This is a genomic window from Biformimicrobium ophioploci, assembly GCF_030270605.1.
Taxonomy (GTDB): Bacteria; Pseudomonadota; Gammaproteobacteria; order Pseudomonadales; family Cellvibrionaceae; genus Biformimicrobium; species Biformimicrobium ophioploci.
The window spans coordinates 57,672-115,342 of record NZ_BSYJ01000006.1 but is presented as its reverse complement, the minus strand read 5'-3'; the positions used below and the strand labels follow the sequence as shown (position 1 = coordinate 115,342).

Genomic DNA, 57,671 nt, shown 5'->3' with positions numbered 1-57,671 from the left:
AAATCAACAGCGGTGCCAGCCGCCCTGCGGATGCCGAGCCTTCGAAGGTCAGCAAGGTGGGCATCCTGGGTGCCGGCATGATGGGGCAGGGCATTGCCTTTGCGGCCGCCAGGGCTGGCATTGAAGCGGTGCTGATCGATACCACCGATGAGGCAGCCGAGAAAGGCAAGGCCTATTCTGCGCGCCTGATGGACAAGCAGATCAAGGCCGGACGCAAGACCGAAGCAGACAAGTCTGCGCTGCTCGGACGGATCAAAGCCAGTGCGGATTACGCCAGCCTGCAGGGCTGCGACCTGATTGTCGAGGCCGTATTTGAGAATGTGGACCTCAAGGCCAAGGTAACCGTGGAGGCGCAGCAGTACCTTTCCGAGGGCGGTGTGTTCGCAACCAATACCTCGACCTTGCCGATCAACCTGCTATCTGAAGTGGCAGAGCGGCCGGAAAATTACATCGGTATTCATTTCTTCTCGCCGGTAGAGAAGATGCCGCTGATCGAAATCATCTGCGGTCAGCAGACCAGTGATAGCACTCTGGCCAAGGCTTTCGACTTTGCCCGTCAGCTGCGCAAGACCCCGATTGTTGTGAATGACTCCCTTGGCTTCTTTACCTCGCGCGTGTTCGGCACCTTTATGGATGAGGGCGCGCGGCTGCTGGTGGAAGGGCTGGACCCGGTGCTGATCGATGCGCTGGGCAAGCAGGTGGGTATGCCGGTGGGGCCACTAGCGGTGCAGGATGAAGTTAGCCAGGAGCTGACCCGCAAGGTGTCCGAGACCCACCGCCAGCTGGGCGTGTTCTGCTCGCTGGGGGATAACAGCTGCAATACCGAGGTGTCGGAAAAGCTGATTGCCGAGTTCGGCCGCGGTGGTCGCCACCACGGCGGAGGCTATTACGAATATCCGGAGGGTGCCCCCAAGAAAATATGGCCGAAGCTGTACGAGCTGTATCACAAGCCGGAAGTAGAAATGCCGCACCAGGACATCAAGGACCGGATCCTGTTTCGCCAGGTTGTGGAGAGCCTGAAGTGCCTGCAGGAAGGCGTATTGCGCTCGGTGGCGGACGGCAACGTGGGTTCTCTGCTGGGCATTGGTGCGCCGACCTGGACCGGCGGATTCCTGCAGGTCGTAAATACCTATGAGTACAACGGCAAGACCGGCCCGGAAGCATTTGCAGACCGCTGCGATGAGCTTGCCGGGCGCTATGGCGAGCGCTTCGCGGCACCGGAAATTGTCCGGCAGAAGCTCGAAGCTGGCGAAAGCTTCGCCTGAATAGAAATGTAAACCGCAAGCTACGGGTACCACGTTGATATGTTGAGACGCGACTTTACCGACGAGCAGGCGATGTTCCGCGATGCCTACCGCAAGTTCCTGCACCAGGAAATCGTGCCGCAGATGGAAGCGTGGCGCGAGCTGGGCATTGTGGATCGCAGCGCATTTCGCAAGGCCGGCGAGCAGGGTTTCCTGATGGTGTGGCCCGGCGTGCAGTATGGCGGTATGGGCGACGATGATTTCCGTTTTGAGCAGATCATCATCGAGGAAAACCAGTATGCCCTGACGGCGGACTGGAACTGTACCCTGCACAGCCGCCTTGTTGGTCCCTACCTGCAGCGTTTTGGTTCGGAAGAGCAGAAGCAGCGCTTCCTGCCCGGTTGTGTGAGTGGTGAAACCATTCTCGCCGTCGCCATGACGGAGCCGGACGCCGGTAGTGACTTGGCCGGTATGCGCGCGACGGCCATCGACCAGGGCGACTATTTCCTGCTGAACGGCACCAAGACCTATATCTCCAATGGCGTCAACGCAGACCTGGTGATTGTCGCGGCGAAAACCGACCCGGTGAATAACCCGCGCCAAGTGGGCCTGTTTCTTGTGGAGCGCGGTGCGGAAGGCTTCGAGCGCGGTGCGCCGCTGAAAAAGATGGGGATGAAGGGCCAGGATACTGCCGAGTTGTTTTTCCAGAATGTGATTGTGCCGAAGGAAAACGTGCTGGGTGATCCTGCCAAGGGCTTCCATTATCTGATGGAGGGGCTGGCGGAGGAGCGCCTGATTGCTGCGGTTGAGTGTCTGGCAGCGGCGCAGAAGGCCTTCGATATCACACTGGAATTCACCCGCGAGCGCAAGCTGTTTAAACAGCGCCTGGCGGATTTCCAGAATACGCAATTCAAGCTGGCGGACCTGCGGGCAGAGCTGGATATGCAGCAGGTCTATGTCGACCAGTGCGTGCGGGCGCTCAACCTGGATGCGCTGACCGCAGTGGATGCCGCGAAGGCAAAGCTGGTGACCAGCGAGCTGTTGTGCCGGGTGGTGGACGAGGGTGTGCAGCTGCATGGCGGTGCCGGCTATATGGACGAGTACCCGATTTCGCGCATGTACACGGACGCGCGCGTGACCCGGATTTACGCCGGCAGCTCCGAGGTGATGCGGCTGATTGTGGGCAGAAGCCTGTACCAGGATGAGCCTACGCCATTTATTGACCGGTGCACGCCCTGGGACTGAGGGGCGTTGAACCGTTGCTTTATTGAAAACTCTAGAAAAAATAAGAGGATCGGAATATGGATATCAAGGGCAAGACTGCGATCGTTACCGGTGGCTCTTCCGGCTTGGGCGCGGCAACTGTTGAACGCTACGCGGCGGACGGTGCCAATGTTGCGATTTTTGATCTGAATGAAGAAGCCGGCAGCGCGCTGGCCGATGCGCTCGGCAATGACTTCGGTGACCGTGTTGCTTTCTTCAAGGTAGACGTCACCGACGAGGCATCCGTACAGGCTGGTATCGATGCGGTGGTGGAGAAGTTCGGTGCCCTGCATATCGTCAACAACTACGCCGGTATTGGCCCGGCCTGCAAGACCTACGGCAAGCGCGGCCCGCATCCGCTCGACCTTTATATGAAGATTGTGATGGTAAACCAGGTGGGCACCTTCAACGTGGCACGTCTGGCCGCCGAGAAGATGGCGGCCAACAAGCCGGTCAATGAGGACGGTAGCCGCGGGGTCATCATCAACACCGCTTCTGTCGCTGCCTATGAGGGCCAGATAGGGCAGGTTGCCTACAGTGCGACCAAGGGCGCGATCGTGGGTATGACGTTACCCATGGCGAGGGAGCTGGCTGCCTACGGTATCCGCGTCAATACCATTGTGCCCGGGCTGATCCACACTCCTCTGTTCGAGACTATTGAGGAGTCGTATTACAAGGCACTCGAGGCTTCCACCGTATACCCGCACAGGCTCGGCAAGACTTCCGAGATTGCCAAGCTGTCAGCGCATATCGTGGATAACGACTATATCAACGGCGAATGTATCCGCATGGATGCCGCCATCCGTATGCAGCCGAAGTAACGGCCAGTTGGATACAGGACTATGGGCGTTCTGAACGGAATCAGGGTTATCGAACTGTCGGGTATGGGACCATGCCCCATGGCCGGTATGTTGCTTGCGGATATGGGTGCTGAAGTGATTCGTGTGGAGCGATCACTCAAGCGCGATCCGATATACGCAAAGGACATGAGCGCGCGCGGCAAGAAGTCCATCGTGATTAACCTCAAAAGCGAAGACGGGCGGGCGGCGTTATTGCAGCTGGTCGCCGGCGCCGATGTGCTGCTGGAAGGGTTTCGCCCGGGCGTCGCGGAGAAACTGGGTATCGGGCCGGAAGAATGTGCACAGCGTAACCCGCGCCTTGTCTACGGCCGTATGACCGGCTGGGGCCAGGATGGCCCACTGGCAAAGGCTGCCGGGCACGATATCAACTACATCGCCCTGACCGGCGCGCTGCATGCCATTGGTCGCAGCGGTGAGAAGCCGGCGGTACCGGTAAACCTGATTGGTGACTTCGGCGGCGGCACCATGTTCCTGGTGATGGGGGTGTTGGGCGCGCTACTGGAGGCGCAGCGATCTGGCAGAGGACAGGTTGTGGATGCTGCGATGGTTGATGGTGCGGCGAACCTGATGTGGATGTGTCACAGTTTTTCGGCGGCGGGGCTGTGGGATGCCTCCGGGCGTGGCAACAACCTGCTCGACGGCGGCGCCTTCTTTTATGACACCTACGAGACCAGTGACAGCAAGTACATTGCTGTGGGTGCGATTGAGCCACAGTTTTACGCGGAGCTGGTGCAGAAAGCCGGCCTGGATCCTCAGCGCTTCAACGCCGGCAATCAGAATAATCGGGCGCAGTGGCCCGAAAATGCAGCCGCCTTCGCTGAGGTATTCCGCACCAGGACACGGGCGGAGTGGTGTGAATTACTGGAAGGTACCGATGCCTGTGTTGCCCCGGTACTGAGTGCCGATGAGGCTCCGGATCATCCGCATAACCGTGCCCGCGAAGCCTATATTGACGTCGACGGCTATGCGCAGCCGGCGCCCGCTCCGCGATTCAGTCGTACACCCTCTACTGTATCCGGCGGGCAACATGCTCCGGGGGCCGACACAGAACAGGTATTGCGCGCGGTGGGATATAGTGAGGAGCAGGTTGCGGACCTGAAGGCGCAGGGTGCGGTAGCCTGACCGGGTGCAGGAAAAATAATTAGGAGAATAGAGGCTATGCAGAACTTCGAGACAGTTGATTATCGAGTGGATGAGCAGGTCGCAATTATTACCCTCAACCGGCCCAAAGCCCGGAATTCCCTGACGGCGCAGATGCGGGAAGAACTCTATCGTGCAATGCAGCAGGCCAACAATGACGAAACTGTCAGGGTAGTGATGCTTGCAGGTGCCGGTAAGGGCTTCTGTGCGGGCGCGGACCTGGTGGAAGAGTATCCCGATGCTGACCACGACGGTTTTATTACCCAGCAATTGCGCACAGAGTACCATCCAGTGCTGCAGGCAATAACCGAGTCCAAAAAGCCCTATATTTGTGCGGTAAATGGTGCGGCTGCCGGTATCGGTGCGGCTCTGGCGATGGCGTGTGATCTGGTTGTTATGGCAGAAGATGCGTTCTTCTATTCCGCGTTTGGAGCCATCGCCCTCATACCGGATGGTGGCACCCATTGGCAGCTTGCGCGTTACCTTGGCAGCAAGAGGGCCTTCGAGATGATTGCGGAGTCCCAGCGCCTGCCGGCAGCAGAATGCATTCAACTGGGCATGGCAAATCGCCTGGCTGCGCCGGAGCACCTGCAGGAGGAGGCACTTGGCTGGGCCAAGTCGCTTTCAAACCAGGCGCCGTTGACGCTGCAGTACAGCAAGCAGCTGTTGCGTGAGGCTGCCAACCTGACGCTGGTCGAGACCATGGATCGCGAGGCGCAGATACAGAATATCCATTATCGCAGCGAAGATTTCAGGGAGGGCGCACGCGCATTCTTTGAAAAACGCGCGCCGAAATTTACCGGCAAGTAAGCACCGACGATTATTGCCAGGGAGAACCCGGATGAAAACACGGATTACTGAGTTATTTGGCATCAGGTACCCGATCATCCAGGGCGGGATGATGTGGGTGGGCCGCGCCGAACTGGCAGCTGCGGTATCCAATGCCGGCGGGCTGGGCATATTGACCGCGCTGACCCAGCCGACCCCGGAGGCATTGGCCGAGGAGATCGCCCGCTGCCGAGCCATGACGGACGCACCTTTCGGCGTGAACCTGACCATATTGCCCTCCATCAACCCACCGCCTTACGAAGAATACGCGCAGGCCATTGTGGACAGCGGTGTGAAAATCGTGGAAACCGCAGGCCGCAGTCCGGAACCCTTTATGCCGCTATTCAAGGCGAATGGCTTCAAGGTGATTCACAAGTGCACCTCCGTCCGCCATGCCATTAAAGCGGAAAAAGTTGGCTGTGATGCAGTCAGCGTGGATGGGTTTGAGTGTGCAGGCCATCCCGGGGAAGACGACGTGACCAACCTGGTGCTATTGCCGGCAGCCTACGCAAAGCTGAGTATCCCCATGGTGGCATCAGGAGGCATCGGCACCGGTTCACAACTAGCCGCTGCACTGGCGCTGGGTGCAGAGGGTGTGAATATGGGCAGTCGTTTTGTGGCGACTCAGGAAGCGCCGGTACACCAGAACATGAAGCAGGCCATGGTGGATGCAGATGAGCGCCAGACCACGCTGATGTTCCGCTCCCTCAAAAACACCTGCCGGGTATTCAATAACCCTGTCGCGGCGGAAGTGATCAGTATTGAGGCGCAGCCGGGTGAAACCGATTTCGCAGACCTGCAGCCGCTGGTGGCGGGTACCCGGGGTAGGGAGCGCTGTATCGAGGCTGGCGATATCGACGATGGTATCTGGACGGTGGGGATGGTGATGGGCCTTATCCATGATATTCCCACCTGTGAAGCGCTGATCGAGGGGATGGTCGCCGAGGCCCGGGAGATTATCAGTCAGCGCCTGCAGGCCATGATCCAGGGTTGAGCTGTCAGGACTCAACCAAAAATTCCCCCTTACAGGTCTAGTACGTCCTTCAGAAAGCGATAATTGTCTGCGAACAGACCTTTGCTGATCTCGGCATCCGGGACAATGGTCTCGAACGCGTGGGGCGCCATGGGCACTGTGTGAAAGGTGCATCGAACGTCCGCATTCTTTAACCGGCGCGCGTATTCGCTGGCCTCATCGTAGAACAGGTCGATATCGCCAATACCGATCCAGGCAGGCGGCAAATTCGCAAGACTGCTCCTGCGTGCGGGTACCGCGTAAGCCGGCGTTTGTTGTGCTCCCGGCGGCTGGCCCAGATAGGCTGACCAGCCAGCGCGGTTACTGCGGTTATTCCAGATTCTATGCTTTACCGCATCCAGTTCAGCCCGGTCTGCCGTGCGGTCATCCAGCATGGGGCAGAACAGCACCTGTGCGGCGGGTTGCTGGCCGGATTCGTCCGAAAGCTTCTGTGACAGGCTGGCGGCGAGGCCTGCGCCCGCGCTCTGGCCCGATACCGCGATTCGCTTCGGATCTACGCCCAGGTTTGCCGCCTCCTGCACAAACCAGCTCCATGCTGCATGACAATCGTCCAGCGCCGCGGGGAAAGGGTGTTTCGGTGCAAGACGGTAGTCAACCGAAACCACTACCAGCCTCAGTGCCTCGGCATATCGTGCGCAGACCTGATCATCCTGCGCGGCACGCCCGCTGATCAGGCCACCGCCGTGAATCCACAATAGCCCCGCACCGGACAGGGGGCCCTGGGGTGTGTAGATACGTACACTGGCGGTGCTTAATCGCCTGCTACTGATTTCCACGCCGGAGAGGGATTTCTTTGTTGGCACCAGCGCCTGCAGGAAATTCGTCAGCCACACAAACAGGCGACTGTGGAAGGGGAGGGGAGGAATGAAGCGAACAATATTTCTCAGTTCGGGGTGAATCTTACTGATATCCATCTTCATTAATCCTGACCGTTGCCTGGCCTTTGAGCAGCACGCCGCGTTCTGCGTGCTCCAGCCAGATATCGCACTCGGCGAGTCGCTGGCTGTTACCCCCTTGTAATTTCGTGATGCGGCCTTTCGCGATGACCCTTTCCCCGTCCAGGACAACCTGTGGGAAAGTCATGACGAGGCGTTGGATGCACTCCGGCCCCATCCAGTCGTGCAACATGTTGATTATATAGCTGAGACCGAGGGGACCTTGATTGATGGTGCGCTTGCCGAGGGCAAGGGGCAGGCGATCGACAGCTTCTCTGTCCCAGTGCAGGGGATTGGGGTCCCGCAAGATCGCGGCCATGGTACGCATCCGCTCAGCCGATACGGACTCCATGACCCACTCTGGAATACTGTACCCTACCTCGTAAGCGGTATCGGCTTCTCTCGTGCTCACAGCATATTCCTTGTGTATTGCCAGGTGATAGTTGAGCGTGCGGAAAGTGTGCCTTCGGGGGATCTCACGTCGAAGCAGAATTGCACCCAGTCATAGGTCTGGCCCTGCGCGTTGGTTCTTCGCTCGGCTGCGACTACTGCCCCGGAAATATCGTATTCCACCTCTTCCTTTAACGACTGGAAGATTTCCCAGTCGTAACTTTCAGGAATGATGGATAGCTGCGACTCCGCCTGGCCCAGTTCGAACATCTCCGCAATGCTGGTGCCGGCGCCCATAATGGGCACGTGGAACAGCGCTACGGGATGCGCAAGCCCGTTCGGCAGTGGCTCCGCGCCGGTGCAGCCGGTCAGCAAGAAATTTTCCCAGTGCGCTATCTTGTAGCTGCCACCGGGAAATTCGTGCCCGACAAGCGCTTTGGTGGCCTCTTCTGCAGGTATCGCATGCATGACTTAGCCTATTGCTCAGCCTAAATGTATCAGACAAATACCTTCTGGCTGTACATGCCGTGGAAACCCTGGGGTATGTGGAAGTCGAGCTTCACTGTCGCCAGCGGTTCACTGAAGTTTTTGCTGTCGATCACGACGACCTCAGACTTGTCAGTGTTGCCGTTGTAGACATAGCACACGCAGTAGAAGTCGTCCTCGGCATCGGAATCCGGCTTGGCCACCATAAGCGGTTCGCCGTTAAAGCGGTAGCTGCCAAATTCGTGTACTTCGACCTTGCCGGTTTTCCGGTCAATCTTCTGGATGGCATTGAAGTAGGTCTGGCCGTCACCAGCGTAACCGGTAGACACCGCATAGCGGTTTTCCGAAGTGGTACGAGTCCAGTCCCACTGCGGGAACTCGCCTTCGAGTGCATCGTCGATAAATTCACTCTGGAACTGGCGGGTCTTGAGGTTGAGCACACAGCGCTTGTAACGGGCGGCGCCTGAACGGAATTTGACATCATCGGAAAAGAGATCGAGCGGTTCCATTTTATGGTCTGGCGTGCCGAACCCGCTTTCCTTGGTTTGCATCAGGTCGAAATGAATTTCGCCGTTCTTCTCATAGGCATTACCGAAATGCAGGCAGGCGATCGGGTCTATCTCAATCCTTTCCACCAGCTTCATGTTGTGAATGTCGATGATGACGATCTTGTTGGTAAGACTGTTGTCATACAGCATCAGGTCAGCAAATGACTCATTTTTCAGCATGGTCATCAGGATGTTGCCCTGCATGGACACAGAAGACTGGATAAAGATCGCGTAGTTTTCCGTGAGGGCAAAATCATGCAGCAGGGGCATATGGTCGAGCGTGAATCGTGCACGGTCCACCATCTGGCCTTTCGGGTCGATCTTGTACAGCTCAAAGCCCGGCTTAATGCCTTTCAGGCCGATATCAAAGCAGAGACCAAAATTGTAGTAATAGCCGGTTTTTGGATTGATCTTGCCGTGGGCACTGAATACGTTGGTTTTGGTCAGGCTGTCGTCGTAGGTGAACTCGCCGTAGGTATCCAGGGTGGCTGGATCTACGGAGAAGGGGCGGCCGCCTTCATTCAATGCCAGGAACTTGCCGCCGTGCAGGACCAGCCCGGTATTGGCCGGGTTGGCGGGTGGCGCAAAGCGTTTGAAGAAGTTCCCCTTTGGCGCGCCGCCGAAGCCGCGATACAGGGGTTTGCCGGCCGCCGTTTCATCGACGTACTTCGGGGTACGGATGAACTTGTTGGCAAAGTGGACTTTGCCATCTGTGAAAGTCGTCCTGGCGATCATGCCGTCACCGTCAAACCAGTGGCCGAATTCCTCGCCCCCCAGTTTCAGGCGCCCCGGCCCGTTGCGAAAGAAGGAACCGGTGAGGTCGCCGGGTACCTTGCCTTCGATATCGGTCACCCAGTATTCATACTCGTTTTCCTGGGCCTCAAAGTTACCCTTGATGGTAGGAACATGCGCGGACTGGTCAGTGGTGATTTTGCCGGTTTCTGTTTTCTCGATTCCTGCTTCGATGTTCATGGCGCTCTCCATTTTTATTATGAGTGGCCCGTTGTTTAGATTTTCTCAGTAGGCGGTCAATACCGAGTCCAGCCCCATGTCTGCCAGTGGCTTCACCAGCGCACCCATTTTATGGGCTTTTTCGCTGGAGGCATTGCCGTCGATTGCACGTTTCTTGACTCCCTGCAGAATCGCAGCGAACCGGAAAAAGCTGAATGCCAGGTAAAAGCTCCAGTTAGGAATATGCTCAATATCCATGCGTTTGCAGTATTCCGCAAGATATTCCTGCTCGGTCGGTATGCCAAGGGCTTTCCGGTCCATTCCTCCAAGGCCTGGCATGATGCCATCATGGGGCATGCGCAATTGCATACACTGATAGGCGAGGTCTGCGAAGGGGTGGCCGAGGGTGGATAGTTCCCAGTCTACCAGCGCGAGAACCCTGGATTCCGTGGGGTGGAACAACATATTGTCGAGACGGAAATCACCGTGCACAAGAGACACTCTGCCGTCGTCAGTGGGCAGGTTTTCCGGCAACCAGCTTATCAGCGTCTCCATGGCTGGAATCCTTTCCGTTTCAGAGGCGCGGTACTGTCTCGTCCAGCGGCCAACCTGGCGTTCGAAATAGTTTCCGGGCCTGCCGTAGTCAGAGAGACCAGCTGCTTCGATATCGATGCTGTGCAGCGCTGCCAATACCCGGTTCATCTCCGAGTAGATTGCGGCGCGTTGGGCGGGGTCCACCCCCGGCAGAGCAGGATCCCAGAACACGCGCCCGTCAATGAACTCCATCAGGTAAAACATGCTGCCGACGACGTTTTCATCGCAGCAAAGGTGGTAGGTTCCGGCAACAGGGACTGCACTGTTCGCGAGTGCAGACATCACACGGAATTCCCTGTCCACGGCGTGTGCGGACTTGAGCAGGTCTCCAGAGGGCTTTCTTCGCAACACATACTTGCCACTGGATGCCTGGACCATATAAGTGGGGTTGGATTGCCCACCGGTGAATTTCTCAAGTGCAATGGGCCCTTCAAACCCTGGGACATGTTGCTCCAGGTACTGGCTCAGAGCATTTGCTTTAACCGTGTTTTCAAGATTGGTTTCAACATCGGCTGCAATCATGGTCATGCGTAAAGCCTCCGCGTGCGCGCCATTATCCGGCGTAGCGTTCGATAATTTTCTTTCCCAGTGCCATCTGGTGCACCTGGTCCGGGCCGTCTGCCTGGCGGCACCAGCGGGCATAATTGAATGCTTCCGCCATGAAGTAGTCTTCGGTCAGTCCGCCCGCGCCATGCAGTTGCATGCACCGGTCGATGACATTCTGTACCAGTAAAGGCACTGTTGTTTTGCTGGCGGCAATCATATCCACACTGGCAGGAACCCCTTCCTCGTCCATTTTTTTACACGTCTTCAGGACCAGCAGGCGCGCCATCTCGATTTCGGAAAAACTTTTTGCAATATCCTCGCGTACCGACTGGTGCTTGCTGAGCGGGCGCCCGAAGGTAGAGCGGCTGGAAGCGCGGCGACAGGCCAGTTCCAGTGATCGTTGCGCGGCGCCAATCAGGCGCATGCAGTGATGGATACGGCCAGGCCCAAGGCGTCCCTGGGCGATTTCAAAGCCGCGGCCTTCACCAAGCAGGACGTTTTCCAATGGTACACGGACATTGTCGAACTGAATTTCGGCATGGCCGATCGGCGCATCGTCGTAGCCCAGTGTGGTAAGCGGCCGGATGAGCTTTACCCCGGGAGTTTCCTTGGGTACCAGTATCTGAGTCTGTTGCCTGTGCCTGTCGGGATTGTCCGGGTCGGACTTGCCCATTACGATGAAGATCCGCGTCCGCTCATACATGGCGCCGGTGATAAACCATTTGCGCCCATTGAGTACCCATTCCTCACCTTCCCGGGTAATACGCAGCTCGATGTTGGTCGCATCGCTGGAGGCGACCTGGGGCTCAGTCATGGCATAGGAAGAGCGAATCTCGCCTTCCAGCAGAGGGATCAGCCACTGCTCCTGCTGCGCCGGGGTGGCATACTTCATGAACACTTCCATGTTGCCGGTATCCGGTGCGTTGCAGTTGAACACCTCCGGGGACCAGAGTACCCGGCCCATCATCTCTGCAAGCGGGGCGTAATCATAATTGCTCAGGCCACCGTGCTGGCTGTACTGCGCGTGGTTCTCCGGTACGAACAGGTTCCAGAGGCCCTGTGCTTTGGCTTTCGTCTTGAGTGCATCCATGAGGGGCAGGGGGGCAAATCGATTCTGCGCCGCATGCAGCTGGCTGGCGTAGGCCTGCTCATTCGGATAGATATGCTCATCCATAAAGCCGCTGAGCTGCGCCTGTAGCTGCCTGGATTTGAAGCTGAATTCTTGCATGGGGTCTCCACTAAATTGCCGGGTCAGGCCATAATCGGAAGTGTCAGGCCGGCGAGGTTATCCCTCTCCTTGGTGCATTCCCCGGTCAGTGCAAAGCCTGCGATTTCACCATTGGTTGCCTTGAATACTGCCTTGACACCCTTGGTTGTACTTTCTTCTATCGCCCATTCGCCCTCGATGCTCGCGGCGGGTGGGTTTGCCACAACCGGGAACAGGGTCGTCTTTACAATTACGGGCATGGTGCCGTAATGCACTGCGGTGGGCGTGCCGGTCAGCGTTTTCGCCAGTGCCCGGGCTGATGCCATGAGCGGCGCCACGTAGTACAGCACGTGACCGTCTACTTCAGCGCAATCGCCGAGAGCATAAATATTGGGTGCGCTAGTCCGCAGGGTACGATCAACCACAATGCCGCGGTTGGTCTCAAGGCCTGCCGCGTTGGCAATTTCGGTCCTGGGCCTTACACCGATGGCGGACAGTACGATGTCTGCATCGATGGTCTTACCGTCACTCAGTTTCGCGGAAACAGCGCTCCCGTTGCGGCCCCGGTTTACACTCTTCACAATCGTGCCGAAGTTGAACTTAACACCGGCAGCCTCCAGGGCTATCTGAACAGAGCGCGATGCCGTGGGCGGCAGCAGATTGGCCAGGGGAATGGGGAGTGGGTCGACAACCTCGACTTCATAGCCGGATTGAATGAGGTCATTCGCATATTCACAACCGATCAGTCCGGCACCGATGATCAATGCTTTTCGCGCTCGGGTCATGGCTGCACGAAAGCGCGCATAGTCCATCAGGTTATTGACGGAGTAGACCTGGTCTTTGCATTTACCGGCAAGTGGGGCCTCAATGCAGCTGGCGCCGTTGGCAAGCACCAGCTTGCTGTAGCTCAATTGTTGGCCATTGACCTCCAATGTCTGGGCGCTGCTGTCGATGGCGGTAACGGTTGAGAAAGTGCGTACGGAGATATTGTAGGTGGCTTCCATCTCCGCAGCGCTGGCGGTAGCCATCTCGTCAGCGCTTTTGCCTTTGTGAAAGCCGGTAGAAATCAGGGGTTTTGAATAGAAACAGCCGTCATCTGATGTAATGACAGTTAGCGGAGTAGCGGCATCTAGCTTGCGCAGTTCCCTCACCAGGTTATAGCCCGCCAGTCCTGAGCCGATGATGACCACGGGTGCCGAATTGACCGCTATTTCGGCCTCTGCCTGTTCTTCAGAGTCGGTGCTGCTGGACTCGGCCTCTTCCACCAGTATCATTTCAAAGTCATCTTTGCCAACACCGCACTCCGGGCAAAGCCAGTCTTCCGGTACATCTTCCCAGCGGGTGCCCGCTTCGATGCCATCTTCGGGCCAGCCCTTTGACTCGTCGTAAACCCAACCACAAACCAGACATTCCCAAACCTTGTAATCGGCCATAGCGCTACCTTCTTGTTTTCCGTTTTATCGGTATCGATCAGCGCGCCCGACAAGCCGGACGCGTGGTTTCCCCGTTGCTGTGGACTATCCCTTTAGCATCTGCTGAATAGTTTTCTCAGTCTTTTCATTGAACGGCGGGCTCATGCCTGTCATGGCCGCGACATCCATGCGGGTCTGGGTATAGATAGACTTCGCATGGCTGAAGGTCTTGAACCCTTCGAATCCGTGATAGGCACCCATTCCACTCGGGCCAACACCACCAAACGGCAGGTCTTCCTGGGCAACATGCATCAATACGTCGTTGATGGTCACACCGCCGGATACGGTCTTGTCCAGAATGTCCCGTTCCTCGGTGTTGCTGTTGCCGAAATAATAGAGTCCGAGCGGACGAGGCTTCGAGTTGATGTACTCGATCGCTGCATCGAGGTGCTTGTAGGTCCGCACCGGCATGAGAGGGCCGAATATCTCTTCCTGCATCACCAGCATGTCGTCGGTGGCATCCAGGATCAGCGTTGGTGGTATCTTGAAGTGTCGCTGAGAGGAAAAGACCTCGTTGGCAGGGTTGATTTCCACCAGGGTCGCGCCTTTGTCAGCTGCATCTGTCAGATAGCCCTGCAGGCGCTGGTAGTGGCGCTCGTTGATTACCGAAGTGTAATCCGGGTTTCGCAGCAGGCTCGGCAGCATTTTGGCGACCGATGCCTTGAACCCCTCTACATAGGCCTCAAGCTTTGCTTCAGGAACGAAACAGTAGTCTGGGGCCAGGCAGATCTGCCCGGCATTTGTGATCTTGCCCCACATGATGCGATCACAGGCAAGGCCGACATCTGCAGTATCACCGATAATGACGGGGGACTTACCGCCGAGTTCTAGAGTGACCGGTACCAGATTTTTCGCGGCTGCGGCCATTACATGACGCGCGATCGATGTGGCGCCGGTAAAGATAAGGTGTTCAAAGGGCAGGGCACTGAAGGCCTGGCCAACTTCGGGGCCGCCGGTCACCACACTGATTTCCGTTGGGTCAAAAGCCTCGGCTATGATTTCCCGCATCAGCTCGGACGTCGCGGGTGTAAATTCAGAGGGCTTGATCATGGCCCGGTTGCCTGCTGCCAGAACCTGTGCGAGCGGCGCGAAGGCCAGGTTCACAGGGAAATTCCAGGGGCTGATAATGCCGACGGAGCCCAGTGGTTGGTATTCGACACGGGAGCGCGCACCGAACAGGTTCAGTGGAAACAGGGTCTTGCGTTTTTCCGGGCGCATCCACTTTTTGACATGCTTCTTGGCGTGCACCAGTGGGGCAATACCCGCTGCCACATCCATCAGTTTGCTGCTCTGGCATGAGCGGTGACCAAAGTCGGAACTCATCGCATCGGCGAGTTGCTCCTGATACTTCCGGAGCTGCTGGATCGCGCGCTCGATCCGGTCGATTCGGGTGGCAGCATTAACCGCGCCTTCACTGGTGGCCGCGGCCTTTTGTGCATTGAGGATACTGCCAAGCGCGCTGGCGATATCGGCTTCGGGTTGGTTGATCGCGTTCATGGTAACGTTCTCCCGGCTGTACGTTCGTGCCACCTTGGCTCGGTGTGCCTTTCACTGTTCGAGTCTAAGGGAATATTGCCAGAAAGAAAACAGTACAACCTGATTGTTTTATGGATTTTCCTTTGTTAGGATGATTGCGTATCGGTATGGGCAGGCTGCAGGCTTGCCTGACCAGAACTCAATGCATGTTTTATCCTATTTTCGGACCGGGAAGGCTATGGACTTTTCACTGACTGAAGAACAGGCGATGCTGCGTGACAGTATTGATAAGTTTGTGCGCGACAATTGTGATGTTGAGACGCACCGGCGTGTAATCAAGGGTGAGAAGGGGTTCGATCCTGGAACCTGGGATCAGTTTGCCGAGCTGGGCTGGCTGTGCATGCCGTTTAGTGAGGAGCAGGGCGGATTCGGCGGTGGCGCGGTCGATCTGATGGTCATGACGGAGGCCATGGGGAAAGGTTTACTGAGGGTCCCGTTTCTGAGCACTGCAGTGACCTGCGGTGGTTTCTTGCAGCAAGCAGGGGATGACGCCCAACAAGATCGCTATATCGGTGACATTATCGGTGGTCAGGCGCAGTGGGCGTTCGCCTTTGCAGAAGTCGATAGCGGCTATGATATGGCACGGGTTAGCTGCCGGGCCGAGGCTGTCGACGCTGGGTTTCGCCTGGATGGTGGCAAGATCTCGGTTCTGAACGGTCACTGTGCAAACTTCCTCATCGTGAGTGCCCTGACTGTCGAGGGGCTGAGCCTGTTTATCGTCGATACCAGCCTCGAGGGCGTCAGACGTAAGGAGTTTACCGCAGTGGATGGGAGCCGTGGCGCCCATGTGGAGTTTAATGGCGTCCTGCTGGAAGCGGGGCAAATGCTCGGCGAAGCGGGTAAAGCAGTCTCATACATAGAAGATGTGCTGGCGAAGAGTATCGTGGCGATGGGCGGAGAGGCTCTTGGCTCCATGCAGGTGCTACTGCAGACAACTGTCGAATATACGAAGACTCGAGAGCAGTTTGGGCAGCCCATAGGCAAGTTTCAGGCGCTGCAGCACCGGATGGCGGATATGTACCTGAAGGTGGAGGAAACGAGGGCGCTACTGTTTAACGCGGCGATCCTTCTGGACGAGGGGAGTGCTGAGGCTATGCAGGCCTGTGCGGCACTAAAGGTAAAAATTGCAGAAGCGGGTCGCCTGGTTTCACAGGAGGCTGTGCAGTTACATGGTGGTATCGGCATGACGGACGAGCTGGATGTCGGCCATCACTTCAAGCGCTTGCATTTGCTGGGTATGTTGTACGGCGACGAAGACTATTACCTGGAAAAGTACATGCAGCTGGCAGGCTGATATCAAAAAAGAACTCGCAGAAATAAAAAAACCCGCATCGCGGGTTTTTTCAGGCTTTCTGGTACAAGCTAGCTCCGACGTGCGGAGTGCCTGGCGATGGCTGAGGGACCTTCATCTGAAAAAATTTCTTCGAGACGGTCTCCGAGGTAGTCCAGCAGGCGATTGACGCGTTTGTCCTTGTCCCTGCCCCACTGGCCAACGGCCATACCTTCCATCAGGAACTTGGTAATGTCCATGGCGAGCAAGTAGAGGTCACCGCGGTCATTCCACTCCTTGAACATCTCCTTGTTCGATTCGTAGGCGTGTTCTTCAAAGCGCGCTGCCGCGACTTCGATGATACCCTTTAACTCTTCGTCAGTGCGGCCTGCCACACAGAGTTCATGGTAGACAGTAAACAGGTCGCCGGTCAGGTAACTCCAGTATGCATCCAGGCCTGCGCGGCGACGATCTTTGCCAGAAAGCTTCTTGGGGATAAGTGCGACCTTCTGGCTATAATCGTCGAGCAATTTCCCCTGCAGGTACTCTACCGCTGCCTGAATCAGCTCGGTCTTGGAGGGGAAGTGATGCAGCATTGCGCCACGGGATACTCCCGCGTTGTCTGCAACTTTTGCAGTCGTTACGCTGGAATAGCCCAGATTGATAAAGCAATCGATAGCGGCTTCCAGGATGCGGTCGCGTGTCATCGCGCTTTTACGGGACTGCCAGCTGGCGCCCTCGTCAGGTAGCTCTTTGGTTTTTCTGGTCTTTACAGCGGCCATTTTTCTTGTGTTCCCCGGTCGGACTTTAAAAACAGTCCGGACTGTTTCAACAGTTGTAGACGCCAGTATAAACGAAAAGCAGCCTGAAAAAAGCTACAATTTTCAATCAGTTGAGCTTTCGCGGACGCACCAAAATAGTAAGTTAATGCCCTTTTCGGGGTCACTTGTTGACGCCACCCATGCACAGGTACTTGATTTCCAGGTAATCATCGATGCCGTACTTTGAGCCTTCGCGGCCAATGCCGGACTCCTTCACGCCGCCAAAGGGGGCAACTTCGGTAGAGATAATGCCCTCATTGATGCCCACGATGCCGTAGTCCAGGCCTTCGCTGACCCGCCAGATCCTGCCGATATCACGGGCGTAGAAATAGGCCGACAAACCGTAAGGCGTATCGTTGCCGATGCGAATGGCTTCCTCTTCAGTCTTGAATTTAAACAGCGGTGCGACCGGGCCGAAAATTTCCTCCCGGTAGACGTCCATGCTGTCATCGACATCAGACAGAACTGTCGGCTCGTAGAAATTACCGGTTTCGGAATTCGATCCCTGGCCACCAATAAGGACCTTTGCGCCGTTGCTGGTGGCCTGCCGGACGATGGCGCTGACCTTTTCAAAGGCAGCATCGTTGATCAGCGGGCCGATGGTGGTACCTTCCTCTGCTCCATTTCCGACTTTGAGCGCACTCACAGCGGTGATGAATTTATCCGCGAAAGCCTCGTAGACTGACTCCTGCACGAGGATTCGGTTTGCGCAAACGCAGGTCTGGCCAGCATTGCGAAATTTGGACGCGATCAGGCCCGTAACGGCCTCATCGAGGTCGGCATCGTCAAAGACGATAAACGGTGCATTTCCACCGAGCTCCATGGAGGTTTTCTTTACCGTTCCGGCACATTGCTCCATCAGTACCTTGCCGATCTCGGTCGAGCCCGTAAATGTGAGCTTGCGCACAATGGGACTCGAAGTCATCTCACCGCCGATTTCTCGTGCCTTGTTACCCGCCACCACACTGAATACGCCAGGTGGTATACCGGCCTGCTCCCCAAGCCAGGAGAGAGCCAGTGCACAGAGTGGGGTTTCCGTCGCCGGCTTCAGGACAATGGTGCAGCCCGCCGCCAGCGCCGGGGCCACCTTGCGGGTAATCATCGCAATCGGGAAGTTCCACGGAGTGATCGCTGCAACCACGCCAACTGGCTGCTTGAGCGTGACAATGCGCTGGTTCGGGTTGTTTGCAGCGATGGTATCGCCGTAGACCCGGCGTCCTTCCTCTGCGAACCATTCTACGAAGGCTGCGCCGTAGCCGACTTCGCCTCTGGATTCGCCAAGCGGTTTGCCCTGTTCGGCGGTCATCAGCCGTGCCAGGTCTTCCTGGTTGTCCATGATCAGCTGGAACCAGCGCTTGAGTACGGCGCTACGTTCCTTTGCAGTAACATTTTTCCAGCTGTTGAAAGCCTGGTCTGCAGCTTCGATGGCGCGGCGGGTTTCCCCCGCGCCGGCGTTGGGTATATCAATGAGTCTTTCTTTTGTAGCCGGATCGAGCACCGCCATAGTGGCGCCACTATCGGCGTCTACCCATTCGCCGTTGATGAACAACTGCGAGCGCAGCAGTGAAGGATTGGAAAGTTCGAGCATTTGCCCACCCCTTGTACTTTAAATTGTGTTTTGGCGCGCTGGCCTATGCGGATGTCAGTTTTCGCACCTGAACGGCAACCGCACTTTGTTGTGCCATACCGGAATACTTTTCCGGCTTGTCGAGGTTATTGATCAGGCGATTGGTATTGGCACCAATTTCACGAACCTTGTCATCCCCGCAGCCATCCGGAGCAGGGCCCCAGCAATGGGCCATGGAAACGACTCCGCGCTTGATATCCGGGCTCCCCTGCGCGACGGCAGGAATCTCTCCACGCTCGGATTTGATTGCCACGATTTCACCATCCTTGATATCGAGGGCATCGAGGTCGTCCGGGTGTATATATGCCGGGTTTGTGGTGCCTTTTTTCGCAAGGAAACTCAACTCCGGGCCAGTCGAGTTGAAAGTATTTTTCATCCTGCGGCTGATCAGGAGGAACTGGTATTCGCCTTTCGCGGCGAAGCTGCTGTCTGCATCCCGGGCAGCGTTTTCCAGTTCTTCTTCGAGGCCTTCCGGGAACAGATCCAGCATGCCTTTACTCGCGGGGTCAGGGGGCAGGATCACGACTTCCGGGACATCAAAGACGTGGCCACCGTCTTTCTCATAAATTTCTTTCAGCGGAACTCTGGAGCCAGCGGTCATCTTTTCCAGAATGCTGTATTTGGAAGGCAGCTTCTCCATATCCAGCGGTTGCCCGCCGACTTCCAGTTGCAGGCCAAGCCGTTTTCCCAGTTCCCAGAAGAGTGCCCATTCTTCGATGACATCGCCTTCGGCCTCGACCACAGTCTTGGCATAGTGGCTGTATGGCTGTTCATACCAGATATCGGTGAGAACGGTAAGGTCGTCACGCTCCAGGCAGAGTTTGGAGCCAATGACATAGTCTGCCAGCTCCGCAGTCGCTGACATCTTGTAGTCGATGCAGACCAGTAGCTCGAGGTTCTTCAGTGCCTTGAAGGCCTTCTCCTGGCCTGGCCATGCGAGCAGTGGGTTGCCACCCACACAGATCAACGCCTTGATCTGACCTTCACCTTCCATAAGGATTTCGTCTGCGCAGATTGCAGTTGGCATTTCCTTGAGAGGGCCGTTGGCCGTCAGTACTGTGACCTCGCCAATATCATCGGATACGCGACTGCGAATGCCTGTGAGCCACTCTGGCTGTGGAGGCACGGCCTGCGCGAGGCGTGGCATTGGGGGGGATAGAACACCCGGGTTGGGAAGTTTTTCTCCCGCGCGATAGTGGCGTCCGCAGATTGCGTTGAGTGTCTGGGTGAGGTGTTGTACCAGGTTCGGGTAGGGGCCCATTTCCGGACCGGTACCGGTAGTGGCGGAACCTCGCGGGCCAGCCGCAAACATGCGGGCTGCAGCAAGAATGTCTTCTTCAGCCAGATCGGTGCGTTCGGCAACATAATCCGGCGTAAACTTTCGGATGCTGTGCTTCAGCGCATCGAGGTTCTCGATATTCTCTGCACAGAATTCCTCGTCATGCAGGTTTTCGTTCAGGATAATGTGGACAAGGCCCGCAAGTAATACAGCATCCTGACCAGGCTTTATCTGCAGGTGTATATCAGAACGCGCTGCAACCTCGCTGCGGCGCGGGTCCACACTGATAATTTTCAGTCCCCGTTTCTTGCCTTCCCGCAGCGCATTGCTGGGGCTGAACGAGGGAATCCCGCCGGGGATGGAAAAGTGGGACACCAGGGTGTTGTTACCAATAATCAGCGCAACATCAGAGTCCCGCCAGGTATGGTTGCCGCCGAGCCAGAAGCCCATCCTCGCCTGGCCGATGCCGACCTTCGCCGGCTGGTCGATGGTAATACTGGTGTAGTACGAGGGAGACTCCAGTGCCGTGTGCCACGCTTTGGCAACCGGGTGGGTAGCAGAATTCTGGAAAGAAACGGTGCCGTTGTAGCTGCCAATACTGCGCGGGCCGTATTTTTCCCGAATTTCCGCGAGCTTTTCCGCTATTTCATCAAGCGCCTGGCTTGTGCTGATTTCCGTGCGGCTGCCATCATCGTTTTTTCTGAGTGATGCCTGAATGCGGCTCGGGTGATACAGCTGCTCGGGCATCTGGCGCCCTTTCAGGCAGGTATAGCCGCCGAAAACCTCATTATCGGTATCTGGCCGAAGGCCAGTGACCTTGTTGTCCTTGACGGAAATTTCCATCGGACAGGTTGCATGGCAGAACCGGCAGTAGGTTTTTATTATTTTTTCTTCCTTAACGTCAGCCATCGCATTTTCTCCAGCATTTCCTGTCAAGCCTGGCCGGTTATCGGCATGTGCTACTTACTTCTATTTCTGCAATTAATACTTATGCCGGCTCTGTGAAAAAATCTCCGCGTGGATTGCCTTCCGGATCGTATACAGGCTCTTCAATAGCAATCTTGAATTTGGAGACCGCTGTATCGAGGATGCCGAAACTTCCCAGTATGCCAAGCATCTGGGCGTAAAAGGGCCCTGCCAGGTGAGCAGACAGGTCTTCAGAGGATTCCCAGTTTTCATAGACATAGATGCGAGTATCCGAGGTGGGGTCCGCTGACCACACGTAGTGGTTGCATCCTTTTTGCGAGCGGGTCTCGGCGATGAGCGCGGTGGCAGCGGCCAGTGCATTGGCGCGATCTTCGGCTTTGATGTCTACGGTTCCGTTGATGAGTACGGTCATGGCAAGCTCCTGGATTGGTGCTGGTCGTCATCTGGTTTAAGTTTCAAGTCAAGTTACCAAACAAATGCGGTCAAAACAATCAGGTCTGACTGATTTTTAGAGTGAGCTGAATTGGCTGGGAAATGGTGTTGGCTAATGTCCGGCGTTTGTACACGCAGGTCATGCTGGGAGAGGAAGAGAATATCTTTTCGAAAAGGGAGCAGGCCCCGCGCAGGGCGGAGCTTGCCTGACAAACTAGTCGAAATTACGGCGTACGGTAACCCCGTAGGTAGACCTTGGGGCGACTACGCCGGCATAACCACCGATGGTGGGAATGTCGATACCCATCAGGAAATACTCCTCGTCCAGCAGGTTTCTGCCCCAGGCGACCACTTCCCAGTCCCGATTGAGGTTGGTGAGGGTAACGCGCAGGTTAACCAGATCGACGGCCTCGTTGAAAAGGCTCTGATCCAGGTCCTGATCGAGGTAGTGCGAATCGATAAAGTTATGCTCGAGGCGGGCGATTGCCATCAGGTCCGATCCCAGTTGCTGTTCGTACTGCGCGTACGAGCTGTAGGTCCATTCGGGCGCGTTGTCCAGGGTTTTACCCGAGAGATCAGTCACACATGGAATGGTGGGGTTAGCCAGGGACCAGAATAGGGAGTCCATGGCGGTGCACTGGCCCTTGTCGAACTCCTTGTACTCTGCCTTGTTGTAGCCGATTGCGCTGCCCAGGGTCAGCTTGTCGCTGGCGGCAAACAAGATATCAATTTCAGAGCCGTAACTTTCCAGGGCGCCGGCATTGGTTACGGTGGTGCTTGCGCCGTCAAACGCCTGTGCCTGGAAGTCTTCGTAGTCTACGAAATAGAAAGTGCCGTTAAATGTCAGTCGATTGTTCAGCAGGCTGGTCTTCCAGCCTAGCTCGTAGCTGGTGGCTTCTTCTTCGTCAAACTCGCCGGCAGCATCATTGCCGCCGTTAATAGCGCCATAGGCGAGGACTGGTACCCGTCGCTGGTCGAAACCGCCGGATTTAAAACCCCTGCTTACGCTGGCATAAGTCATTACATCATCATTCACGAAGTAGCGAATATTGAGTGATGGTGAAATGTTGCTATCGGCACGCTTCTGGTCAAAGTCGACGTCTGCGCCTGCAATTGGTGCGAGGTCAAAGGGCAGGAACTGGAACGGCGGCAGGGATTCCGGCGGCAGGCCTGGCATCGGAGTTCGCAGGGTGCGTTGCGAGCCCTTACGCGTTTTTTGTTCCTGTGTGACCCGCATACCAAATGTCGCGCTTAATTGATCACTGATATTCCAGACTGCCTGGCCAAAGATAGCCAGGGCACTGGTTGTATATTTGTTAACGTCAATATTTTCCGAGCGGCTGCCGAGAATCGCAGATAGTGGCGGCAGGCCAGTCTGCAAAGGGGGGGAGTTGAGCAGGATCGTTTCGTTCATGCCCAGGCTGCCTGTGGTTTCAAAGTCGGAATAGTAACCGTACAGACCTACTTGATAGTCCACCAGGTTGTCGCCCAGAGAGGCCACTCGAAGTTCTGATGAAAACTGGTTCAGGTCTACATCGGTGGTTGCTGGCGATGCGGCATCATAGGCTGTGAAATCACCGTCATAGCTACTTTTGGAAGAGTAGGTTCTCGCGGCGTTAATGAGGGTCACGCTGTGGGAATTCGGAGCTTCGAAGCTCCAGTCGACGGACAAGCCTCCCACTTCTACTTCATTGCTCAATTCGTCATTGAGCCAGTAGTCATCACCAAATGCGTCCGCTTGCGGCGGTGAACCAATAGTGCCCGGAGCGGTTTCCAGGGCTGTATACGGCAGGCCTGGCAACATCGCAGAAGGAATGTGGGTCATGGGTGTGCCGATCATGATCGGCGAAATGCCGTTGTAATCAATTACGGCCAGTGCGCAACAGTCGGTATCTTCCTTTGAATAATCTGCATTGATCAGCAGTTCACTGTCTTCAAGGTCGAACAGAAAGCGCGTTTTAAGGCCCCACTTATTTGCGTTGTTGAGCTCGTCACCATTAAAGGCATTTTCGTACAGGTGGTCGCCCTTGATGACGAATGCGCTCGCGCGCATGGCATTGCCGGCGTCACCTAGCGGTACATTCACCATGGACCTCAGTTCCTTGCGATTATTGTTTGCAAGTACCAGATCCGCTTCGGCCTCGTAGTTCGATGAGGGCTTGGAGGTGATCACATTAATGGCGCCGGCCGCAGTGTTTTTGCCGTACAGGGTTCCTTGTGGACCCCGGAGCACCTCAATGCGTTCTATATCCACCAGGTCGCTGATGTTCATCCCGGCGCGCCCCTGGTATACGCCATCGATAAAGACACCGACGCTGGGGTCAATACCCGCATTGGAACCGGCAGAACCGATGCCGCGTATGCGAATAGAGGTGGTTCTGGTATCCGGGCCAGACTGGATCTTCAGGCTCGGCGTATATTGCTCCAGTGCGTAAAAATCAGTTTGGCCGGAATCTTTAAAGAAATTTTTGTCGAAGGCGCTAACAGACATCGGGACTTCCTGGATGTCCTGTTCACGTTTGTTTGCGGTCACTATTATGTGTTCGATACTGGGTTCCGAGCCGGACTGGCTTTCCTGGGCGAACGCAGGCATCGCTACACCTGCAATCAGGGTTAAGCTTATAGGCGCTATGCATTTCTTCATCATGTTCCCTTCGACCTTTTTATGGTTATTGTCTTTCTTTCGGGTAGGTACCCGGAAATCCGTTTGCTCTCTATACAGTGCCAGAATGTGGCTATCATCGCCAGACAACGATATCAGAGGGTCAGCCTTATAACAAACAGGTTTGACTGTTTTTTGTGTCTGGACTTGATGCTTGCTGCTCGGGGCGGCCGGGCCTGTTAGCCGGGCAGATTCCGCGATGACGCATATCTGATATACGCAGGCCTGTTTGCTCGCCAGAATCACCAATTGTCAATGTGTAACGCTCCTTCCAGGGATTTACGCGGGGCAGGCTTGAACTCGGTGCCCTTTGTGTACGCGATAGGGGTCAGGGCGACCTGGCTGAAATCATCCGGAATTCCCAGAATTCTGGCGATTTCTCGCTCAAATGAAAGGTGCAGGGTTGTCCAGCAGGTACCAATACCGCGCTCCCTGGCCGCCAGCATAAAGCTCCAGACAGCAGGTAGCGTAGATCCGTAGGTCCCGGCCACCAGGTGATGGGGCGTATCGTGCTGGTCAAGCCTTCCGGCAAAACACGGGATAAGAAGGGCGGGCGCCCTGGCCAGGTTGGTCGCCAGGTACCGGGCGGAATCCAACACTTTTACCTGTGTCGACTGCATTTCAGGTGAGTCTGTATGCAGCTGCGTTGGCTGGTAGGGGCCGGCTTCATATTCTGCGAATGACTGTTGATACAGCTCCGCGATCTGCTGTTTTTTTGTGGAATTGGTCACTACGACGAAGTGCCAGCCCTGGGCATTGGAACCGGATGGCGCTTGAAGGGCTATTTCCAGGCACTCCTTAATAATTTCCATTTCAACCGGCCGCTCGAAGTCGAGTCGCTTGCGTACCGCGCGTGTTGTGGTCAGTACCTGATCTGCGCTTAAGTTCAGTTTTGGCATTCTTTAGTCTCCAGATTGGCGATCGCAATTACCGAAGAACGGTACTTATACCAGAAAACAATCAGGGTTGACTGATTTTTTTAGTAGAATTATATTGCCCTGAAGTCTGATGATGGCTGAGAGATGTGCACATCTGTACCAGTTTGGTTCTGGCTTTAGTCATGGTGCACCGCCCGTATGTGACTGAGCGCTTTTAGTTTCGGGCGTTGCGTACCCGCATATACCACTCTCCACCTGTCAGACGCTTGCTGCGAGCAGCGCGGTGCCCGCTGGGCAATGTTGCTTCGTTTGCGTATTGCACGATTTCACGAAGGGCCTTTCGCATATGAACGAATTAATCAATCGGCAGTATTACCTGGCTTCCCGACCGGTTGCAGCGCCGACTCCTGAGGAAGTTCCTTTCCGGGATGTGCCTTTGCAGGATCCGGCTGCAGGCGAGGCAGTTATACGCAACATGTTTATTTCTCTGGATCCCGCAATTCGGGGGTGGATGAGCGAGGTCAACAATTATATTGAGCCTATTGCTCTCGGCGATCCCATTCGCAGTTCGGTCATCGGCAGGGTAGTCAAATCCAATAGCGAGCTCGTCGCAGAGGGTGATGTCGTTATTTCTGTAGGTGGCTGGGAGCGTTTTACCACTGGGCCGGCCGCAGGGATGACAAAGCTAGACGAAAACTCGGGTATTCCGCTGAGTAATTTTTTGAGTGTGCTGGGGCCAACCGGTTTGACTGCGTACTTTGGTCTGCTGGAAGTTGGTAAGCCGAAGAAGGGCGAAACAGTATTGGTTAGCGCGGCTGCTGGTGCGGTGGGTTCTGTGGTCGGCCAGATCGCTAAAATGCAGGGTTGCCATGTGGTGGGCATGGCGGGCACCGATGAAAAGTGCCGATGGATTACCGAGGAGCTGGGCTTCGATGCTGCGATCAACTACAAGACCTGCGGGGATTATGTGCAAGCGATCAGGGAGGCCTGTCCGTCCGGTGTTGATGTGTATTTCGACAATGTAGGCGGAGAAATCCTGGATGCTGCATTGATGTGTCTGAATAGATTTGCCCGCGTGGCCGTATGTGGCTGGATTTCCACCTATAACGACGCCGATGCGCCAGGCCCGAAGAATCTCTGGCAGCTGGTCGCGGAAAGTGTGACGATTCAGGGTTTTGTTGTGCTGGACTATATAGATCGCTTTCCTGAAGGTGTCGCACAGCTGGCCGAGTGGGTGATAGCCGGTAAGCTGAAGTTCAAGGAGGAGATTGTCGATGACCTGGATAACGTATTGTCGACTTTCCTTCGACTTTTTGACGGTTCTAACCAGGGTAAACTGATTATTCGGAATCCTGAGTAATAGTTCCCCTGCAGATTTGCAGGTACGACCTGCCCCCCCCCCGGGGAGCTAATGCAGGAGTGAATGCCGTGGACCAGTTGATCGAGGTGGAGATTGACCGCTATGTCGCGATCGTCACGTTAAACCGGCCTGAGGTGATGAATGCCCTGAATGCACAGATGCGTACCCGACTGGCAGAGGTATTGCTGGAGCTGAACCTTAACGTTCGTGTGAGTGCGGTAGTTTTGACGGGAAACGGGCGGGCTTTTTGCGCTGGTCTGGATTTGGTTGAGTTGCGAGAAAGTGCTGAGGATCTTGCCCGGGAGGGTGTGATTGGTGCTAATTTATTGAAGGCGCTCGATGACATGCGCTGCCCGGTAATCGCAGCGGTCAATGGTTATGCGATCACCGGTGGGCTGGAGCTGGCTTTGCGCTGCGATGTCATTGTTGCGTCCAGTGACGCCGTTTTTGCTGATACGCATGCTCGGGTTGGTATATTGCCTGCGTGGGGTGTATCGCAAATTCTGCCGCGTGTTATTGGGCCTTTTCGTGCTAAGGAATTGAGCTTGTCCGGTAGTAAAATCGACGCGCAACTGGCGTATGAATGGGGGCTGGTAAACCGTATCTTTGAGCCAGACAGGTTGCTTGCTGCTGCAATTGGCATCGCCAGTGACATGGCAACCTGCAATCGCAAGGCTCAGCATGCAATCAAGGGTCTGATTGATACCGGCCTGCGTCTGCCGCTGGAGGAGGGGTTGTCTCTCGAGCAGGAGGCTAGCGTAAACGCTTACAGGGTGGCTTCTTCTCAGGTCAATTCTGACTAAAGTTATCTCGCCCTCTAGATACTATCTGTCCTTCCTTCCATTAATTTATCGGGACTACTTGTCCGGATAGGTCGGGGGCACCGTTGTAGATCAATTCATACTTGCGCGTCTGGTAAAGCCATTTGCCATTTTCTTTGATGTAGCTGTCCTGATATCGACTGAGAATAGTGATGGCATCGCCCTCTTTGCTCCGTGTGTACTCGTGCAGATACCAGTGGCCGGTGGCGCTGTTGCCATTTACTTCGAAGTGGCAGCTGCTGGGCATCAGCAATGCAAATTCAAAGTTAGACATCATCCGTTGCCATAGATTGAGGATGTTGTCCTGTCCGGTGACAATTAGTCCCATCAGGTCCCAGGAGGCGTTGTCGGCCCAGCAGTTTATCCAGCTGGCGCCGTCATTTCGGTTGACCGCGTCAGTGTAGCGGGCCATCAGGTTGCGCAACGCGATCTCGTCTTCAAGGCTGTTTTGCTCTAGCAATGTTTCCATGCTGCTCTCCCTGTCTATTTTGTATGCGTTTCCGTATTCGCCGCTGACTGCAATATTGGCGCTCAATCACACTATATCCCCGACTCTGACGGAAATAAACAATCGGTACTGTTTTCTTTTTGTTGGAGCTGTTAGTATGAATTGAACCCTGGGCCTCATCTCGTAGTTTGGTCGGTGGCCTCCATAAAAAACAACAAGTTACGAGGAGGAATGCATGGACTTAAGTGCTTTTCCCTATCTGCAGGGCAACTATGCCCCCGTTTCTGAAGAGAGCGATTTCGGTCCGGATGAGCTTCGGGTCGAAGGGGTAATTCCGGAAAACCTGCGCGGCGCCTTTATGCGCGATGGCCCCAACGTCGCATTCCAGCCCAATCACTATGTTTATCCCCTCGATGGCGATGGGATGATCCACGCGGTTTACCTGAAAGATGGACAGGCGACCTACAAAAATCGCTGGGTTGAAACCAGCCATCTCAAGACCGAACGAAAGTTCAACCGTACCCTTTATGGCAGCGTGGGTAAATTACTTGATGTGCCGCGGGAAGTCATCGAGGCCGGCGGAGAGCCAAACCCGGTCAAGAATACTGCCAATACCAATGTGCTCTATCATGGTGGCAAGTTGCTGGCCATGTGGGAAGGTGGTTTTCCACACCTGCTGAACAATGACCTTTCGACTGTTGGGCTCTATGACTATGACGGTGCGCTAAAAGCCGGCGATGCGCTGACAGCCCACCCGAAAATTTGCCCGGACTCGGGCGACCTGGTTAGTTGTACCCAGCGCTGGGACAGTGCGAACTACTACGTCCAGATCTTCGATAAGCACGCGCGACACAAGAAAACCATACCTGTGCAGTTTGATCGCAAAGGCATTATTCACGATCTTCAAATCACCCAGAACTATGTAGTGATCTTTTACGCTCCGGCCTTCCACGATGTGACCAAGGCCATGCGCGGGGAGGATCCGTTCTCCTGGGAGCCTGAAAAGGGCACGAAAATCCTGGCCATCCCAAGAGATGGGTCCGGCAATATTATCACCTTCGAAACCGACGCTTTCTTCAGCTGGCACTTCTGTAATGGCTTCGAGCGCGACGGCCAGATTGTTATTGATTACGTCTGGATAAACTCCATGCCCTTCACTCAGGCGCAGGGCACCGGTGTTGAAAAGCAGCCACGTCGCATGTATCGGATGACGCTGGACAAGGCGACAAAAACTGTCACCAACGAGCAGTTTTCCGATGTCTTCTGTGAATTCTCACGCGTGGATGAGCGGCTCATGGGCAAGCAGTATCGTTACGGTTTTGCTGCGTCGAGCAATCGAGATTGGGGTGATGCGCACGGTTACAACTGTACTGGCCGCTACGATTTCAATACCGGCGAAACAAAGCTTTGCGACTACGGCCCTGAAGCCAATGCCGGCGAGCCGGTATATGTGCCGAATCCGGATAGCGAGCGGGAAGAGGATGGCTGGGTTATGTGCTTCGTCTTCAACCCCGGGGAAGGTCAGTATCTGTCGATTGTGTCCGCCGGCGACTTTGACAAGGGGCCGGTTGCAAAAATTTATGTGCCGACACGCATTCCCAATGGCTTTCATGCGAACTGGATGCAGGGACTCACGCTCTGAATTCAATTCTCCCCAGATTTCTGGGTTCCAAAAAAGATTAATGACAATGAACGAGGCGGAAAATGTCTACAGCTACAAAGCAGCGCCCTGAAGCCAAGAAGAAGGCTCCGGTTCTCGATAGGGACCAATTCCTAAAGGCCTATAGAAGCATGCGCACAATTCGCAGTTTCGAAGACAAGATCAGTGAAGAATTTATGAAGGGTAATATCCCGGGCTTTCTTCACTTGTATTCCGGCCAGGAGGCGGCCGGCGTTGGGATCTGTGAATTGCTTAACGATGATGACTATGTCGTTAGTACGCACCGTGGTCATGGACACTGCATCGCCAAGGGCGGTGATGTGATCGGCATGATGAAGGAAATCATGGGCAAGCAGGGCGGCATTTGCGATGGCAAGGGCGGCTCCATGCATATCGCGGATTTCGATAAGGGCATGCTCGGTGCGAACGCGATTGTTGGTGGCGGGCCACCGTTGATCGTTGGTGCTGCACTTTCCGCCAAGACGCTGGGTACCACGCAGGTCGGTGTTGCATTCGGCGGGGATGGATCTTCGAATCAGGGTACAACCTTTGAAGCGATGAACCTTGCCGTCGTATTGAAACTGCCCGCGATATTCTTTTTCGAAAACAACGGCTATGGAGAGGGTACTCACGCGAGCTATGCAGTGGGTTCCAGGGATATTGCCGGCCGGGCCGCGGCATTTGGCATGCCCGCATTCAAGGTTGATGGAACTGATATTTTCGCTGTGACCGAAGTTTGTAAGAAGGCCGTGCAGCACTGCCGTGATGGCAAGGGGCCAGTCACCATCGAAGCCAGCGTGCCGCGCTTCAAGGGGCACTTTGAGGGCGACCCGCAAGCGTATCGTGGCGAGAACGAAATCGAAACATTGATGAAGGAGCAGGATTGTCTGGTGATTGCTCGCAAGGCGGCGATCAAGCAGAAACTGGCAACGGCCGCCGAACTCGACAAGATTGACGAGGAAGTGGCGGAGCTTATGGGACGGGCCACGGAGGCCGGTCTGGCCGCACCTGTCCCGGAAATCTCTGAACTGATGGATAACGTCTACAGCTCTGAATACTGATTGAGCCGGCGCAGGCCGTGAGCTCTTGGTAAAACGAGATTGGAAACAATAAGAATTGGAGTTGGAAGAATGCCAGTAAAAACATACAGAGAAGCAATTAACGAAGCACTTCATCAAGCCATGGCGGATGACGCCAGCGTAATCGTGCTGGGCGAGGAAGTTTCCGGTGGCGCCGGTTGTGAAGGTTCGCGCGATGCATATGGTGGCGTGATGGGTATCACCAAGGGGCTGTTGCCAGCATTTGGTGAGGAGCGCGTGATCGATACGCCAATTACTGAGTCCGCGATTATCGGCGCCGCAGCGGGCGCAGCGCAGACTGGCCTACGCCCCGTGGCCGAATTGATGTTTATGGATTTCTTCGGAGTGTGCTTCGACCAGATCTACAATCAGGCTGCCAAATTTCATTATATGTTTGGTGGCAAATCCCAGTGTCCGATGGTGGTTCGTTGTACTACCGGTGCGGGCTGGAGTGCGGGTGCGCAGCACTCACAGAACCTGACCCAGATGGTTACCATGGTGCCGGGCCTGAAAGTTGTCTGCCCGACCAACGCCTATGATGCGAAGGGGCTAATGCTGCAGGCAATCAAGGATAATGACTGTGTCATTTTTGTCGAAGACAAAATGCTGTACGACACCAGTTGTGAAGTGCCGGACGAGATGTACACGATCCCATTCGGCGAGGCAAACTTCTATCGCGAAGGCAGTGATCTCACTATTGTTGCCATCTCCAACCCGATGCACAAAGTGCTGGCGGTCGTTGACCGGTTGGCGGAAGAGGGTATCACCTGCGATGTGATCGACCCTCGCACAACCTCGCCGCTGGATGAAGAAGCAATCCTGGAGAGCGTAGAAACCACTGGCAAGTTGTTACTGGTCGATGAAATGACCCCGCGCTGCGGTATTGCCGCGGATATCTCCAGTATCGTCGCCGAGAAAGCATTTTCATCCTTACGCGCGCCGATCAGAAAAGTTACCGCCGCCCACTCGCCGGTTCCGTTTGCACCAAACCTGGAGCAGGCCTGGATGCCCGGTGACGCCGATATCGAAGCTGCCATCCGTGAATTAGTGGAGTACGTCTAATGAGCAAACTGCACGCATTGACCGTACCCAAGTGGGGCATGTCGATGGAGGAAGGCGAGCTGATCGAGTGGCGTGTCGACGTCGGCGATCAGATATCCATTGGCGACGAATTCGTCGATATAGAAACCTCCAAGATCGTTAATACTGCTGAAAGTAGTTGTGATGGCACTTTGGTTCGCATCGTGGCGCAACCGGGTGAAATACACCGGGTCGCGATGTTGCTCGGTGTCGTAGCCCAGGGGGATGTCACCGAGGCAGAGATCGATGCCTTTGTCGAAAATTTCGAGCCGGATGCCGCCGCCCTGAACAAGCCATTGGTATCCGAGGGCGACGATAGCGCTGAGCGTCAGGTTTCGTACGGTGCGCCAGCACAGGCCGCGGAGGCCGCCAGTACCGAGACCCCCGCCGTTGCCGATAAGGCTCCGACTGCTTCTGCTGCAGCATCCCTTGCAGATGGACCGGATGACTCCGGGGTGAAAGCTTCTGTCGTTGCGCGTCGCATAGCAAAAGCACATAACATCAACCTGAACAATGTGCCGGCCACTGGTCGCAACGGCCGGGTCTCCAAGCAGGACGTGGAGAAGGCCGCGGGTGTTAGCGTACAGCCTGCCCGGAAGGCAAAGCAGGCAATGGCGGAGCAACCGGCGCAACGCACGACTATTGATGACTCGCGCATTGCCGCTACTCCTGTAGCGCGCAGACTTGCGAAAAAGCTGAATATCAACCTGCACGATGTGACGCCGACCGGCCGTCGCAATCGAGTAACCAAGGAAGATATCGAGCAGGCCGCCAGGGCCCTGAGTGGGCTGTCTGATTACAGTGAGGTTGCGCTCAGCGGCATGCGCAAGACCATTGCAGCGCGCTTGTCAGAATCCAAGCAGACCATACCGCACTACCGAGTAAGCGTTGATATTGAGATCGATAGCCTGTTGGCGCAACGGAAGTATATGAATGCCGAGCTCGGCCATAGCCTCTCCGTGAACGACTTCATTATCAAGGCTTGCGCAGGCGCCTTGCAGCGTGTCCCGGCGGTGAACGTACAGTATACAGGCGACGCTATTCGTCAGTTCGAGCAGGCGGACATCTCTATGGCTGTTGCGATTGATGGCGGTCTGATTACTCCGGTGATTCGCAATGCCGGCAACAAGAGCCTGTCGCAGATTTCTTCGGAAGCCAAAGACCTCGCGAAAAGAGCCCAGACCGGCAAATTGACCGTGGATGAGTTCCAGGGTGGTTCTTTCACCATCTCCAACCTGGGTATGTACGGGGTCGACCAGTTCGACGCCATCATAAACTCCCCCCAGGCGGCGATCCTGGCAGTGGGTGCTGGTAAGGAAAAGCCTGTGGTACGCGACGGCGAGATCACCGCAGCGACGGTGATGCGAGTGTCGATGTCCAGTGATCACAGGGCAATTGATGGCGCGGTAGCGGCTCAGTTCCTACAGGCACTGAAGGGATTCCTGGAAAATCCTGCGTCCATGCTGTTGTAGGGGAGTAACCTGTGGCTACTAGTGAAATAACAACCCGCAAATTTGATATCGCAGTGGTTGGCGCGGGTCCCGGCGGCTATGTTGCCGCGATCCGTGCGGCCCAGCTCGGCATGAGCGTTGCCATCATTGAAAAACAGCACATGGGCGGCGTCTGCCTGAACTGGGGCTGTATTCCCACCAAAAGCCTGCTGAAGAGCGCCGAGGTCTACCAGTCCATGCTTCATGCCGAAGAGTATGGATTAAGCACCAAGGATGCCGGGTTTGATATCAAAAAAATCGTGCAGCGCAGCCGCGATATTGCGGCGCGATTGAGCCGCGGCATCGATTTTCTAATGAAGAAAAACGACATCACTGTGATCAGCGGGTTCGGCCGCCTGGCGGCGCCGGGCGAGCTGGAGGTTAGCGTCGACGAAGAGCTGACAGGTCGCGTATCTGCCACACACATCATCTTCGCAACAGGCGCGCGCCCGCGATCCCTTCCAGGAATGGAAGCAGATGGCGAAGTGATCTGGTCAGCAAAAGAGGCGATGGTGCCGGAAAGCCTGCCGGGCTCTCTGCTTGTGGTGGGCTCCGGTGCAATCGGCATGGAATTCGCGAGCTTTTACCGCACTTTCGGTACCGAAGTTACCGTGCTGGAAATGATGGATCGCATTCTGCCTCAGGAAGACGCCGATGTTTCCGCGGCCGCACAGCGTGCCTTTAAAAAGCGCGGCATTAAGTTCTTTACAGATAGCAAGCTGGAAACACTGGAAGTGAAGGGATCCAGCGCTGAGGCAATGTGGGCAGACCGGAACGGCAACTCACAGGGTGGAACCTTTGATCGCGTGATTATGGCGGTAGGGGTGGTCGCCAATACCGAAGGTCTGGGTCTGGCAGAACAAGGCGTAAAGATGGAACGAGGCCAGGTTGTTGTCGATAAATGGTCAGAGACTTCCGTCAAGGGAGTCTATGCGATTGGTGATATGACAGCGCCACCATGGCTTGCCCACAAAGCCAGCCATGAAGCAGTGATTTGCGTTGAAAAGATTGCGGGTCTGGAGAATCTCGAGCCACTGGACCCGCTGTCCGTTCCCGCTTGTACCTATAGTTCCCCGCAAATCGCCAGTGTTGGCCTGACAGAGCAGCAGGCGAAAGAGCAGGGCATCAATGTACGTGTTGGGCGGTTCGATCTGAACGCCCTTGGCAAGGCACAGGCAATGGGAGAAGCAGAAGGGTTTGTCAAAACCATCTTTGATGAAGATAGCGGTGAGCTTCTCGGTGCTCATATGTTGGGCGCCGAGGTGACCGAGCTGATTCAGGGGTATGTCATTGCGCAGAAGCTTGAGGCAACAGAAGCAGAATTGGCGCATACCGTTTTTGCGCATCCGACAATGTCGGAAGCCATGCATGAATCTGTACTGGACGCATATGACCAGGCCATTCATTCCTAGATAGGTGTTACATGAGTAAAAAGATACCAATTGCCGAAGGGCTGTTTACCTGGCCTTCTGATAATCCCGCGTTACTGGGTAGCCGCTGTCAGGAATGCGGAATTGCCGAGTTTCCTCGCAAATTGAGCTGCCCGGCTTGCGGCAGTGAGAATGTTGTATCCGAAGAATTGCCCCGGCGTGGCAAGCTGTGGACCTGGACCATCCAGGGGTTTATGCCAAAGAAACCCTACCTCTCTGATGAAACGCCGGAGACATTTCGTCCCTTTGGTGTTGGCTATGTCGAATTGCCGGGGGCAGTTTGTGTCGAAAGCCGGCTGCTGGAAAATACCGCGGAAGACCTGAAGATCGGTATGGAAATGGAGTTGGTGGTTGGTACTTACCGACACGACGAAGAGGGCAACGAAATCGTTGGGTTCGCATTCAAGGCAGCGAATTGAGCGGATTCTATCCCGTGTTACAGCGTTATTGAACCGAGCGCGCGGGGTGCCGGTGTACGGGTGACCAGCCCGATAATCAGCGGTAAATAGAGTATGGAGAGATAAATGGACGTAGCAATTGTTGGTATTGGTATCCACCCGTTCGGGCGTACGCCCGGGCGAAGCGGCCTGCAACAGGGTGCCTACGCCGCGCGACAGGCGCTTAAAGATGCCGGTGTTGAGTGGAAGGACATGCAATTTGGCTTTGGCGGCAGCGCGAGCGCCGGCAGTGCAGATGCCCTGGTGAACGAGCTGGGCCTCACCGGTTTGCCGTTCATTAATGTTGCCAACGGTTGTGCAACCGGGGGCAGCTCTCTGATATCGGCTTACAACGCGATCAAGTCCGGTGAGTACGATATCGGCATGGTCGTCGGCTTTGATAAGCATGAACGCGGAGCCTTCAACGCGGATCCGAAGCAAATGGGCATCGGAGAGTGGTATGGCGAAAAGGGACTGATGATTACCACGCAGTTTTTTGCGATGAAGATCCAGCGCTACATGGATATGTATGGCATCAGCCGGGATACGCTGGCGAAAGTCGCCCAGAAAGCGTTTATGAACGGCTCCATGAATCCAAATGCCTGGCGTCGGGATGAGATTCCTCTCGATGAAATTGCGAATTCTTTTATGGTAAGCGATCCGCTCACCAAATATATGTTCTGTGCACCCGGCGAAGGAGGTATTGCGCTGGTTGTCTGTCGTGCTGACAAGGCGAAGCAATATACCGACAAGCCTATCTATCTGAAGGCGGCGGCATTCCGCTCACGTCGCTTTGGTTCTTTCGAAGTCTTTGCGCCGTCTCAGGCGCTGCAGCAGGTCGACGGTCCTACGGTTGATGCGGCTAGTGCCGCTTTTGAAATGGCCGGCGTTGGCCCGAAGGATATTGATGTCATGCAGCTGCAGGATACCGAGTCCGGCGCAGAAGTTATGCATATGGCCGAAAATGGATTCTGCGAGCACGGTGAGCAGGAAGCCCTAATTCAGGCTGGTGAAACCCGAATTGGGGGCAAGATGCCTGTCAACACGGATGGCGGCTGCCTGGCGAGTGGTGAGCCAATCGGTGCGACAGGCCTGCGGCAGGTTTATGAAACATGCCTGCAGCTACGTGGTAACGCAGAGGCGCGACAGGTACCCAATGACCCACGGCTTGGCTATACCCACGTGTATGGCGCACCGGGGATCAGCGCAGTAACGATTTTGCAACGCTAGATTGACAATAAAAAGAGGCATTCCCATGACAGACCAAGTGGAGCTCAGCCCAGAGGATATTATCGCCCGTAGCCCTTCGGAATCCTTTCAGGACTTGCTTAAGCGGGAAACGGTGGATGTTCCGGAGGCATTGCTGGAAAGTACTGATTCCTATCTGGGATCGGAGGACCTTTCTGCAGAACGCTATACATCCAGGGAATTTTTCGACCTTGAGGTTGAAAAAGTCTGGCGTAAGACATGGCAAGTGGCGTGTCGTGAAAACCGGCTGCGCAAGGCCGGTGACTACTTCGTTTACGATATTGTTAATGATTCCATTCTGCTGACACGTACAGAATCCGGCGAGCTCAAGGGTTTCCATAATTCGTGTCTGCACCGGGGGCGCGTACTGAAGAAGGGAGCGGGGAATAGCGACAAGCTGCGTTGTCCCTACCATGGCTGGTCTTGGGATCTGGATGGCGAATTTATGGGGGCTCCCTGCCAGTGGGATTTCCCCCATGTGAAAAAGGAAAATGCCAAGCTTCCTGAAGTACAGGTGGCGACCTGGGGCGGCTGGGTATTTATCAATATGGATGAGGATGCGCCCTCACTCGAAGAGTATATGGAGGTGTTACCCGAGCATATGAACCAGTGGAAACATGAACAGCGTTTCGTCGCGTTGCATGTGGAAAAGGTCATTGCCTGTAACTGGAAAGTCGCTTTTGAAGCGTTCATTGAATCGTACCATGCATTGGCAACGCACCCGCAGCTGATGCCTTTCCAGGGTATCGATAACTCCCAGTACGATGTCTGGGGAGATCATGTAAGTCGCACCATCAGTGCCTACGGCGTCGCAAATCCTTCACACGCGGATCAGTTTACTGAGCAGCAGTCACTTGACGCGATGATGGAGTTAATCGGTGTAGAGGACCGACCACAGCTTGCTCCCGGCCAGACCGCCCGTGAGATGTACGCCGCCATGAATCTGCCCGTCGCCAATGAACAGGCCGGTGAGGACTTCAGTGGCCGTGCCACCATGTCCGAATTGATGGATTCAACGCTCTACTCATTGTTCCCCAACTTCGCACCCTGGGCCGGTCACGGGACAGTGATTACCTATCGCCACCGCCCGAACGGCGATGATGTTGACAGCTGTATTATGGAAATTTTCCTGTTGACCCGTTTCCCTGAAGGCGCGGAGTCTCCGGAAGATGCGCCGACCTTCCGTCTTGGTATAGACCAGCCGTTTAGCGAGGCGGCCGGGGTGATGGGCGCGGGCTTTGCCAACGTCTTCAATCAGGACGGTGCAAACCTGCCGCAAGTACAGAAGGGTCTGAAGGCTTCCAAGAAGGGTGCAGTGACTCTTGGCAACTACCAGGAAGTGCGTATCAGGCATTTCCACCAAACCCTGGATAAGTACCTTTCTGCGGAGTAATTGCTATGTCACAGGAAAATATGATGAACAACGTTCTGAAGCCCTTCTCCCTTGAGGGCAAAGTAGCGCTTGTGACCGGGGCATCCAGCGGTTTCGGCCTGCACTTTGCCCATGTATTGGCGCAGGCTGGCGCAAAAGTCGTACTGGCGGCCCGGCGTACTGAAAAATTACTTGCCGCCTGTGATGACATCATCACCAATGGCGGCCAGGCACATGCGGTAACCATGGATGTAACGGATAGCGGTAGTATCCGAGCGGCATTTGATGAAGCCGAAGCGTATTTTGGGCCGATCAATGTAGTGATCAATAACGCGGGCATCACGATCCCGAAACTGCTGTTGGATCTGTCGGATGACGATTGGGACAACGTGATAGATACCAACCTCAATGGTGTCGCGTATGTTACCCGCGAGGCCGGGGCACGGATGGTAAAAGCAGGTATCCAGGGCAGTATTGTCAATATCTCTTCTATCACCGCGGAAAGGCTGCAAAAGTGCTTGACCAGTTACTCCGCAGCCAAGGCGGCTGTGGTGCAGTTCACAAAAGCTGCGGCTCTTGAATTTGCCAGACACAACATCCGGGTAAACGCTCTGTGTCCCGGCTATTTCAATACGCCCCTGAATAGCGAGTGGTTCAAGACGGAAGATGGCCAGGCGCTGATTAAAAGGGTACCTACACGCCGAATCGGCGAACTGCATGAGCTAAACGGGCCCCTGTTGCTGCTGGCCTCTGACGCCGGTTCATTGATGACCGGTTCAGCCGTCACCGTCGATGGCGGTCATGTGTTGTCTGAACTGTGAAGGTTGGTCGTCCCGTAGTTTCACACCAAAGCTGCGGGGTAGCTTCACAAACCAATTCTCCATTGAGGCAAGCTTTTCATGATTAATCCAATTACCGAACAGCGTATCCAGAGAGATTCAGGTCTCTGGGCCAATATGACTATTGCAGATGGCGCCTGGAAGAAAGCCGAATCCAGGCCGGACGAAGTCGCTATTTACCTGGAAACCGAACCAGCCATCACTTATGGATCGATTGCCGAGCAGGCACGGCGCCTCATTACCGGTTTGCAAAAACTGGGTATGGAAGAGGGCGATGTCATTAGTTTCCAGCTGCCTAACTGGCGCGAAGCGGTAGTGCTGGATATTGCTGCATCTGCGATGGGCTTGATCGTGAATCCGGTCATTCCGATCTATCGCGATCGGGAACTTCGTTTCATCCTCAAGGATGCACGCACTAAACTTATCTATATTCCGGAGAAAATCCGTAGCCTGGAGTTTCCCTCCATGCTGGCAAGCTTGAAGTTCGATTTGCCGGATCTGCAGCACATAGTTACCGTGCGAGCAGAGGATGACTATGAGGGGATGCTGCGCTTTGAGGATCTGCTGGATAATGAGCCCGCTGACCTGAACCGCCTGCCGGAGATTGATCCGAATTCCGTTAAGACCATTCTTTATACGTCGGGTACCACGGGGAACCCCAAGGCTGTATTGCACAGCCATAACACCCTTAGTCGCGTGATCCAGAACTCTCTCGATCACTGGGAGATGGATGGAAAAGACATCATGCTGATGCCGTCGCCCGTCACCCATATCACCGGCTACGGCTCGGGTATGGTTTTGCCATTTATTACGCCGGTCAAGTCAGCTTTGATGGCGCGCTGGGATGCCGACGCAGCGGTTGCGTTTATCCAGGAAACCGGTGCTACTGCGAGCGTGGGAGCAACGCCTTTCCTAGTGGAACTTCTTGCCGCTGCCAAACGCAATAACACTCGCCTTCCGACCATGCGCCTGTTCGCCTGCGGTGGTGCAGCGGTACCGCCACAGCTAATCCACCAGTGCTACGAAGAGTTGGAGAATTGTCGAGCATTTCGTGTTTACGGCAGTACGGAAGCGCCGGTCATTACACAGGGCTTTGTACACGATGGCGAGCAGGAACTTGCTGCAGAAACAGATGGGAAGATATACGGCTACGACGTAAAAATTGTTGACGACCATGGCAAAGCGCTCCCGATCGGCAGCGAGGGCGAGATCGTCGCCCGGGGTGCCGGAATGATGCTGGGCTATGCAGATGCGGAACAGAACGCAGCCGCGCACGATACGGAAGGATATTTCTACACCGGTGACATCGGCGTGAGAACAAAGGACGACGCAATCCTGATCACCGACCGGAAGAAAGACATCATTATTCGCGGCGGCGAAAATCTGAGTGCCAAGGAAATCGAGGATGTGTTGCATGACCACCCGCAGATAAAGGAAGCGGCAGTTGTGGCCATGCCGCACCAGAGACTGGGGGAGGGAGTTTGTGCTTACATCATTCCGTCATCCGATAATCATGGTCTGGATCTGGCAGAAGTTGCGATGTTTGCGGACCGGGCATCCCTGGCCAGGCAAAAAATACCTGAGCACATTGAGCTCGTCACAGACCTTCCTCGTACTGCCAGTGGTAAGGTCAAGAAAGATATTTTGCGAAAGCAAATCGCGGAAAAGCTGGAAGCGGAAACCGTCTAATCATAACAGGTGCATACTATGGAAACTTTAACCAATAAAACGGCGGTAGTCCTGGGCGCTTCTGGGTCCAGTAACTTCGGTTCGGTTATTGCAAGGCGGCTGGCAAAAGAGGGCGCAAATGTTGTAGTAGCGGCGCGCCGCAGAGAACCTCTGGAGGCTTTGGCAGAGGAAATCGGTGGACTTGCCGTTGCTTGCGATGTAACCGAAGAGGCAGAGATCGCGGGGCTATTTGAGGCCGCCAGTGCAAAATATGGAAATGTCGATATTGCGGTTAATTCTGCAGGCATCCTGTCTGGTGATCCCATATCTGAGCTGTCTGCAGAAAAGATACGTCCGACCCTTGAGATCAGCTTTATCGGGGCGCTCCTCTACTTCAAGCACGCTGCAGCCGCAATGCAGAATGGCGGTTCAGTAATAACGATATCTTCACTTACCGCGCGTATCCCGGGTCCGCAGTTGGCAGTTTATGCCGGCGCTCGCGCGGGAATCGACTATTCGATAAAAGTCGCCGCACTTGAGTACGCAGAAAAGAAGATCCGATTTAACTCAATTGCAGCCGGCCTGATACAGACCGACATGACAGATGGATTTTTCGCGCTTGATGCGATTATTGATGCGCATCTGAATGATACGCCAGCTGGTCGAATGGGCACTGTCAACGATATGGCAGAAGCGGCATTGTTTCTTGCTGATGAATCCCGTTCCGGTTTTATCAACGGGCAGGTCCTGGATTTGTCCGGCGGGCAGCAAATGGGACATCTGCCGAGATTCTGACCGGGTTTATTGAAATTTTGCGAGTTTACTGATCGCTGGAAAAAGTAGAATAGGAAATAGAGATGACTACTGAAACACAAGGCTATGAAGATGTAACGGTTTATGGGCTCTCTGAGGAAAGAGAGAAGGAGTTGCTCAGCAAGCAGATCGAATGTAACTTCATCTGGACCAATAAGGACGGCCATGGTCTGGGCGTTATCATGAATTTCGTTGCGAGGAATGGTTCACTGTGGGTTACTGCCACCAGCCAGCGCCCGCGTGTAAAGGCTCTGCGTCGCGACCCGCGCGCCTCTATCGTTATTTCAAGCATGGGTACGGATATGGGGCCTGGCAAGACCATTACTTATAAGGGGCGTGTCAAGATCCATGACGATCAGGCAACCAAAGACTGGTTCTACCCGGAAATGGCAAAGATCATCTCGCCATACCCGGCACCAACCGTCGAGGCAGCTATTGCGCACCTGGATACACCGCTTCGCGTGATTATCGAACTGATTCCTGAGAAGACGATTCGGTTCGACGGAGACAGCCTGTCCAAGACATCCTATGATGGCAAGGTGCCGGGGCACGAAAAGTAAACCGCACCGGTAAAATCCAGTTCCATCTTGCGATGCCAGCCCCTGTTCCAGGGGCTGGTGTTAAAAAAAACCTTTCAGAATACCGCCGCCCAGACACAAAAAAGCGGCTTTCCCCCGAGAGAAAAAGCCGCGAAGCAGCGTTATGGTGCTGAGAGCATCGTCTATTCGATGATTACCGGAATTTCCTCGAGTCCACGCAAGAGAAGGTGTGGCATATACTCCAGATCATCCGCATTGCATCCAAGCCTGAAGTTGTTGCTGTTCTCTAGCAGGATCTCCCAGGCAACGATCATTTCCAGTTTGGAAAGATGCTGGCCAATACAGACGTGTGAACCAAACCCAAAGGCGATGTGGCGATTCACGTTCTTACGGGTTATATCGAACCGCATTGGGTTTTCAAACATGTCTTCATCGTGGTTCGATGAGAAGTATTTCAGCAACACCATACTGTCTTTCGGAATGACGGTACCGCCCAGGTTGTAGTCCTCCTTCACAACGCGCCACATGTTGGATGTTGGCGAAGCGATACGGAGTGATTCTTCAACCAGATTGGGAATCAGAGAACGATCTTCCCGGATCAGTCTCTGCTGGTCCGGATTCAGGCATAGCTGGCGCATACCTTCGGCGAGCGTTGCCGTGGTTGTTTCGTTGCCAGCTACCAGGAACTGGGTGCAGTGGGACAGTTGTTCCTCGATGGTGAGGGGTCGCCCCTCGTAAGTCGCGTGGGCGATCAGGCTCAGTAGGTCATCGCGAGGGTTCGCGCGGCGCTCGTCGAGTGCCTGAACAAACCAGTCATATTCATCCTTGAGTCCGGCATGGGCGGCCAGCAGGGTTTCTTTATCGCCCAGCTTGGAGAAAACGGTGACATTATCAACGGTCCATTTGAACGCCAGATCACGCATTTCCAGAGGCATGCCCAGCACATGCATTATGACGGACAGCGGCAATGTCCGGGTGAACTTCTCTACAAAGTTGAAAGCTTCACCCCTGGGGAGGTCTGCAACCAGTTTGCTGGCGAATTCCGTAATCCACGGGCGATATTTGGCCAGGTTCTTGGCGAGGAAGAAATCCTTTAATTCATCTCGATAAATCTTGTGTTGGGGGTCGTCGATGGTGAGCAGAGTGCCTTTGCCCAGATCGTAGGTGTTCGACATCGCTGCAGCGATATCCGGATCAATCGACTCATCGGCGCCTTTTGCAAGGGCAAAATCATTGGTAAATACCTTCGGGTTCCTGTGTGCTTCCCGAACCAGTTCATAGGTGGAGACGACATAGACACCCGAAGTGGGATCCTGATATACGGGCGCATTCTCACGAAGTGTCTTATCGTAATGATACGGGCATTTGAGAGTTTCATTATCAAGCAGTGACATACCGTCCAATGCTTGTTTCTCTTCCAGGGTTGCTTCGGTCATATCGGCTCTCCTTAATAATTCTTCTAATAATGCGCGATACAAATAAAACAGTCAACACTGACTGTTTGTTTTTTTGACCACCTTAAATTGATCGTCTGGGGCCGTATACAGCGGCTTATTCCGGGCGGGCGGGGCGGGATGGTGTGGGGTGGGGGAAGCCCGCCCCATGCTAGAGTGTTTCACTCGCAAGAGGGGCGGTCGTCATGATGGGCTCTGGTTAAGTGTCTATTTTTTCTGCAGCAACCCCGGTTCATTGCTGTGGAAGTCTGTCTGCAGCTGGCTGGTGGTGATACCGGCATCAATTACCAGTGTATGCCCGGTAACATAGCGCGCCTCATCGCTCAGCAAATAGAGTATGCCATCGGCGATATCATCGGGCATGCAGGCAATGCCCAATGGTGACGCCGCCTTTATCGCTTCAGTGATAAGCGCTGTGTCGCCGTCCGTCAGAGCTGCGGTCAGAGGCGTAACAGTGCCACCCGGTGCTACCGTATTTACGCGTATCCCGTTTGCACTGAGTTCACTGGCGGCTGATTTGGTCAAGCCTATAACGGCGTGCTTGGCCATGGTATAGCAATGTGGCCCGAGGCCTCCCATCAAGCCTGCAGAACTGGTGACGGATACGATCGCGCCCTTGCCATGCTCTTTCATGACTTTTGCAGCATTCTTGATCCCGAGGAAAACCGAGCGTGAAAGGATGGACATGGTGTGGTCAAAGGCGTCGCTGGTTGTTTCTGTAATCGACCCGACTGCCCCAATGATTCCCGCGTTATTGACCATGCCAGTCAGTGGGCCAAAGGCTTCTTCGGCGGATACTATCGCCGCAATGATGTCTGCTTCTTGTGTGACATCGGTTTTTCGAAAAAGCGCGTTGGACCCCAATTCTCTGGCGAGTTCTTCGCCCCTATCTTGCTGGATATCGGCAATAACGGCGCTGCCACCTTCCCTGATGATTGCTCTGACCGTTGCCTCGCCAATACCGCTGGCACCGCCGGTGACCACCACACACTGTCCTTTTAGTCTGTCCATTTCTTCCTCGGTATGGGCTTGCTATGTAAAATATTGGAGCGACAGTGAGTGGATTTCAAACCACATATTCGGATCACGCTTCAGCCAGTTGCTCCGCTTGCAAATTCGAGTCTAAGTGATGCTCGCGCTTGTGAAAAGTGATGTGCAGTTCCTTCATGCCACGCAGCACTACATTAGGCCAATAGGTGAGATCCGATTTTTCCATATCTATCGCGAAGTCCGTGAGTCGGGATAGCAAAGCTTCGAACGCAACATTCATCTCCTTGCGCGCAAGCATCGCACCGGGACAGTAGTGAATACCCTGACCAAAGGCGATGTGATCGTCGGCATTACCCCGATCGACATCTATCGCGTTCGGATCCTGAAACAAGGCCCGGTCCCTGTTGGCGGCATGGTACCGCAACATCAGCAGGGAGCCTTGCGGTATCCTTACACCGTGTACCTCACTGTCTTTCTTGACCACGCGCCACATACCGGCACTGGGGGATTCCATTCTCAGAATTTCCTCCACTGCATTGGGAATCTTGCCCGGATCTTCCTGGAGCGCTCGCAGCTGTTCCGGGTTTTGGATCAGGCTGACCATGCCACCGGTTATCGCGGAGGTTGTGGTTTCGTTACCTGCGACCATCAGCTGTTGCAGAAGGCTTTGCAGCTCCTCCATATTGAGTGGGCGGGTTTCGCCATTGTCCGGGTCCACAATCGTTGTGGATACCAGGTCGCTGATCATGTCGTCCCGCGGATGCTCTCTTCGCTCGGCAATCATATCGGCAAAATAAAACTGGAAGGCGACAATATTTTCCGCATCTTCGACCTGTTCTTCCGGCGTCGCCAGCTGGCTCAGCCGGCGCGCGAACGAGTCCGACCAGCGTTTGAAGTCTTTCAGGTCCTTTCTTGGTACGCCCAATTGGTCGGCGATCACATAGACGGGCAGGGGCGTAGTGAACTCGCGGATAAAGTCGCACTTGCCGTTGTCGATGAAACTGTCGATCAGCTCATGGACAATCGTCCTCATGTAGGATTCCATCGCATTGACACGTTTGGCATTGAATACCTTGTTGACGAGGGTCCGGTAGGCCCGGTGTCGGGGGGGATCTGCCGTAATCATGGTGTCGACCGGCTGCCATGCCCTGGCATAGATTGCAGTTACCTCAGGGGCTGGCTCCGGGCCCTTCAGCAACTCATTAAAGTTATTCGAATAGGTTTCTGTATCCTTCAGTAACTGTTTGACGTCAGCGTGGCGGGAAACCATAAATATATTGGTGTCAGGGAGCTGGTATACGGGGGCCTGCTCCTGGAGCGTTCTATAGAATTCGTAGGGGCAGTTTAAGGTTTCTTCATTGAAAAAATCGAAGTCTGCAGGGCACTTTTTCATGATCTTCTCCCGGATCTTAAGTTTTCTTGCCGGACCGAGGTAAGTAGGATGTACCTACTGAATTGCTAAAGTTCGCCGTTGATATACTTGTCAATCGTCTGGTGGAAATGTCGTATCCTGACTTCGTGGTAGTTCGCCAGAATGAGTTCCCCGGATTCAACATTTTCCATGCCTTTCTGCACCATCGGCATGTTCACAAGGTCCTGATCAAAGATGGTGCCGAGGCTCTCGCCAAGTTCCGGTGCTTCTGAAAACAGTTCATTTTCTCCCAGGCGGCGTACTGGCGTGTCCTTCGGGCGTTCGCCATTCGAAGGTAGCTGACACAAGACGATGATCTCCATCAGCGCCGTCGTATGGTCATTCCCGTTCGGGCGGAAACGATAGGTAATATTGGGATGGAATCCGGCCCAGGGAGCGAAGTTCGGGAAAATGGAGTACAGGATCGAATCCATACGCTCGCTGTTGGTGGCGAAGCTGGCCAGTTCCCGGTCGTGGTTTCCGCTGAACTCCTGTGAGTTGAGGTGGGCGATGTACTCGCGGGCTGTCATCCCTTCGGGCACTCTTGCGCCGTTCTGTCCAGCGACCATGGCAGAGACCCCGAGCATGTTATCCACCACATCCTGGTCCGTCAGGGCCTTCAGATGATGGCTGGGAACACCCAGTGCCGTAATGGTGCGACTGATATGATCGCCCCACACATCGTATTGTGAATCGGCATCGGCGGTGTAAGGGAGGATCTGCGGATGGGTCGCGACCGCATGGTAGGACTCGATAAACGCTTCCCATCCGACTTTCCAGTTGCAGGGAATAACCTTTTCCACGTGAATCATTTTGTAGGCATTCTCAGGCTTCCAGCGCTCGAAGTGACTGGGTAAAATTCCAAGGTAGTCACTCAGGGGTTGTGCATCCCTGTCCATGTTGATGAAGACCCAGCCGCCCCAGGTGCCAACTTTGACTTCCGGTAACGAAATTTCCTCTTCGTTGATGTGCTGGAAGTCCCACTTGCACGGCGCGCCTTTAAAGCCCCCGTCGAGACTCCAGGTGAACGCATGGTAGGGGCAGCGCAAGTCCTTGTAATTACCATTCTTGTCTACAAGTTGTCTGCCCCGGTGCAGGCAGGCATTCCTGAACGCTTTCAGCTCGCCCTGTTCGGTGCGCGTGACAATCACGGACATGTTCACGATGTCATAGACAAAGGTGTCTCCCGGCTCACAGACTTCGGTTTCCCGGCATACGGCCTGCCAGGTGCGCTTCCAGACATGTTCTACCTCCAGCTGGTGAAACTCACGCGACAGGTAGCGATCTACGGAAATATTTTCAGAGCCCAGGTAGGGATTGGTATTGTCTCTCAGGCAATCCGGCACCGGGTTTACCTCCTTGTCCAGTAGCTCCTGGTAAGAGGTGCCGGGGGACCTGGCGGCGATTTGCTCAGCGGTCAGCGTGGTGACTTCTGTGTCCATGGTCTTGTCCTTATTGTATTGGTGCTTGCCTGGATGTCTCTGGTGCAAAGAAGCATTGGTGATAGCTATGCGCGCTGCTCAGTCTCGAGCGGTGATCTCAACGGATACTAGCAATTGAGCATTAAAAAGACAGGACGTCCGGTTTCTTTTTGAGGTAAAAATGATCTAGGTCAAGTGAGCAGGAGCGGTAGGCTCGGAATAGGGCAGAAGGTTGCGATAGGGCGGATGGCCGCGATGGGGCCTGTTTGGAGGAGAGGTCTTTTTTTTGTGTCAGTGACGGTGCCAGGCAATTATGCCCTGGCACCGTCATTCGCACAGCATGTTGCTGGGAATACTAATTCATGCGCCAGCGGCGATGGCCGCATTCGTCATGTCGCGCATGATGGCGCCGTCAAACTTTATTGATTTTTCCGGTACAACTTCGATGATGATGCGCTCTTCAGTGTCCAAAAATTGAACAAATTGTTCAGGGGTTGGGGCGGGATTGTTGGAGTGCCGCGCGAAGTCGGGGTAGAACCAGTCTTTGGTTTCCTGGTCGGTATGCAAAATGGCGTAACCCTTGAAAGTAATCGACTGGCTGACATCAATATCCGTGCCCGCACTCGAAATCACTACGCTGCACCGGTTGTCCCGGGCCAGGGCTTTCATGCGCGCCCGCTGTGAGGTTGCGGTACACCAGATTCGGCCCTTGCGCCAGATATAGCTCATGGTAACCCCCAGTCCGTGGCCGTCTTTATTGGTCCAAATGAAGGTAAGTTCATTCTGCTTCAGCAGCAGCTCTTTTTCTTTCTCTTCGGTCAGCCCATACATGGTCACGTCATCATAATTTTTTACGTGATCTTCACTCATTATTATTCTCCTTATAAGGCGATTAATTTTTTCTGCTTGCGCTACATCGTACCCCTGGCAAATAGATATTCCGAAGTTACCTGCATCCCACTTCGGGTGCCTGACCTTACTGTACCAGACTTCCCGTAAAGCGACCCCTTCTCAATTGCCGGCCTTACAAAACGGGACTATGGCGATCACTCTGCGCGGCGGCGCCTGCGGTTGTATCTACGGGAGGCACGCTGTTGATATGGGCCGTAACGGGAATTTATCGAATAAAACCCAAAAAAACAGTACAGAATGATTTTTTTATTTGGTATGGTCTGGAGTAGAGGGTTCTTGCCTGTGGCTGTTCGCTAGAAACTTTCTCCCGCGGCGGATATTGCCTGTAGGGAAAATTCAATGAAATCAAAAAGATAGCGGGGCTTGGGTTTGTTTGCCGCTGTCGGTAGCTGGGATCCAGGCAATCACGGCTTTGGTGAGCGGGCCATTTTCGACACCCGGAGTAGAAAAGGTAGGCTCACGGGAAGTGTTCCAGGGGCCTGTCCTGGAGTTACTAGGCGTGGACGGCCCGGAGCAAAATATGGTACTGCTAGACGGGTGTGTAACTGAGGTTAATCAGTATTTTAGTGTTTGATTAAATTTGCTCGGGAAATGCTTATGGGACGTGTTGAAAATAAAGTTGCAATTATAACGGGTGCGGCATCCGGTCTGGGCCTGGCGACGGCAAAGCGCCTCGCCGAAGAGGGTGCAAAAGTGATTATGGCGGATATCAACGCTGAGTCCGGTCCCGCAGAGGCGGCGAAAATTGAAGGGGCCGTTTTTGTTAAGCACGATGTCACCAGCGAACAGGCCTGGGAGGCTCTGGTCGATAATGTAGTGTCTGATTACGGTACGCTCGATATCCTGTTGAACTGTGCTGGTATCGTCCAGTTAGCCAGCATCGAAGATACGTCGGAAGAGCTGTGGAGAAAAATTAACGCTGTAGGCACCGATGGAACCTTTTTTGGTTGCAAACATGCCTTGCGAGTAATGAAGCAGCAGGCCAGTGGTTCGATCATCAATATGTGCTCGACTGCCAGTATCCAGGGCGGACCGAACATCTTCGCCTACGCCGCATCCAAGAGTGCGATCCGCGGCATGACCAAGTCCATCGCCTGCCTGAGCACGCAGCAGGGTTATGGTGTGCGCTGCAACTCTGTGCACCCCGGCAACATGTCTACGCCTATGCTGGACGCCATGTACAACATTGTTCTGGAGTATGATCCGGAGACAGCGGCAGAAATGGACAAAATGTGGGTGGGGAATCCTGTGGATGTTGCCAATATGGTGCTTTTCCTCGCATCTGACGAATCTGTATCGGTAAACGGTGCGGCAATGGTGGTCGATAATACGGCCACAATTACAGAGGGGGCTGTCCCCAGGCATGGCTGATACTGCGGGATTGCTAGCGTCGGCAGCGCCATTCTAAAAAATGGGGATGGCGGTTTGGGTGGTGGTTAATGACAAAAAGGGGCGTGATAAAAATGTCTAAAATGGATTTTTTACAGTTGGAGTCCGACTTCAGGGCCAGCTATAACGCATATGCCGAGGGACTGGATAGCAAGGACTGGGCGAAAGTCCGCACCTGTTTTGCAGATGATGTTTATCTGGATTACGGCCCCATTATTGATCCGACGGGCTCCCCGGACAGGCCCAGGTCAGCAGATGAATGGGTGAAGCAATTGCACCTGAATATTGGTGGCTTTGACCTGACCAGGCATACGATCACCAATCACCGCGTGAGTGTCGAAGGTGATTCTTTCAGCTGTAAGGCCTATTTGATTGCCGATCATATAATGTTCAAGGACCCGGCAATGCCTATTACCGGGCCCGATGATGTTGCCACCGTGATCGGTGAATATACCAATCACTACAGGCAGGTTAGTGGCGAGTGGAAAATTTTCCGCTCCAGGCTTGATATTCATTGGTCTACCGGAAACATCGATTTGTTCGCAGAAGCGCTCAAACGGGTAACAAAACTGGAAGAGCCGGTAATTTAAGATTCTGATTTTGTGGTGCGGGGCGGAAAACTGCCTGCCCGGATTTACATGCAGGCATGAATAACCTCGTTCAATTTTCTTCAAGTTGAGGCAGAGGGAGAGATGGCTACACGACCTGAAATGGACCTGGGACGTTTTCCGTATTTGCAGGGAAACTACGCACCGGTGCTGGAAGAGTCCACGTTTGATGAGGGTGAAGGTGGGCTCCGCGTTGAGGGGAAAGTGCCGGAGAATATTACCGGTGCATTTATGCGCAATGGGCCCAATGTCGCCTGGCAGCCAGAGCATTACGTCTACCCGGTAGATGGAGATGGCATGATCCACGCGGTCTATTTCAAGGACGGCCGTGTGCACTACCGCAATCGCTGGGTGCGGACAAAATCTTTTCAGGTAGAAGAGAAGCTGCAACGTGCTTGCTGGGGCAGTCACGGCAAACCGCATCCGGTTGATCCTGAAGCAATCGCTGCGGGCGGTTCTCCAAACCCGATGAAGAACCCGGCCAATACCAGTGTACTTTTTCATGGGGACAAACTCTTCGCACTGTTCGAGGCGGGGTTCCCTCATGTAATGGACAGCGATCTTTCAACTGTTGGTGAGTACGACTATGAGGGCCTGCTGCAGCCGGGTGACGGCCTGACGGCACACCCCAAGATTTGCGGGAGAACCGGTGACCTGGTTTCGAATACCCAGAGGTTTGCCGAGCCCTATCTCACGCTGCAAATTTTCGACAAGACCGGACGCCACAAGCGTTCTATCCCCGTGTACGGCATGCACAGGCGGGCGATGATCCATGATATCCAGATTTGTGGTGATTACATCGTTGGCTTCTTCGCGCCAGCTTTCCCGGATATTGAGGCTGCAATGAAGGGGGAAAACCCGTTCCTATGGCAGGGGGAAAGGCCGACCCGGATTTTTGCCGTGCATCGCGATGGCGGTGAACCGATCTGGTTCGAAGCGCCCACTTTTTTTAGCTGGCATTTCTGCAACGGATTCCAGAGCGGCAACAAGTTATATGTCGACTATGTCTGGATGAACAGCATGCCCATTTCCAATGAGCTGGGAACCGGGGTCGAGTCGCAGATGCGCAACATGCATCGTCTGGTGCTGGATCTGAAGACGGGTTCAGTGACCAATGACAAAGTAGGAACAACCTATTGCGAGTTTTCCCGCGCAGATGAAAGGCGCTGCGGGCAGCGTTACCGCTATGGTTTTGCTGCCGCCGCGACCCAGACCTGGGAAGATAGCCAGAATCATGGTTACAACGCCACCATTGCCTACGATATGGAAAATGGCAAATCACAGGTGTGGGATTACGGAGAGGGATCAAACGCTGGAGAGCCGGTGCACATCCCCAATCCGGACAGTGAAAAAGAAGAAGACGGCTACCTTATGTGTTACGTCTACAACCCGGAAGAGGGCGCCTATCTCTCTATCCTCAGTGCCGGACACGTGGACCGTGGGCCGCTGGCCAAGATTCATATTCCGGCAAGAGTTCCAAATGGTTTCCATGCAAATTGGATGAACGGTATGACGCTTTAGATTGCGTCTGCTTGTTCGTCGGATATCGGTGCATTCCATTGTGGATAGGCAAAAAATAAAGTGGAGGGAGTTATGAGTGAAAAAGAGCGTGGTGGGTGCCTGTGCGGTGGTTTTAGTTACCAATTCGATAGGAGTCATGTTGTCTCCGCAATGCATTGTCATTGCAAGGACTGCCAGAAGACCACGGGTAGCGGCAAGGCTACAATTGTGCTCGTCCCCACCGCTGCGCTTGAGACAGAGGGCGAACTGAAAACCTATACCGTAACCGGTTCCGAAGGTGCACATGTTTCCCGTGGTTTTTGCCCGAATTGCGGGTCCCAGGTGCTCAGCCATGTAGAGGAGCTGCCAACCATGCGCATGGTTAAGGCGGGCTCGCTGGACGATACCAGCTGGCTCAAGGTGGAATCCAGCTGCTGGGGGAGCGCGGCCTCGCCCTGGTCGCCGGCGGATACCAGCGGCCATGTTTTTGAGTGCAACCCGGAGCTGCAATAGCGCTACTCGAATCTGTACGCCAGTGCAAGCATTAATGCACTGGTGATAAATCCGATAAAAATCAGTGTGTTACAAGTCTCTCTGGCTCGGCAAATGCCCGGCCAGAGAGACCGCTTGTCCGTCACTTGACCAGTCAAAACTTTCCTAAAAAAAGCGGAATTCCCTGTTGCAAGCAGGAGATTCTTAACTATATGATAAACAGTATGTCCTGATTGTTTTGTTGTAGGGCTTTACAATTGTCCGGAGAGAAAAACAGAATTCCGGTCGATCCAAGATAATAAAACCCGGTGGGATAAGTGCCCGTGGTTTTTGGCCTGAAGTAGGTTGCCAGCCGGTCCTCAAAGCGCATCTATGGAGAGAGCTATGATAAAAATAAATAAGATAACGGCTGGTATGATTGTGGCGGGTGCGGTTTCCGCAGTGCCTTCGGTCAGCTTCGCTCAGGACGAGGTCATCGGCCTGGAAGAAATTACCGTTACCGCGCGGAAGCGCGCGGAATCCCTGCAGGATGTTGCCCTTTCGGTTACCGCAATCTCGGCGCAACTGGATAATGCTGCGGTCAAGAGCCTGCAAGATGTCAACAATTACGCGCCCAATGTGAATTTTGACTTCGGCCCCGCAAGCGCCAACGGTGCGGTCATCTCGATTCGCGGTATTAGCCACCAGGACCCTGACAAAAGCATGGAAGCACCGGTTGGTGTAATCCTGGATGGGGTGTTCATGGGGACTACCGCCGGGCAGTTGATGGATAGTTTCGACCTGGAGCGTATCGAAGTGCTTCGCGGCCCGCAGGGCACGCTGTATGGCAAGAATACTACCGGTGGCGCGCTCAATGTGGTTCGCTCCAAGCCCACCAAAGAGCTGGGTTCGAAAATCCAGGTGAACATGGGGGATTTCGGCTTACTCGAAACCAAGGCCGTAGTGAACACGCCCCTTTCAGAGATTGGCGGCCTTAAGCTTTCCGTTAATAAGGTCCAGTCGGACGGTTACATCAAGAACACCACGACCGGGAAAGACGCCGGCGGCAAGGATTCCCTGCAGCTGGGCGCAGCCGTTGCCTTTGATGTGAGCGAAAATTTCGACATCTTGCTGAGCTATGACCGCATTGATGATGATTCCGAGCGCGGCGCCTTTGCCAACTTCAATGCTGATGACAGTCTCGCATGTCTGGTCAGTGTGGGTGGCCTGGTCATTCCCGGTATCGTCAATATTCCGGCCGATCCGACCAACCCACCCCTTGGATCCGGATGTATGAGCCTGGACCAGGGCAGCGATGAAGACCATGTTTCCACCAATGGTCCGAATGAAGGGGCGATTCAGAATGACCTGATTGCCCTGACCATGAACTGGGCAGTTGGTGACTGGCAGTTGACCTCTGTCACCGCTCATCAGGATCGGGAAGAAGAGTACGACTACGAATGGGATTCCAGCGCTGTAAGTTTGCTGAATGTGAAGGGTGGGCATGAGTACACCCAGTTCAGTCAGGAACTGCGGATCAACGGCCAGTTCAATGAGGACGTAAACCTCACAGCCGGTGTGTATTATTTCGAATCCGATGCTCGTCAGCACCAGGTCAGTTACGATATGTGGTACTACATCTTTGCTGATGTACCTGGACTGAATGCGCTGCCGCATGGCGATATCAGTGCAAATCTGGACGGTTTCGTGACAAGTGAAGCCAGTGCGGTGTTTGCCAGCATGGATTGGGCGCTGACTGATGACCTCTCCCTGAACCTCGGCGGTCGCTATACATGGGAGGAGAAAACCTTTGAGGGTGGTGCCGGCGGTTGGGACTCCCAGCTTTTCGGTGCAAATATTATCCCACCTGGGCCTACTCGTAAGCTCAAGGATGATTGGAAGGAGTTTTCTCCTAAAGTCGCGCTGCAATACAATATTAGCGATGACGTAATGACGTTTGCGTCATTTGCCAAAGGCTTCAAGAGCGGAGGCTTCTTTGCCCGCACCCAGAATGTGGAAGCAATCGCCTCTTTTGATCCGGAATACGTGGATACCTTTGAAGTAGGCATGAAGAGCGAGTGGATGGACAACCGCGTTCGCTTCAATGCTACCGCTTTCATGACGGATTACACCGACAAGCAGGAGGAGATCCTGGTGCCGGCAGAAGGTGGTCAGGTCAATACTATCGTTCGCAATGCTGGCGATGTGGAAATTTCCGGCCTGGAGCTCGAGATGCAAGCGGCAATTACCAGTGAATTGAGCTTCTACATGATGGCCGGCCTGTTGGACGCTGAATACAAGGAGTTTTTCGCCGATGTTGATGGTGAAGTTTTCCCTGGTGAAGGATCTATTCCAACGGATAATACCTACCTGTCGCTGCGCAATACTCCTGATACCACAATCGGTGCGGGTTTTGATTACTATCGCCAGACTACTCTGGGTGAGTTCTCCATCAACTACAGTTACCGTTGGTCGGACGAGTATGAGAGCGAGTTCTTTAACGATCCGCGCGGCCACGTAGATGCCATGGGAATGCACAACGCCAGTGTGAATCTTACGATTGACGAAAATTATCGTGTCAGCCTTTACGGTCGCAACCTGACAGATGAGCGCTATGCCCGTCTCGTCAAGATCGGCGGGCTTTCCCAGATGGGAATGTACAACCCGCCGCGCACCTATGGTGTGCAGTTTACTGCTGAGTTCTAATCGATTAGTGCCCGCGTAAGCGGGCCTTCTCTCAAAAGTTCGTTGCTGCTGTTGCTCCCGTGAAAGCGGGGGCTTTTTTTGTGTGCGCAGGGAAAATGTTTTCTGCGACTCTGATCCCCGATTGAAAAGTACTGGCGGGATTTTTCACATTTCAAAGAAAAGTCGGTTGCAGCCCGCAGAGTTCCGCATTTATTATAAACCGTATGTCCTGATTGTTTTTGTGGGGCAGAACCGGGTCAGCCGATTACCTACATAAGTACGAAAACGTGCGCGGCAGGTGTATGTGTTGCCTTACGGGGAACCGCCATGGAACGGTGCTTTAACTTAAAAAATGGTTGGCTCGCATCAAAAATCGATGGAGAGACCAATGATAAAAATAAACAAGATCAGCGCTGGAATGGCGGCTGCTGGCATGGCCTGTACTATTTCCTCCCTTCCGCAGGTCGCATTTTCCCAGGATGAAACCGTCGCGCTGGAGGAGATTACCGTTACCGCGCGCAAGAAGGCGGAATCGCTCCAGGATGTGCCCGTCTCCGTAACTGCTATTTCTGCCCAGCTGGACAATCCTACGGTGCAGAACCTGCAGGATATGCAGAACTACGTACCCAATGTCTCCATCGACCGTATTCCCGGTAACAACGGTGCTTCCATCTCTATTCGCGGTATCAGTTTCCAGGAAACCGATAAGAGCCTCGATCCACCTGCTGGTGTGATCCTTGACGGCGTGTACCTGGGTGTTGCGGCTGGTGCACTGCTGAACAATTTCGATCTGGAAAGGGTGGAAGTGCTGCGCGGCCCACAGGGCACACTGTTTGGTAAGAACACAACCGCTGGTGCGATCAATGTAATCCGTACTGCGCCCACCAAGCAATTTGATGCAAAGATTCGTGTCGGTGCTGGCGATTGGGGCAAGCGTGAAATCAATGCCGTGGTCAATGCGCCTCTCGGTGAAAGTGGTGGCGTGAAGTTCTATGCGAACCGCCTGGAGCACGACGGCTATATTGAAAACAACATCATTGGCGAAGATCTGGGTGATGTCGATTATGAGCAACTTGGCGCCATGGTTGCTTTCGACCTCACTGAAAATCTTGATGTGGCATTGACACTCGAGCGGATTAATGACGATTCGGAGGTCGGCGCCTGGTCCAATTTCAGTCGGACCACGGATAGTATCGCCTGCTGGTCTACGCTTGGCGGTGCTGTGCCGGGTATTACTACCGCGAATGTGCCGTTCGGCTCTGGTTGCATGGAGTTTGACGATGAAAGCGGGGAAGGCAAGAGTTCGGTAAATGAGCCGAACAGCTCCGAAGTCACCAATGACTATCGCAACCTGACCGTAAACTGGGCGCTGGGAGACTGGCAACTAACTGCGGTAACCGGCTATGTTGATCGAGAAGAAGACTTTCGTGTCGAGTACGATGCAAACCGCAATCCGTTCGTACACGTGGATGCGGCTCACCGCTATTCGCAAACCAGTCAGGAATTTCGTGTAAGTGGTCCGCTGAATGATAAAGCGACCATGACATCCGGTATTTACTATTGGAGTTCTGATTACTGGCAGACCCAAACTTCATACGACATGTGGTACTTCTTTGGTGTTGGGTTTGGTCCTGAGGGCGGTTTCAATGAGGGTGATATCTCTCAGGGCCTGACTGGCGAAGGTGACAACACCGCATACTCCCTGTTTGCCAGTGTCGACTGGGAGTTGACAGACGATCTGCTTCTCAATCTTGGTGGACGCTACACGCAGGAAGAAAAAACCTTTACAGGTGGTAGCGGCCCGTTCACTTATGTGCCCCTCGGGATCGACATTGTTCCTTCCGGGCCAGTCAATAAGCTCAAAGACGATTGGACCGAGTTTTCTCCGAAGATCGCCCTGCAATACACCGTTGATGGCGACCTGATGGTTTTCGGTTCTTACGCAAAAGGCTTCAAGAGCGGTGGTTTCTTCGCTCGTACCCAGGACGTATATGGTATGGAGTCCTACGATCCAGAATACGTGGATACGCTGGAGCTGGGCATGAAAAGCGAGTGGTTTGATAATCGCGTTCGTTTTAATGCAACAGCGTTCTTCAGTGAATATACCGATAAGCAGGAAGACGTGATTGTTCCGGACTCCACCGGGTCCGTTGGAACTGTAGTTCGCAACGCTGCGGATGTTGATATTCAGGGGCTAGAGATTGAGCTTACCGCAGCCGTAACTGCAAACCTGAATGTCTTCATGAATCTTGGTTTGCTGGACACCGAGTACAAGGACTTTATGGCCGATATTTCCGGTGATGGCATTGCCACGGACAATTCCGGGCTTGTAATCCGAAACGCACCGGAGCGTACACTTGGCATCGGTGCGGACTACGTCAAGCAGCTTACCTTTGGCGAATTCTCTGCGAACTATAATTATCGCTGGCGCGATGAATACCAGACTATCTTTGGTAATGATCCGCTGGGCCTGGTGGATACCACAGCGTTCCACAACCTGAGCCTTAACCTGAATATCGAAGATAAATACGAAGTCAGTATTTATGGTCGAAACCTCACCGACGAGCGCTATGCGCGCGTGATCCTGATACCACCTGTCTCGAATTTTGGCCAGTATACACCGCCAAGGCATTACGGCGTTTCGTTTACAGCCAACTTCTGAGGCAATCTGGTTTTCTAGAGTTTTTACGGCAGTCTGCTCCCGCGAAATCGGGAGCAGTTTTTAGTAAATCAACAAAGGTAGTTAAAGATGATTAGTTCAACATAGAAAATCCAAATGAGGGATGTGAATAATGATAAGAACACATACGCCTATATTGGGTGCCGCTCTCGCCACGCTATTTGCGATGACGACCCATTCCCAACCTTTACCCGGATACCAATCCTACAATGGTGTGACCAATGACGTAGGCCCGGATCTCGCCACTGTCATTGAATACGATGCCACCAAGGCAGCCTGTGACCAATACCAATCCGACCTTGACCAGTACCTGATTGATAACGATGCCACCCTGAGTCAGCTCAGTGATATCGAGGATAACCTCGGCGTTATGTCGGATCGCGAGCAATATATCGTCGACAACTTCGTAGATGTTTATGATGAGGCCACCGTCCTGAGGTGCGGTAAGTACCTGTATTTTTACGGCCACTTCGATACGACTGGTGCTCCGAAAGTGATGTTTAACTGGATGCTGCAGTATTTCGATGATTTCTTTGGGCCGGGCATGTCCAAATTCGGAATGTACGAAGATCCGAATCCTATTGCCACTATTCCCGCCCCTGCTTCTGACCCGAGTATTGGTCCCCGCCAACTGCCGGTCGGTATCGCCCATAGTAGTGGCGATTTCGGAACCTGGGATCCGGTAACGCAGCCTAACGGTGGGCCTATCGAAGTGTATTCCTTTACCTGTAGTGCCTGTCACTTCAAGAAAATGACTGATGGCAACTACGCGGTGGGTATCGGAAACACCGAATACGACTACGCGAAAATGACAGGCGCGCAGGCACAACTGCCTCTGTCAGTGATTTTCGGTTTGCCTGCCGAAGCGCACGACCCGGATGGACTGCTCGGGACGCTGGCAGACGCGATCGCTGTGTCTGACCAGAAGTACGGTCTG

The 57,671-nt window shown here is 54.4% G+C and carries 48 protein-coding genes (2 of these 48 cut by a window edge); 28 read left to right on the top strand and 20 right to left on the bottom strand.

Features of this window, described 5'->3' with window-relative positions:
• The 6 genes in view from QSJ80_RS13670 to QSJ80_RS13645 are tightly spaced (at most 56 nt apart) and all read left to right on the top strand, a layout consistent with a single transcriptional unit that may run on beyond the window.
• Nucleotides 1-1,265, top strand: the 3' portion of a protein-coding gene (locus QSJ80_RS13670) for a 3-hydroxyacyl-CoA dehydrogenase NAD-binding domain-containing protein (protein ID WP_285765032.1). The gene continues 919 nt to the left of window position 1, outside the view; the window shows 1,265 of its 2,184 coding nt (coding positions 920-2,184); its start codon lies off the left edge, out of view; the stop codon is at nt 1,263-1,265.
• Nucleotides 1,266-1,304: 39 nt separating this feature from the next.
• Nucleotides 1,305-2,489 carry an acyl-CoA dehydrogenase family protein gene (locus QSJ80_RS13665; protein WP_285765031.1) on the top strand — a complete coding sequence of 395 codons (1,185 nt, stop codon included), beginning with the start codon at nt 1,305-1,307 and terminating at the stop codon, nt 2,487-2,489.
• Between the two features lie 56 nt (nt 2,490-2,545).
• Nucleotides 2,546-3,328 carry an SDR family NAD(P)-dependent oxidoreductase gene (locus QSJ80_RS13660; protein WP_285765030.1) on the top strand — a complete coding sequence of 261 codons (783 nt, stop codon included), beginning with the start codon at nt 2,546-2,548 and terminating at the stop codon, nt 3,326-3,328.
• Between the two features lie 21 nt (nt 3,329-3,349).
• On the top strand, nt 3,350-4,489 hold the full coding sequence (locus QSJ80_RS13655; protein WP_285765029.1) for a CaiB/BaiF CoA transferase family protein: 1,140 nt from the start codon (nt 3,350-3,352) through the stop codon (nt 4,487-4,489).
• A gap of 36 nt (nt 4,490-4,525) precedes the next feature.
• Nucleotides 4,526-5,317 carry an enoyl-CoA hydratase/isomerase family protein gene (locus tag QSJ80_RS13650; RefSeq protein WP_285765028.1) on the top strand — a complete coding sequence of 264 codons (792 nt, stop codon included), beginning with the start codon at nt 4,526-4,528 and terminating at the stop codon, nt 5,315-5,317.
• Nucleotides 5,318-5,348: 31 nt separating this feature from the next.
• The gene (locus tag QSJ80_RS13645; RefSeq protein WP_285765027.1) at nt 5,349-6,329 is read left to right on the top strand and encodes an NAD(P)H-dependent flavin oxidoreductase; all 981 of its coding nucleotides are present in this window, start codon (nt 5,349-5,351) and stop codon (nt 6,327-6,329) included.
• Nucleotides 6,330-6,358: 29 nt separating this feature from the next.
• Here the strand turns inward: QSJ80_RS13645 and QSJ80_RS13640 are convergent, their stop codons facing one another.
• The 8 genes from QSJ80_RS13640 to QSJ80_RS13605 form a co-directional block, all read right to left on the bottom strand.
• Nucleotides 6,359-7,282 carry an alpha/beta hydrolase gene (locus tag QSJ80_RS13640; protein ID WP_285765026.1) on the bottom strand — a complete coding sequence of 308 codons (924 nt, stop codon included), beginning with the start codon at nt 7,280-7,282 and terminating at the stop codon, nt 6,359-6,361.
• Nucleotides 7,269-7,715 (bottom strand): MaoC family dehydratase, encoded by a 447-nt coding sequence (locus tag QSJ80_RS13635; RefSeq protein WP_285765025.1) that lies wholly within the window; start codon nt 7,713-7,715, stop codon nt 7,269-7,271. The genes QSJ80_RS13640 and QSJ80_RS13635 overlap by 14 nt, the downstream gene beginning before the upstream one ends.
• Nucleotides 7,712-8,161 carry a hypothetical protein gene (locus tag QSJ80_RS13630; protein WP_285765024.1) on the bottom strand — a complete coding sequence of 150 codons (450 nt, stop codon included), beginning with the start codon at nt 8,159-8,161 and terminating at the stop codon, nt 7,712-7,714. Before QSJ80_RS13630 ends, QSJ80_RS13635 begins: the two co-directional genes overlap by 4 nt.
• A gap of 29 nt (nt 8,162-8,190) precedes the next feature.
• Nucleotides 8,191-9,699: a carotenoid oxygenase family protein gene (locus QSJ80_RS13625; protein WP_285765023.1), complete on the bottom strand. Its 1,509-nt coding sequence runs from the start codon at nt 9,697-9,699 to the stop codon at nt 8,191-8,193.
• A gap of 45 nt (nt 9,700-9,744) precedes the next feature.
• Complete coding sequence (locus QSJ80_RS13620; RefSeq protein WP_285765022.1) at nt 9,745-10,800, bottom strand: phosphotransferase; 1,056 nt, start codon at nt 10,798-10,800, stop codon at nt 9,745-9,747.
• Between the two features lie 25 nt (nt 10,801-10,825).
• Nucleotides 10,826-12,046 (bottom strand): acyl-CoA dehydrogenase family protein, encoded by a 1,221-nt coding sequence (locus QSJ80_RS13615; RefSeq protein WP_285765021.1) that lies wholly within the window; start codon nt 12,044-12,046, stop codon nt 10,826-10,828.
• A gap of 23 nt (nt 12,047-12,069) precedes the next feature.
• A complete protein-coding gene (locus QSJ80_RS13610) occupies nt 12,070-13,458 on the bottom strand; it encodes an FAD-dependent oxidoreductase (RefSeq protein ID WP_285765020.1) in 1,389 nt (462 codons plus the stop codon).
• 84 nt (nt 13,459-13,542) lie between these two features.
• Nucleotides 13,543-14,994, bottom strand: coding sequence for a coniferyl aldehyde dehydrogenase (locus tag QSJ80_RS13605; protein ID WP_285765019.1), 1,452 nt, complete (start codon nt 14,992-14,994; stop codon nt 13,543-13,545).
• A gap of 217 nt (nt 14,995-15,211) precedes the next feature.
• Here QSJ80_RS13605 and QSJ80_RS13600 point away from each other — a divergent pair, with 217 nt between their 5' ends.
• Complete coding sequence (locus QSJ80_RS13600) at nt 15,212-16,327, top strand: acyl-CoA dehydrogenase family protein (RefSeq protein WP_285765018.1); 1,116 nt, start codon at nt 15,212-15,214, stop codon at nt 16,325-16,327.
• 68 nt (nt 16,328-16,395) lie between these two features.
• Here QSJ80_RS13600 and QSJ80_RS13595 read toward each other — a convergent pair whose 3' ends face one another.
• The 6 genes from QSJ80_RS13595 to QSJ80_RS13570 all read right to left on the bottom strand — a co-directional run bounded on the left by QSJ80_RS13595 (nt 16,396) and on the right by QSJ80_RS13570 (nt 24,950).
• Nucleotides 16,396-17,085: a TetR/AcrR family transcriptional regulator gene (locus QSJ80_RS13595; RefSeq protein ID WP_285765017.1), complete on the bottom strand. Its 690-nt coding sequence runs from the start codon at nt 17,083-17,085 to the stop codon at nt 16,396-16,398.
• Nucleotides 17,086-17,245: 160 nt separating this feature from the next.
• On the bottom strand, nt 17,246-18,712 hold the full coding sequence (locus QSJ80_RS13590; RefSeq protein ID WP_285765016.1) for an NAD-dependent succinate-semialdehyde dehydrogenase: 1,467 nt from the start codon (nt 18,710-18,712) through the stop codon (nt 17,246-17,248).
• A 43-nt stretch (nt 18,713-18,755) separates the two neighbouring features.
• Entirely contained in the window at nt 18,756-20,939 is a 2,184-nt protein-coding gene (locus QSJ80_RS13585) for a molybdopterin-containing oxidoreductase family protein (protein WP_285765015.1), read from the bottom strand.
• A 79-nt stretch (nt 20,940-21,018) separates the two neighbouring features.
• Complete coding sequence (locus QSJ80_RS13580) at nt 21,019-21,369, bottom strand: putative quinol monooxygenase (protein ID WP_285765014.1); 351 nt, start codon at nt 21,367-21,369, stop codon at nt 21,019-21,021.
• Between the two features lie 234 nt (nt 21,370-21,603).
• Entirely contained in the window at nt 21,604-23,982 is a 2,379-nt protein-coding gene (locus QSJ80_RS13575; RefSeq protein ID WP_285765013.1) for a TonB-dependent receptor, read from the bottom strand.
• 311 nt (nt 23,983-24,293) lie between these two features.
• Nucleotides 24,294-24,950 (bottom strand): nitroreductase family protein, encoded by a 657-nt coding sequence (locus QSJ80_RS13570; protein ID WP_285765012.1) that lies wholly within the window; start codon nt 24,948-24,950, stop codon nt 24,294-24,296.
• A gap of 325 nt (nt 24,951-25,275) precedes the next feature.
• Between QSJ80_RS13570 and QSJ80_RS13565 the strand changes: the two genes are divergently transcribed.
• The gene (locus tag QSJ80_RS13565; RefSeq protein WP_285765011.1) at nt 25,276-26,289 is read left to right on the top strand and encodes an NADP-dependent oxidoreductase; all 1,014 of its coding nucleotides are present in this window, start codon (nt 25,276-25,278) and stop codon (nt 26,287-26,289) included.
• A gap of 68 nt (nt 26,290-26,357) precedes the next feature.
• Nucleotides 26,358-27,092 carry an enoyl-CoA hydratase gene (locus tag QSJ80_RS13560; RefSeq protein WP_285765010.1) on the top strand — a complete coding sequence of 245 codons (735 nt, stop codon included), beginning with the start codon at nt 26,358-26,360 and terminating at the stop codon, nt 27,090-27,092.
• A 40-nt stretch (nt 27,093-27,132) separates the two neighbouring features.
• Here the strand turns inward: QSJ80_RS13560 and QSJ80_RS13555 are convergent, their stop codons facing one another.
• The gene (locus QSJ80_RS13555) at nt 27,133-27,579 is read right to left on the bottom strand and encodes a nuclear transport factor 2 family protein (RefSeq protein ID WP_285765009.1); all 447 of its coding nucleotides are present in this window, start codon (nt 27,577-27,579) and stop codon (nt 27,133-27,135) included.
• A gap of 214 nt (nt 27,580-27,793) precedes the next feature.
• On the opposite strand from QSJ80_RS13555, the gene QSJ80_RS13550 reads away from it, so the two are divergent.
• From QSJ80_RS13550 to QSJ80_RS13495, 12 genes are all read left to right on the top strand, one after another.
• Entirely contained in the window at nt 27,794-29,200 is a 1,407-nt protein-coding gene (locus QSJ80_RS13550) for a carotenoid oxygenase family protein (RefSeq protein ID WP_285765008.1), read from the top strand.
• Between the two features lie 62 nt (nt 29,201-29,262).
• Nucleotides 29,263-30,279: a thiamine pyrophosphate-dependent dehydrogenase E1 component subunit alpha gene (locus QSJ80_RS13545; protein WP_285765007.1), complete on the top strand. Its 1,017-nt coding sequence runs from the start codon at nt 29,263-29,265 to the stop codon at nt 30,277-30,279.
• A 69-nt stretch (nt 30,280-30,348) separates the two neighbouring features.
• A complete protein-coding gene (locus QSJ80_RS13540) occupies nt 30,349-31,359 on the top strand; it encodes an alpha-ketoacid dehydrogenase subunit beta (RefSeq protein ID WP_285765006.1) in 1,011 nt (336 codons plus the stop codon).
• Nucleotides 31,359-32,849, top strand: coding sequence for a dihydrolipoamide acetyltransferase family protein (locus QSJ80_RS13535; RefSeq protein WP_285765005.1), 1,491 nt, complete (start codon nt 31,359-31,361; stop codon nt 32,847-32,849). Before QSJ80_RS13540 ends, QSJ80_RS13535 begins: the two co-directional genes overlap by 1 nt.
• An 11-nt stretch (nt 32,850-32,860) precedes the next feature.
• Nucleotides 32,861-34,279, top strand: a complete 1,419-nt coding sequence (lpdA, locus tag QSJ80_RS13530; RefSeq protein ID WP_285765004.1) for a dihydrolipoyl dehydrogenase — start codon at nt 32,861-32,863, stop codon at nt 34,277-34,279.
• 11 nt (nt 34,280-34,290) lie between these two features.
• Nucleotides 34,291-34,716, top strand: coding sequence for a Zn-ribbon domain-containing OB-fold protein (locus QSJ80_RS13525; protein WP_285765003.1), 426 nt, complete (start codon nt 34,291-34,293; stop codon nt 34,714-34,716).
• Nucleotides 34,717-34,821: 105 nt separating this feature from the next.
• On the top strand, nt 34,822-35,964 hold the full coding sequence (locus QSJ80_RS13520) for a thiolase family protein (protein WP_285765002.1): 1,143 nt from the start codon (nt 34,822-34,824) through the stop codon (nt 35,962-35,964).
• 25 nt (nt 35,965-35,989) lie between these two features.
• Entirely contained in the window at nt 35,990-37,375 is a 1,386-nt protein-coding gene (locus QSJ80_RS13515; protein WP_285765001.1) for an aromatic ring-hydroxylating oxygenase subunit alpha, read from the top strand.
• A gap of 5 nt (nt 37,376-37,380) precedes the next feature.
• Entirely contained in the window at nt 37,381-38,175 is a 795-nt protein-coding gene (locus QSJ80_RS13510; RefSeq protein WP_285765000.1) for an SDR family NAD(P)-dependent oxidoreductase, read from the top strand.
• Between the two features lie 78 nt (nt 38,176-38,253).
• Nucleotides 38,254-39,882 (top strand): AMP-binding protein, encoded by a 1,629-nt coding sequence (locus QSJ80_RS13505; protein WP_285764999.1) that lies wholly within the window; start codon nt 38,254-38,256, stop codon nt 39,880-39,882.
• A gap of 18 nt (nt 39,883-39,900) precedes the next feature.
• Nucleotides 39,901-40,656: an SDR family NAD(P)-dependent oxidoreductase gene (locus QSJ80_RS13500; RefSeq protein ID WP_285764998.1), complete on the top strand. Its 756-nt coding sequence runs from the start codon at nt 39,901-39,903 to the stop codon at nt 40,654-40,656.
• 62 nt (nt 40,657-40,718) lie between these two features.
• The gene (locus QSJ80_RS13495) at nt 40,719-41,234 is read left to right on the top strand and encodes a pyridoxamine 5'-phosphate oxidase family protein (RefSeq protein WP_285764997.1); all 516 of its coding nucleotides are present in this window, start codon (nt 40,719-40,721) and stop codon (nt 41,232-41,234) included.
• Nucleotides 41,235-41,395: 161 nt separating this feature from the next.
• Here the strand turns inward: QSJ80_RS13495 and QSJ80_RS13490 are convergent, their stop codons facing one another.
• The 5 genes from QSJ80_RS13490 to QSJ80_RS13470 all read right to left on the bottom strand — a co-directional run bounded on the left by QSJ80_RS13490 (nt 41,396) and on the right by QSJ80_RS13470 (nt 47,359).
• Nucleotides 41,396-42,649, bottom strand: a complete 1,254-nt coding sequence (locus QSJ80_RS13490; RefSeq protein ID WP_285764996.1) for a cytochrome P450 — start codon at nt 42,647-42,649, stop codon at nt 41,396-41,398.
• Nucleotides 42,650-42,874: 225 nt separating this feature from the next.
• The gene (locus tag QSJ80_RS13485; protein ID WP_285764995.1) at nt 42,875-43,654 is read right to left on the bottom strand and encodes an SDR family oxidoreductase; all 780 of its coding nucleotides are present in this window, start codon (nt 43,652-43,654) and stop codon (nt 42,875-42,877) included.
• Nucleotides 43,655-43,751: 97 nt separating this feature from the next.
• Entirely contained in the window at nt 43,752-45,050 is a 1,299-nt protein-coding gene (locus QSJ80_RS13480) for a cytochrome P450 (RefSeq protein ID WP_285764994.1), read from the bottom strand.
• A 65-nt stretch (nt 45,051-45,115) separates the two neighbouring features.
• Nucleotides 45,116-46,510, bottom strand: coding sequence for an aromatic ring-hydroxylating oxygenase subunit alpha (locus tag QSJ80_RS13475; RefSeq protein ID WP_285764993.1), 1,395 nt, complete (start codon nt 46,508-46,510; stop codon nt 45,116-45,118).
• A 339-nt stretch (nt 46,511-46,849) separates the two neighbouring features.
• On the bottom strand, nt 46,850-47,359 hold the full coding sequence (locus QSJ80_RS13470; protein ID WP_285764992.1) for a pyridoxamine 5'-phosphate oxidase family protein: 510 nt from the start codon (nt 47,357-47,359) through the stop codon (nt 46,850-46,852).
• A 639-nt stretch (nt 47,360-47,998) separates the two neighbouring features.
• Between QSJ80_RS13470 and QSJ80_RS13465 the strand changes: the two genes are divergently transcribed.
• The 7 genes from QSJ80_RS13465 to QSJ80_RS13435 all read left to right on the top strand — a co-directional run.
• Nucleotides 47,999-48,772, top strand: a complete 774-nt coding sequence (locus QSJ80_RS13465) for an SDR family oxidoreductase (RefSeq protein WP_285764991.1) — start codon at nt 47,999-48,001, stop codon at nt 48,770-48,772.
• A gap of 92 nt (nt 48,773-48,864) precedes the next feature.
• A complete protein-coding gene (locus QSJ80_RS13460; RefSeq protein ID WP_285764990.1) occupies nt 48,865-49,380 on the top strand; it encodes a nuclear transport factor 2 family protein in 516 nt (171 codons plus the stop codon).
• A gap of 102 nt (nt 49,381-49,482) precedes the next feature.
• Nucleotides 49,483-50,919 (top strand): carotenoid oxygenase family protein, encoded by a 1,437-nt coding sequence (locus QSJ80_RS13455; protein WP_285764989.1) that lies wholly within the window; start codon nt 49,483-49,485, stop codon nt 50,917-50,919.
• Nucleotides 50,920-50,991: 72 nt separating this feature from the next.
• On the top strand, nt 50,992-51,411 hold the full coding sequence (locus QSJ80_RS13450) for a GFA family protein (protein ID WP_285764988.1): 420 nt from the start codon (nt 50,992-50,994) through the stop codon (nt 51,409-51,411).
• Nucleotides 51,412-51,774: 363 nt separating this feature from the next.
• Nucleotides 51,775-54,075 (top strand): TonB-dependent receptor, encoded by a 2,301-nt coding sequence (locus QSJ80_RS13445; RefSeq protein WP_285764987.1) that lies wholly within the window; start codon nt 51,775-51,777, stop codon nt 54,073-54,075.
• A 367-nt stretch (nt 54,076-54,442) separates the two neighbouring features.
• Entirely contained in the window at nt 54,443-56,716 is a 2,274-nt protein-coding gene (locus QSJ80_RS13440; RefSeq protein WP_285764986.1) for a TonB-dependent receptor, read from the top strand.
• A 184-nt stretch (nt 56,717-56,900) separates the two neighbouring features.
• Nucleotides 56,901-57,671: the beginning of a hypothetical protein gene (locus tag QSJ80_RS13435; RefSeq protein WP_285764985.1), read on the top strand. Its footprint extends 1,767 nt past the window's final position; 771 of the gene's 2,538 nt are visible here — the first part of the coding sequence; the start codon lies at nt 56,901-56,903; its stop codon lies beyond the right edge, outside the window.

Excerpts from the sequence above, each read along its gene's own strand:
- QSJ80_RS13665 (WP_285765031.1), top strand. The coding sequence starts at position 1,305 with ATGTTGAGACGCGACTTTACCGACGAGCAGGCGATGTTCCGCGATGCC.
- QSJ80_RS13660 (WP_285765030.1), top strand. The coding sequence starts at position 2,546 with ATGGATATCAAGGGCAAGACTGCGATCGTTACCGGTGGCTCTTCCGGC.
- QSJ80_RS13655 (WP_285765029.1), top strand. The coding sequence starts at position 3,350 with ATGGGCGTTCTGAACGGAATCAGGGTTATCGAACTGTCGGGTATGGGA.
- QSJ80_RS13650 (WP_285765028.1), top strand. The coding sequence starts at position 4,526 with ATGCAGAACTTCGAGACAGTTGATTATCGAGTGGATGAGCAGGTCGCA.
- QSJ80_RS13645 (WP_285765027.1), top strand. The coding sequence starts at position 5,349 with ATGAAAACACGGATTACTGAGTTATTTGGCATCAGGTACCCGATCATC.
- QSJ80_RS13640 (WP_285765026.1), bottom strand. The coding sequence starts at position 7,282 with ATGGATATCAGTAAGATTCACCCCGAACTGAGAAATATTGTTCGCTTC.
- QSJ80_RS13630 (WP_285765024.1), bottom strand. The coding sequence starts at position 8,161 with ATGCATGCGATACCTGCAGAAGAGGCCACCAAAGCGCTTGTCGGGCAC.
- QSJ80_RS13625 (WP_285765023.1), bottom strand. The coding sequence starts at position 9,699 with ATGAACATCGAAGCAGGAATCGAGAAAACAGAAACCGGCAAAATCACC.
- QSJ80_RS13620 (WP_285765022.1), bottom strand. The coding sequence starts at position 10,800 with ATGACCATGATTGCAGCCGATGTTGAAACCAATCTTGAAAACACGGTT.
- QSJ80_RS13615 (WP_285765021.1), bottom strand. The coding sequence starts at position 12,046 with ATGCAAGAATTCAGCTTCAAATCCAGGCAGCTACAGGCGCAGCTCAGC.
- QSJ80_RS13610 (WP_285765020.1), bottom strand. The coding sequence starts at position 13,458 with ATGGCCGATTACAAGGTTTGGGAATGTCTGGTTTGTGGTTGGGTTTAC.
- QSJ80_RS13605 (WP_285765019.1), bottom strand. The coding sequence starts at position 14,994 with ATGAACGCGATCAACCAACCCGAAGCCGATATCGCCAGCGCGCTTGGC.
- QSJ80_RS13600 (WP_285765018.1), top strand. The coding sequence starts at position 15,212 with ATGGACTTTTCACTGACTGAAGAACAGGCGATGCTGCGTGACAGTATT.
- QSJ80_RS13595 (WP_285765017.1), bottom strand. The coding sequence starts at position 17,085 with ATGGCCGCTGTAAAGACCAGAAAAACCAAAGAGCTACCTGACGAGGGC.
- QSJ80_RS13590 (WP_285765016.1), bottom strand. The coding sequence starts at position 18,712 with ATGCTCGAACTTTCCAATCCTTCACTGCTGCGCTCGCAGTTGTTCATC.
- QSJ80_RS13585 (WP_285765015.1), bottom strand. The coding sequence starts at position 20,939 with ATGGCTGACGTTAAGGAAGAAAAAATAATAAAAACCTACTGCCGGTTC.
- QSJ80_RS13580 (WP_285765014.1), bottom strand. The coding sequence starts at position 21,369 with ATGACCGTACTCATCAACGGAACCGTAGACATCAAAGCCGAAGATCGC.
- QSJ80_RS13575 (WP_285765013.1), bottom strand. The coding sequence starts at position 23,982 with ATGCCTGCGTTCGCCCAGGAAAGCCAGTCCGGCTCGGAACCCAGTATC.
- QSJ80_RS13570 (WP_285765012.1), bottom strand. The coding sequence starts at position 24,950 with ATGCCAAAACTGAACTTAAGCGCAGATCAGGTACTGACCACAACACGC.
- QSJ80_RS13565 (WP_285765011.1), top strand. The coding sequence starts at position 25,276 with ATGAACGAATTAATCAATCGGCAGTATTACCTGGCTTCCCGACCGGTT.
- QSJ80_RS13555 (WP_285765009.1), bottom strand. The coding sequence starts at position 27,579 with ATGGAAACATTGCTAGAGCAAAACAGCCTTGAAGACGAGATCGCGTTG.
- QSJ80_RS13550 (WP_285765008.1), top strand. The coding sequence starts at position 27,794 with ATGGACTTAAGTGCTTTTCCCTATCTGCAGGGCAACTATGCCCCCGTT.
- QSJ80_RS13545 (WP_285765007.1), top strand. The coding sequence starts at position 29,263 with ATGTCTACAGCTACAAAGCAGCGCCCTGAAGCCAAGAAGAAGGCTCCG.
- QSJ80_RS13540 (WP_285765006.1), top strand. The coding sequence starts at position 30,349 with ATGCCAGTAAAAACATACAGAGAAGCAATTAACGAAGCACTTCATCAA.
- QSJ80_RS13535 (WP_285765005.1), top strand. The coding sequence starts at position 31,359 with ATGAGCAAACTGCACGCATTGACCGTACCCAAGTGGGGCATGTCGATG.
- QSJ80_RS13525 (WP_285765003.1), top strand. The coding sequence starts at position 34,291 with ATGAGTAAAAAGATACCAATTGCCGAAGGGCTGTTTACCTGGCCTTCT.
- QSJ80_RS13520 (WP_285765002.1), top strand. The coding sequence starts at position 34,822 with ATGGACGTAGCAATTGTTGGTATTGGTATCCACCCGTTCGGGCGTACG.
- QSJ80_RS13515 (WP_285765001.1), top strand. The coding sequence starts at position 35,990 with ATGACAGACCAAGTGGAGCTCAGCCCAGAGGATATTATCGCCCGTAGC.
- QSJ80_RS13510 (WP_285765000.1), top strand. The coding sequence starts at position 37,381 with ATGTCACAGGAAAATATGATGAACAACGTTCTGAAGCCCTTCTCCCTT.
- QSJ80_RS13505 (WP_285764999.1), top strand. The coding sequence starts at position 38,254 with ATGATTAATCCAATTACCGAACAGCGTATCCAGAGAGATTCAGGTCTC.
- QSJ80_RS13500 (WP_285764998.1), top strand. The coding sequence starts at position 39,901 with ATGGAAACTTTAACCAATAAAACGGCGGTAGTCCTGGGCGCTTCTGGG.
- QSJ80_RS13495 (WP_285764997.1), top strand. The coding sequence starts at position 40,719 with ATGACTACTGAAACACAAGGCTATGAAGATGTAACGGTTTATGGGCTC.
- QSJ80_RS13490 (WP_285764996.1), bottom strand. The coding sequence starts at position 42,649 with ATGACCGAAGCAACCCTGGAAGAGAAACAAGCATTGGACGGTATGTCA.
- QSJ80_RS13480 (WP_285764994.1), bottom strand. The coding sequence starts at position 45,050 with ATGAAAAAGTGCCCTGCAGACTTCGATTTTTTCAATGAAGAAACCTTA.
- QSJ80_RS13475 (WP_285764993.1), bottom strand. The coding sequence starts at position 46,510 with ATGGACACAGAAGTCACCACGCTGACCGCTGAGCAAATCGCCGCCAGG.
- QSJ80_RS13470 (WP_285764992.1), bottom strand. The coding sequence starts at position 47,359 with ATGAGTGAAGATCACGTAAAAAATTATGATGACGTGACCATGTATGGG.
- QSJ80_RS13465 (WP_285764991.1), top strand. The coding sequence starts at position 47,999 with ATGGGACGTGTTGAAAATAAAGTTGCAATTATAACGGGTGCGGCATCC.
- QSJ80_RS13460 (WP_285764990.1), top strand. The coding sequence starts at position 48,865 with ATGTCTAAAATGGATTTTTTACAGTTGGAGTCCGACTTCAGGGCCAGC.
- QSJ80_RS13455 (WP_285764989.1), top strand. The coding sequence starts at position 49,483 with ATGGCTACACGACCTGAAATGGACCTGGGACGTTTTCCGTATTTGCAG.
- QSJ80_RS13450 (WP_285764988.1), top strand. The coding sequence starts at position 50,992 with ATGAGTGAAAAAGAGCGTGGTGGGTGCCTGTGCGGTGGTTTTAGTTAC.
- QSJ80_RS13445 (WP_285764987.1), top strand. The coding sequence starts at position 51,775 with ATGATAAAAATAAATAAGATAACGGCTGGTATGATTGTGGCGGGTGCG.
- QSJ80_RS13440 (WP_285764986.1), top strand. The coding sequence starts at position 54,443 with ATGATAAAAATAAACAAGATCAGCGCTGGAATGGCGGCTGCTGGCATG.